At 73.6% G+C, this 55,237-nt stretch carries 54 protein-coding genes and 1 pseudogene (1 of these 55 running past the window's edge); 27 read left to right on the top strand and 28 right to left on the bottom strand.

Translation table 11 applies throughout. From position 1 onward, the window contains the following. From AB0K80_RS28155 to AB0K80_RS28140, 4 genes are all read left to right on the top strand, one after another. Positions 1 to 564: the 3' portion of a hemolysin family protein gene (locus AB0K80_RS28155; RefSeq protein WP_365674365.1), read on the top strand. Its footprint begins 450 nt before the window's first position; only the last 564 of its 1,014 coding nucleotides appear in the window; the start codon falls outside the window, past its left edge; its stop codon occupies positions 562 to 564. 64 nt (positions 565 to 628) lie between these two features. After that, entirely contained in the window at positions 629 to 1,411 is a 783-nt protein-coding gene (locus tag AB0K80_RS28150) for an SGNH/GDSL hydrolase family protein (RefSeq protein WP_365674363.1), read from the top strand. A gap of 116 nt (positions 1,412 to 1,527) precedes the next feature. Further along, complete coding sequence (locus AB0K80_RS28145) at positions 1,528 to 2,589, top strand: right-handed parallel beta-helix repeat-containing protein (protein WP_365674361.1); 1,062 nt, start codon at positions 1,528 to 1,530, stop codon at positions 2,587 to 2,589. A gap of 72 nt (positions 2,590 to 2,661) precedes the next feature. Further along, positions 2,662 to 3,690, top strand: coding sequence for a methyltransferase (locus AB0K80_RS28140; RefSeq protein WP_365674359.1), 1,029 nt, complete (start codon positions 2,662 to 2,664; stop codon positions 3,688 to 3,690). A 74-nt stretch (positions 3,691 to 3,764) separates the two neighbouring features. Here the strand turns inward: AB0K80_RS28140 and AB0K80_RS28135 are convergent, their stop codons facing one another. Further along, positions 3,765 to 4,871 carry a SchA/CurD-like domain-containing protein gene (locus AB0K80_RS28135; protein ID WP_365674358.1) on the bottom strand — a complete coding sequence of 369 codons (1,107 nt, stop codon included), beginning with the start codon at positions 4,869 to 4,871 and terminating at the stop codon, positions 3,765 to 3,767. Positions 4,872 to 5,112: 241 nt separating this feature from the next. Between AB0K80_RS28135 and purB the strand changes: the two genes are divergently transcribed. Both purB and mug read left to right on the top strand, forming a co-directional pair. Continuing rightward, positions 5,113 to 6,555 carry an adenylosuccinate lyase gene (purB, locus tag AB0K80_RS28130; protein WP_365674356.1) on the top strand — a complete coding sequence of 481 codons (1,443 nt, stop codon included), beginning with the start codon at positions 5,113 to 5,115 and terminating at the stop codon, positions 6,553 to 6,555. 13 nt (positions 6,556 to 6,568) lie between these two features. Further along, entirely contained in the window at positions 6,569 to 7,114 is a 546-nt protein-coding gene (gene mug, locus AB0K80_RS28125) for a G/U mismatch-specific DNA glycosylase (protein WP_365674354.1), read from the top strand. A gap of 1 nt (position 7,115) precedes the next feature. Here mug and AB0K80_RS28120 read toward each other — a convergent pair whose 3' ends face one another. Beyond that, a complete protein-coding gene (locus AB0K80_RS28120) occupies positions 7,116 to 7,547 on the bottom strand; it encodes a hypothetical protein (RefSeq protein ID WP_365674353.1) in 432 nt (143 codons plus the stop codon). A gap of 155 nt (positions 7,548 to 7,702) precedes the next feature. On the opposite strand from AB0K80_RS28120, the gene AB0K80_RS28115 reads away from it, so the two are divergent. Beyond that, positions 7,703 to 8,860, top strand: coding sequence for an ROK family transcriptional regulator (locus AB0K80_RS28115; protein ID WP_365674396.1), 1,158 nt, complete (start codon positions 7,703 to 7,705; stop codon positions 8,858 to 8,860). Between the two features lie 54 nt (positions 8,861 to 8,914). On the opposite strand, the gene AB0K80_RS28110 is transcribed toward AB0K80_RS28115, so the two are convergent. After that, positions 8,915 to 9,676, bottom strand: coding sequence for a GntR family transcriptional regulator (locus AB0K80_RS28110; protein ID WP_365674351.1), 762 nt, complete (start codon positions 9,674 to 9,676; stop codon positions 8,915 to 8,917). A gap of 195 nt (positions 9,677 to 9,871) precedes the next feature. Next, entirely contained in the window at positions 9,872 to 10,789 is a 918-nt protein-coding gene (locus tag AB0K80_RS28105) for an RNA polymerase sigma-70 factor (protein WP_365674348.1), read from the bottom strand. Positions 10,790 to 10,983: 194 nt separating this feature from the next. On the opposite strand from AB0K80_RS28105, the gene AB0K80_RS28100 reads away from it, so the two are divergent. The 3 genes from AB0K80_RS28100 (at position 10,984) to AB0K80_RS28090 (ending at position 14,191) form a co-directional block, all read left to right on the top strand. Further along, entirely contained in the window at positions 10,984 to 11,814 is an 831-nt protein-coding gene (locus AB0K80_RS28100) for an alpha/beta fold hydrolase (RefSeq protein WP_365674346.1), read from the top strand. 176 nt (positions 11,815 to 11,990) lie between these two features. After that, positions 11,991 to 13,577, top strand: coding sequence for an alkaline phosphatase D family protein (locus tag AB0K80_RS28095; protein ID WP_365674344.1), 1,587 nt, complete (start codon positions 11,991 to 11,993; stop codon positions 13,575 to 13,577). A 26-nt stretch (positions 13,578 to 13,603) separates the two neighbouring features. Beyond that, on the top strand, positions 13,604 to 14,191 hold the full coding sequence (locus AB0K80_RS28090) for a S1 RNA-binding domain-containing protein (protein ID WP_365674342.1): 588 nt from the start codon (positions 13,604 to 13,606) through the stop codon (positions 14,189 to 14,191). A gap of 265 nt (positions 14,192 to 14,456) precedes the next feature. Here AB0K80_RS28090 and AB0K80_RS28085 read toward each other — a convergent pair. After that, positions 14,457 to 14,685 (bottom strand): annotated as a pseudogene (locus AB0K80_RS28085) (IPT/TIG domain-containing protein); the annotation flags it as partial. A 1,370-nt stretch (positions 14,686 to 16,055) separates the two neighbouring features. Between AB0K80_RS28085 and AB0K80_RS28080 the strand changes: the two are divergent. Continuing rightward, positions 16,056 to 17,348, top strand: a complete 1,293-nt coding sequence (locus AB0K80_RS28080) for a GNAT family N-acetyltransferase (RefSeq protein ID WP_365674340.1) — start codon at positions 16,056 to 16,058, stop codon at positions 17,346 to 17,348. A gap of 237 nt (positions 17,349 to 17,585) precedes the next feature. Here the strand turns inward: AB0K80_RS28080 and AB0K80_RS28075 are convergent, their stop codons facing one another. After that, positions 17,586 to 18,776 (bottom strand): PLP-dependent transferase, encoded by a 1,191-nt coding sequence (locus AB0K80_RS28075; protein WP_365674337.1) that lies wholly within the window; start codon positions 18,774 to 18,776, stop codon positions 17,586 to 17,588. 61 nt (positions 18,777 to 18,837) lie between these two features. On the opposite strand from AB0K80_RS28075, the gene AB0K80_RS28070 reads away from it, so the two are divergent. Then, positions 18,838 to 19,344, top strand: a complete 507-nt coding sequence (locus tag AB0K80_RS28070) for an Lrp/AsnC family transcriptional regulator (protein WP_365674335.1) — start codon at positions 18,838 to 18,840, stop codon at positions 19,342 to 19,344. 62 nt (positions 19,345 to 19,406) lie between these two features. Then, positions 19,407 to 21,098: a DUF885 domain-containing protein gene (locus AB0K80_RS28065; protein WP_365674333.1), complete on the top strand. Its 1,692-nt coding sequence runs from the start codon at positions 19,407 to 19,409 to the stop codon at positions 21,096 to 21,098. 6 nt (positions 21,099 to 21,104) lie between these two features. Here AB0K80_RS28065 and AB0K80_RS28060 read toward each other — a convergent pair whose 3' ends face one another. From AB0K80_RS28060 to AB0K80_RS28050, 3 genes are all read right to left on the bottom strand, one after another. Beyond that, positions 21,105 to 21,950: an SDR family oxidoreductase gene (locus tag AB0K80_RS28060; protein ID WP_365674331.1), complete on the bottom strand. Its 846-nt coding sequence runs from the start codon at positions 21,948 to 21,950 to the stop codon at positions 21,105 to 21,107. Between the two features lie 87 nt (positions 21,951 to 22,037). Beyond that, positions 22,038 to 22,544: an immunity 21 family protein gene (locus AB0K80_RS28055; RefSeq protein WP_365674329.1), complete on the bottom strand. Its 507-nt coding sequence runs from the start codon at positions 22,542 to 22,544 to the stop codon at positions 22,038 to 22,040. Positions 22,545 to 22,589: 45 nt separating this feature from the next. Beyond that, positions 22,590 to 23,108: a rhodanese-like domain-containing protein gene (locus AB0K80_RS28050; protein WP_365674327.1), complete on the bottom strand. Its 519-nt coding sequence runs from the start codon at positions 23,106 to 23,108 to the stop codon at positions 22,590 to 22,592. A 94-nt stretch (positions 23,109 to 23,202) separates the two neighbouring features. On the opposite strand from AB0K80_RS28050, the gene AB0K80_RS28045 reads away from it, so the two are divergent. Further along, positions 23,203 to 23,649, top strand: a complete 447-nt coding sequence (locus AB0K80_RS28045) for an Lrp/AsnC family transcriptional regulator (RefSeq protein ID WP_365674325.1) — start codon at positions 23,203 to 23,205, stop codon at positions 23,647 to 23,649. Positions 23,650 to 23,667: 18 nt separating this feature from the next. Here the strand turns inward: AB0K80_RS28045 and AB0K80_RS28040 are convergent, their stop codons facing one another. The 3 genes from AB0K80_RS28040 to AB0K80_RS28030 all read right to left on the bottom strand — a co-directional run bounded on the left by AB0K80_RS28040 (position 23,668) and on the right by AB0K80_RS28030 (position 28,615). Continuing rightward, positions 23,668 to 26,652, bottom strand: a complete 2,985-nt coding sequence (locus AB0K80_RS28040) for an SMC family ATPase (RefSeq protein ID WP_365674323.1) — start codon at positions 26,650 to 26,652, stop codon at positions 23,668 to 23,670. Between the two features lie 49 nt (positions 26,653 to 26,701). After that, the gene (locus AB0K80_RS28035; RefSeq protein WP_365674321.1) at positions 26,702 to 27,871 is read right to left on the bottom strand and encodes an exonuclease SbcCD subunit D; all 1,170 of its coding nucleotides are present in this window, start codon (positions 27,869 to 27,871) and stop codon (positions 26,702 to 26,704) included. 117 nt (positions 27,872 to 27,988) lie between these two features. Further along, positions 27,989 to 28,615, bottom strand: a complete 627-nt coding sequence (locus AB0K80_RS28030) for a YigZ family protein (RefSeq protein ID WP_365674320.1) — start codon at positions 28,613 to 28,615, stop codon at positions 27,989 to 27,991. A 172-nt stretch (positions 28,616 to 28,787) separates the two neighbouring features. Here AB0K80_RS28030 and AB0K80_RS28025 point away from each other — a divergent pair, with 172 nt between their 5' ends. Beyond that, entirely contained in the window at positions 28,788 to 29,090 is a 303-nt protein-coding gene (locus AB0K80_RS28025; RefSeq protein ID WP_365674318.1) for a hypothetical protein, read from the top strand. Between the two features lie 52 nt (positions 29,091 to 29,142). On the opposite strand, the gene AB0K80_RS28020 is transcribed toward AB0K80_RS28025, so the two are convergent. Together AB0K80_RS28020 and AB0K80_RS28015 are read right to left on the bottom strand one after the other, a co-directional pair. Then, positions 29,143 to 29,685: a histidine phosphatase family protein gene (locus AB0K80_RS28020; protein WP_365674316.1), complete on the bottom strand. Its 543-nt coding sequence runs from the start codon at positions 29,683 to 29,685 to the stop codon at positions 29,143 to 29,145. Beyond that, positions 29,682 to 30,437 (bottom strand): hypothetical protein, encoded by a 756-nt coding sequence (locus AB0K80_RS28015; protein WP_365674313.1) that lies wholly within the window; start codon positions 30,435 to 30,437, stop codon positions 29,682 to 29,684. The genes AB0K80_RS28020 and AB0K80_RS28015 overlap by 4 nt, the downstream gene beginning before the upstream one ends. Positions 30,438 to 30,590: 153 nt before the next feature. Between AB0K80_RS28015 and AB0K80_RS28010 the strand changes: the two genes are divergently transcribed. Together AB0K80_RS28010 and AB0K80_RS28005 are read left to right on the top strand one after the other, a co-directional pair. Next, the gene (locus tag AB0K80_RS28010) at positions 30,591 to 30,998 is read left to right on the top strand and encodes a CoA-binding protein (RefSeq protein WP_365674311.1); all 408 of its coding nucleotides are present in this window, start codon (positions 30,591 to 30,593) and stop codon (positions 30,996 to 30,998) included. A 90-nt stretch (positions 30,999 to 31,088) separates the two neighbouring features. After that, a complete protein-coding gene (locus tag AB0K80_RS28005) occupies positions 31,089 to 32,294 on the top strand; it encodes a 4-hydroxybenzoate 3-monooxygenase (RefSeq protein WP_365674309.1) in 1,206 nt (401 codons plus the stop codon). A 22-nt stretch (positions 32,295 to 32,316) separates the two neighbouring features. Here the strand turns inward: AB0K80_RS28005 and AB0K80_RS28000 are convergent, their stop codons facing one another. Continuing rightward, positions 32,317 to 32,676, bottom strand: coding sequence for a metalloregulator ArsR/SmtB family transcription factor (locus AB0K80_RS28000; RefSeq protein ID WP_365674308.1), 360 nt, complete (start codon positions 32,674 to 32,676; stop codon positions 32,317 to 32,319). Positions 32,677 to 32,738: 62 nt separating this feature from the next. Between AB0K80_RS28000 and AB0K80_RS27995 the strand changes: the two genes are divergently transcribed. Continuing rightward, complete coding sequence (locus tag AB0K80_RS27995; RefSeq protein ID WP_365674306.1) at positions 32,739 to 33,908, top strand: cation diffusion facilitator family transporter; 1,170 nt, start codon at positions 32,739 to 32,741, stop codon at positions 33,906 to 33,908. Position 33,909: 1 nt separating this feature from the next. Here the strand turns inward: AB0K80_RS27995 and AB0K80_RS27990 are convergent, their stop codons facing one another. Together AB0K80_RS27990 and AB0K80_RS27985 are read right to left on the bottom strand one after the other, a co-directional pair. Beyond that, positions 33,910 to 34,467: a YbaK/EbsC family protein gene (locus tag AB0K80_RS27990; RefSeq protein ID WP_365674304.1), complete on the bottom strand. Its 558-nt coding sequence runs from the start codon at positions 34,465 to 34,467 to the stop codon at positions 33,910 to 33,912. Between the two features lie 32 nt (positions 34,468 to 34,499). Beyond that, positions 34,500 to 35,072: an XRE family transcriptional regulator gene (locus AB0K80_RS27985; RefSeq protein WP_365674302.1), complete on the bottom strand. Its 573-nt coding sequence runs from the start codon at positions 35,070 to 35,072 to the stop codon at positions 34,500 to 34,502. Between the two features lie 97 nt (positions 35,073 to 35,169). Between AB0K80_RS27985 and AB0K80_RS27980 the strand changes: the two genes are divergently transcribed. Then, positions 35,170 to 36,027, top strand: coding sequence for a DMT family transporter (locus AB0K80_RS27980; RefSeq protein ID WP_365674300.1), 858 nt, complete (start codon positions 35,170 to 35,172; stop codon positions 36,025 to 36,027). Between the two features lie 260 nt (positions 36,028 to 36,287). On the opposite strand, the gene AB0K80_RS27975 is transcribed toward AB0K80_RS27980, so the two are convergent. After that, positions 36,288 to 37,085, bottom strand: a complete 798-nt coding sequence (locus tag AB0K80_RS27975; protein WP_365674298.1) for an acyltransferase — start codon at positions 37,083 to 37,085, stop codon at positions 36,288 to 36,290. Between the two features lie 112 nt (positions 37,086 to 37,197). Here AB0K80_RS27975 and AB0K80_RS27970 point away from each other — a divergent pair, with 112 nt between their 5' ends. Continuing rightward, positions 37,198 to 37,725: a gamma carbonic anhydrase family protein gene (locus AB0K80_RS27970; protein ID WP_365674296.1), complete on the top strand. Its 528-nt coding sequence runs from the start codon at positions 37,198 to 37,200 to the stop codon at positions 37,723 to 37,725. 21 nt (positions 37,726 to 37,746) lie between these two features. On the opposite strand, the gene AB0K80_RS27965 is transcribed toward AB0K80_RS27970, so the two are convergent. The 3 genes from AB0K80_RS27965 to AB0K80_RS27955 all read right to left on the bottom strand — a co-directional run bounded on the left by AB0K80_RS27965 (position 37,747) and on the right by AB0K80_RS27955 (position 41,998). Continuing rightward, entirely contained in the window at positions 37,747 to 38,391 is a 645-nt protein-coding gene (locus tag AB0K80_RS27965) for a DedA family protein (protein WP_365674294.1), read from the bottom strand. Positions 38,392 to 38,463: 72 nt separating this feature from the next. Continuing rightward, a complete protein-coding gene (locus tag AB0K80_RS27960; protein WP_365674292.1) occupies positions 38,464 to 40,338 on the bottom strand; it encodes an RICIN domain-containing protein in 1,875 nt (624 codons plus the stop codon). Positions 40,339 to 40,633: 295 nt separating this feature from the next. Then, positions 40,634 to 41,998 (bottom strand): aminotransferase class I/II-fold pyridoxal phosphate-dependent enzyme, encoded by a 1,365-nt coding sequence (locus tag AB0K80_RS27955; protein WP_365674291.1) that lies wholly within the window; start codon positions 41,996 to 41,998, stop codon positions 40,634 to 40,636. Positions 41,999 to 42,151: 153 nt separating this feature from the next. On the opposite strand from AB0K80_RS27955, the gene AB0K80_RS27950 reads away from it, so the two are divergent. Further along, complete coding sequence (locus AB0K80_RS27950; RefSeq protein ID WP_365674289.1) at positions 42,152 to 42,640, top strand: MarR family winged helix-turn-helix transcriptional regulator; 489 nt, start codon at positions 42,152 to 42,154, stop codon at positions 42,638 to 42,640. A gap of 90 nt (positions 42,641 to 42,730) precedes the next feature. Here AB0K80_RS27950 and AB0K80_RS27945 read toward each other — a convergent pair whose 3' ends face one another. Next, a complete protein-coding gene (locus AB0K80_RS27945; protein ID WP_365674287.1) occupies positions 42,731 to 43,183 on the bottom strand; it encodes a DUF4442 domain-containing protein in 453 nt (150 codons plus the stop codon). 147 nt (positions 43,184 to 43,330) lie between these two features. On the opposite strand from AB0K80_RS27945, the gene AB0K80_RS27940 reads away from it, so the two are divergent. Next, a complete protein-coding gene (locus tag AB0K80_RS27940) occupies positions 43,331 to 44,344 on the top strand; it encodes a hypothetical protein (RefSeq protein WP_365674285.1) in 1,014 nt (337 codons plus the stop codon). 64 nt (positions 44,345 to 44,408) lie between these two features. After that, complete coding sequence (locus AB0K80_RS27935) at positions 44,409 to 45,722, top strand: MFS transporter (RefSeq protein ID WP_365674283.1); 1,314 nt, start codon at positions 44,409 to 44,411, stop codon at positions 45,720 to 45,722. On the opposite strand, the gene AB0K80_RS27930 is transcribed toward AB0K80_RS27935, so the two are convergent. From AB0K80_RS27930 to AB0K80_RS27920, 3 genes are all read right to left on the bottom strand, one after another. Further along, positions 45,684 to 46,529: a fused MFS/spermidine synthase gene (locus AB0K80_RS27930; RefSeq protein ID WP_365674281.1), complete on the bottom strand. Its 846-nt coding sequence runs from the start codon at positions 46,527 to 46,529 to the stop codon at positions 45,684 to 45,686. The genes AB0K80_RS27935 and AB0K80_RS27930 overlap by 39 nt on opposite strands. A gap of 88 nt (positions 46,530 to 46,617) precedes the next feature. Further along, entirely contained in the window at positions 46,618 to 47,787 is a 1,170-nt protein-coding gene (gene tuf / locus AB0K80_RS27925; RefSeq protein WP_365674278.1) for an elongation factor Tu, read from the bottom strand. A gap of 277 nt (positions 47,788 to 48,064) precedes the next feature. After that, a complete protein-coding gene (locus AB0K80_RS27920; protein WP_365674275.1) occupies positions 48,065 to 48,796 on the bottom strand; it encodes a DNA alkylation repair protein in 732 nt (243 codons plus the stop codon). Between the two features lie 49 nt (positions 48,797 to 48,845). Here AB0K80_RS27920 and AB0K80_RS27915 point away from each other — a divergent pair, with 49 nt between their 5' ends. Beyond that, positions 48,846 to 49,610: a TVP38/TMEM64 family protein gene (locus AB0K80_RS27915; RefSeq protein WP_365674273.1), complete on the top strand. Its 765-nt coding sequence runs from the start codon at positions 48,846 to 48,848 to the stop codon at positions 49,608 to 49,610. Between the two features lie 740 nt (positions 49,611 to 50,350). Here AB0K80_RS27915 and AB0K80_RS27910 read toward each other — a convergent pair. Continuing rightward, complete coding sequence (locus AB0K80_RS27910; protein ID WP_365674271.1) at positions 50,351 to 51,520, bottom strand: thiolase family protein; 1,170 nt, start codon at positions 51,518 to 51,520, stop codon at positions 50,351 to 50,353. Positions 51,521 to 51,643: 123 nt separating this feature from the next. Between AB0K80_RS27910 and AB0K80_RS27905 the strand changes: the two genes are divergently transcribed. The 3 genes from AB0K80_RS27905 (at position 51,644) to AB0K80_RS27895 (ending at position 53,412) form a co-directional block, all read left to right on the top strand. Further along, positions 51,644 to 52,114, top strand: coding sequence for a helix-turn-helix domain-containing protein (locus tag AB0K80_RS27905; protein WP_365674269.1), 471 nt, complete (start codon positions 51,644 to 51,646; stop codon positions 52,112 to 52,114). Positions 52,115 to 52,274: 160 nt separating this feature from the next. Next, entirely contained in the window at positions 52,275 to 53,150 is an 876-nt protein-coding gene (locus AB0K80_RS27900; RefSeq protein WP_365674267.1) for an undecaprenyl-diphosphate phosphatase, read from the top strand. A gap of 82 nt (positions 53,151 to 53,232) precedes the next feature. Then, complete coding sequence (locus AB0K80_RS27895; RefSeq protein ID WP_365674265.1) at positions 53,233 to 53,412, top strand: hypothetical protein; 180 nt, start codon at positions 53,233 to 53,235, stop codon at positions 53,410 to 53,412. Positions 53,413 to 53,714: 302 nt separating this feature from the next. On the opposite strand, the gene AB0K80_RS27890 is transcribed toward AB0K80_RS27895, so the two are convergent. Together AB0K80_RS27890 and AB0K80_RS27885 are read right to left on the bottom strand one after the other, a co-directional pair. Next, positions 53,715 to 54,455, bottom strand: a complete 741-nt coding sequence (locus AB0K80_RS27890; protein WP_365674263.1) for an SDR family oxidoreductase — start codon at positions 54,453 to 54,455, stop codon at positions 53,715 to 53,717. Continuing rightward, on the bottom strand, positions 54,452 to 55,072 hold the full coding sequence (locus tag AB0K80_RS27885; RefSeq protein ID WP_365674261.1) for a DUF4291 domain-containing protein: 621 nt from the start codon (positions 55,070 to 55,072) through the stop codon (positions 54,452 to 54,454). Before AB0K80_RS27885 ends, AB0K80_RS27890 begins: the two co-directional genes overlap by 4 nt. Positions 55,073 to 55,237: the final 165 nt, after the last annotated feature.

Here is a 55,237-nt window from a genome sequence, read left to right as displayed (position 1 = left end):
CCGGTGATCTTCACCGTGAACGCCTTCGCCAACGTGCTGCTGAGGCTGCTGCGGGTGGAGGCCCGGGAGGAGGTCTCGGCCACCTTCTCGGACACCGAGCTGGCGCAGATCGTGAAGGACTCCAGCGAGGCGGGGCTCATCGACGACCGCGCCCAGGAGCGGCTGCACGACGCCCTGGAGCTGGGCCGCCGGCCGGTGCGGGACGTCGTCATGCCGCTGGAACGCGTGGTGTACGCCCGGGTGGGCGTCACCCCGGCGCAGCTGGAGCAGCTGGCGGCCGAGTCCGGGTTCTCGCGCTTCCCCGTGGTCGACCAGGGGCGGCGGATCGTGGGCTACCTGCACGTCAAGGACGCCCTGGACGCGGCCGCGCGCGATGCCGCGTTCCGGCTGCGGGACATGCGGCCGATCGCGCGGGTACGGGAGAGCACGCCGCTGGACGACGTGCTGACGGCGATGCGGGGCAGCCGTACGCATCTGGCGGCCGTGATCGGCGCCGACGGGCGGCTGGCGGGGCTGGTGACGATGGAGGACGTACTGCGGGAGTTGTTCGGGCAGCGGGCGTGAGCGTCCGGCCCGGCCCGGGGTGACCGACCGGCGGGTATGTGCACGGAGTAGCATCGGTGTCGCCATGCACATGAACCCCACCTACACCAGCCTGGTCGCGGTCGGCGACTCCTTCACCGAGGGCATGTCGGACCTGCTGCCGGACGGGACCTACCGCGGCTGGGCCGATCTCCTCGCCGGGCGGATGGCGGCCGTCACGCCGGGGTTCCGGTACGCCAACCTCGCGGTGCGCGGCAAGCTGATCGGGCAGATCGTCGCCGAGCAGGTGGACGCGGCGGCGGCCATGCAGGCCGACGTCGTCACCCTGGTCGGCGGCCTCAACGACACGCTGCGGCCCAAGTGCGACATGGCGCGGGTGCGCGGGCTGCTGGAGGAGGCCGTCGAGAAGCTGGCGCCGTCCTGCAAGCAGCTGGTGCTGATGCGCAGCCCGGGCCGCCAGGGCCCGGTCCTGGAGCGCTTCCGGCCCCGTATGGAGGTGCTGTTCGCCGCCGTCGACGAGCTCGCCGAGCGGCACGGCGCGCTGGTCGTCGACCTGTACGGGGCGCCCGCGCTCGCCGATCCGCGCCTGTGGGACGTGGACCGGCTGCACCTGACGGCCGAGGGGCACCGCCGGGTCGCGGAGGCCGTGTGGCAGGCACTGGGCTACCCGCCCGAGGACCCCGACTGGCACACCCCGCCACCGGCCATCGCGCCACCCGGCTGGGTGGCCCGCCGGATCGCGGACGCCCGGTTCGCCCGGCAGCACCTGCTGCCCTGGATCGGCCGCCGCCTGACAGGCCGCTCCTCCGGCGACGGCCGGCCGCCGAAGCGACCGGAACTGCTGCCGTACGAGGCACCGGAGGATTAGCGGCACCGCGCGGGGGTCGGCAGGCGCGGACCCGTGCGGGGGCTTCGGTCGGTGACACGCCGCCGGATGGCCGATCGAAGCGGTCCGGAGGCCATCCGGGACATACCGTGCCATATATGATCAAACGCCACATCGCCTTTCTGGCATGCACCGCCGCGCTCGTCGGCACGGGGGTCGGCGCCGCTCCCGCGCAGGGGGCCCCGAAGACCTACATCGTCCGTCCCGGGCAGTCCATCCAGGCGGCGGTGGACGCCGCGCACCAGGGCGACACGGTCCTGCTGCTCCCGGGCACCTACCACGAGAGCGTCCGGGTGACCACGTCCGGCCTGACCGTGCGGAGCAGGGTGCCCCGGGCCGCCGTCCTGCGGCCCGCCGCGACGAAGGCCGGGAACCCCTGCGCCCAGGCCGGCAACGGCATCTGCGTCGAGGGCACGGCGAGCGCCCCCGTCGAGGACGTCACCATCGCCGGTCTGACCCTGGCCGGATTCCCCAAGAACGGCCTGTGGGCGTCGGACACCGACCGGCTGACGGTCCGCCAGGTGACCGCGGAGAAGAACGGGCAGTGGGGCATCGCCCAGCAGCGTTCGGTCCGGGGCGCCTTCACGTACAACACGGCCCGCGACAACGGCGACGCCGGCATCTTCCTCGCCAACACGGTCGCCACCGAGGGCGGCGCGACCGACTCGCTGGGTGCCGTGGTGGCCCGCAACCGTCTGGAGGGCAACCGGATCGGCGTCACCGTACGGCGCCTGCGCCACTTGACCGTCGCCCACAACGACGCGACCGGGAACTGCGCGGCCGTCTTCGTGGTCGGCGACGAGACGCCCCCGCGCGCCGGTGCCCTGACGGTGCGGGAGAACCGGATCGTCGCGAACAACAAGTACTGCCCGAAGACGCCCCGGCTGCCCTTCCTCCAGGGCTCGGGGATCGTGCTGACCGGCGCCGAGGACACGCTGGTGACACGCAACGTGATCGCGTACAACCAGGGCACCTCGCCGCTGTCGGGCGGCGTCGTGCTGTTCAAGAGCCTGGTCGGCGCCACGAGCGAGCGGAACCGGATCACCTACAACACGCTGTGGGACAACTCCCCCGCCGACCTGGTCGACCGGGAGACCCCGAAAACCAACACCTTCGAAGGCAACACCTGCGCGGTGTCCGAGCCCGCGGGCCTGTGCTGAACGGCCGTACCGCGCCGTGAATCACGCTCAACCCCCATCCGTGCACGTGTGAACCAGGAAGGAAGGCGGCCCATGACGACCGCAAACCCTGCTCCCCCACCGTCCATGCGGCTCAGGGAGCTCGTGTTCGGGGCGGCGTGCGCCGCCGCCCTGCGCGCGGCCGCGCGGCTGGGCGTGGCCGACGCGCTCGGGGACGGCCCCATGGCCGTGGAGGACCTCGCGGCCGCGGTGAAGACCGAGCCGCAGCCGTTGCGGCGGCTGCTGCGGGCCCTGTCCTGCCACGGCGTCTTCGCCGAGCGGGAGGACGGCACGTTCGCGCACACCGACATGTCCCGGCTGCTGCGCGAGGACGCCCCGAACAGCCTGCGCGACATCACCCTGTGGTGCACCGAGCCGTGGACCTGGGACGCCTGGCCGCTGCTCGACGAGGCGGTGCGCACCGGCCGCAACGTGGTGGAGGACCTGTACGGCAAGGAGTTCTTCACCTACCTCAACGAGGACGCCCCGGAGTCCGCCGACGTCTTCAACCGGGCCATGACGACCTCCAGCCGGCAGTCCGCGCGGGACGTCGCCGAGCTGCTCGACCTGTCAGGTGCCTCCTCGGTGGCCGACGTCGGCGGCGGCCAGGGGCACGTGGTGGCGAGCCTGCTGGAGAAGTACCCGGCCCTGCGCGGCACCCTGCTCGACCTGCCGCGCGTGGTGGAGAACGCCGATCCCCGGCTGCGGGACGGCGGTCCGCTCGCCGGCCGGGTGAGCATCGTGCCCGGCGACTGCCGCGCGGCCGTGCCGGTGAAGGCCGACGTCTACGTCATCAAGAACATCCTGGAGTGGGACGACGACAGCACCGCCCGGCTGCTGCGCAACGTGATCGAGGCGGGCGGGCCCGGGGCCCGGGTCGTCGCCATCGAGAACCTCGTCGACGACACCCCGTCGATGCGGTTCAGCACCGCCATGGACCTGATGCTGCTGCTGAACGTCGGGGGCGCCAAGCACACCACCGACAGCATGGTCCGCCGGCTGACCGCCGCGGGCCTGGTCATCGACGACATCAGCCCGGTCAATCCCTATCTGCACGCGTTCGACTGCACCGTGCCCGGGTGACGGTTTTCCCCACGCGTGAAAGGGAAGAGGCCGGGCTGCGCGCCCGGCCTCTTCCTCCGAGTGCGCCTGGTGCCTCAGGTCCGGGGCGCCCGGCGGTCGGTGAGGGGCTCCATGCGGGCCAGGTCCAGCACCCGCCGCAGGTCGGCGTCCCCGCCGGCGTGGCCGTCGAGGAGCGTCGTCAGCTCGGCCGCCTGCCCGGTGCCGGGCAGACCGAGCACGCGGGCCGGGTCGGCCGTCAGGTCGCCGCGGACGTCGATCAGCCGCACCACGACGTCCCCGCGCTGGAAGATCGTGCTGCGCAGCAGCGGGGCCCGCGGGTCGTCCGCCGCCGCCTCGTCCTGCCGGGCGAGCAGCTCGGCCAGCCGCATCCCGCTGCCGGGCCGGGCCGGGTAGTACAGCGCGTGCCGTTCGCCCTCCGCGTCCTCCTCGTCCGCCGCCACGTGGTGCACGGCCGGCAGCGCGGCCCGGGTGAAGAAGGCCCGGGCGGACTCGGGGTCGTCCAGGTCCCGGTGCTGCTCCAGGTGGGGGTTGAGGGCCTCCTCCACGGCCCGCACCTGAGGCTGCCGGGCCACGTGCCGCAGCGCCGCGAGCAGGTCGCCGCGCACCTCGATGGCCCGGACGACCCGGTTGCCGTGCAGGAACAGGGACGTACGGCACAGCCGGGTGGTGTCGTCGACGCGCGGCTCGGGCGGGGCGTAGCCGGCCAGGATGCGGGCGACCTCCCGTTCGCTGCCCGGCTTGACCGTGAAGGTCAGCGCGTGCCGGGTCACGCCGTCCCCGATCCTGGGCGACGCCTGCTGCCGGCGCTGTCCCGCCTCGGTCTCCCGGACGATGTGGAAGCGCAGGGACCGGGTGTCCCGCACACAGCCGTGCAGCGGCCGCACCGCCCGGACGTGGTCCTCGCTGTTGACCCACGCCAGGAACGGCGGGGCGCTCTCCCACTCGCTGGTGATCAGCCACTGGGACGGGTTCTCGATCGACTGGCACAGCTGCTCGCTGACGTGCCCCGGCACGTCGGCGACATGGGTGCAGAGCTGTTCGTACGCGTCCAGGAACTGCTGCTGCGCGCCGTCGTGGACGTCCACCAGGAGGACGACCCGCAGCGGGGAGCCGTCGAACACGGACTGCGAGACACGCTGCGACACCTGCCGCGCCGGCGGTCGATCAGAGGTGGTGGTCATCCTGCGCACGTCTCCTTCACGGGTCGGGTTCGTGAGCGCCGGCCGCCGGCTGCGCGACGCCGACCTGCGTCGATCCTCGGGTGGTCCCCCGGCGGGCGCGACTTGTGCGGAGCACGCGGGTGAGCGGCCGGGCCTGGCCCCGCGGGCGGGCGCGCGGGCTCCGGCCGGCCGGTCGGGGGCGGCGGCCGGGCCGGTCAGCGGCCTGCGGAGCGCCGCGGGACGCCGGGTAGACTCCGTGCACGTGACTGCTGCGCCCGCCAAGCCCCGTATCCCCAACGTCCTCGCCGGACGCTACGCCTCCGCCGAGCTCGCCACGCTCTGGTCGCCCGAGCAGAAGGTGAAGCTGGAGCGGCAGCTCTGGCTCGCCGTGCTGCGCGCCCAGAAGGACCTCGGGATCGAGGTGCCGGACCAGGCGCTCGCCGACTACGAGCGGGTGCTCGACCAGGTCGACCTCGCCTCGATCGCGGAGCGCGAGAAGGTCACGCGGCACGACGTGAAGGCCCGCATCGAGGAGTTCAACGACCTCGCCGGGCACGAGCACGTGCACAAGGGCATGACCTCCCGCGACCTCACCGAGAACGTCGAGCAGCTGCAGATCCGGCTGTCGCTGGAACTGATGCGCGACCGCACGGTGGCGGTGCTGGCCCGGCTCGGCAAGCTGGCCGGGGAGTACGGCGAGCTGGTCATGGCCGGCCGCTCCCACAACGTGGCCGCGCAGGCCACCACCCTCGGCAAGCGTTTCGCGACCGCCGCCGACGAGCTGCTGGTGGCGTACGGCCGGGTCGAGGAGCTGCTGGGCCGTTACCCGCTGCGCGGCATCAAGGGCCCGGTCGGCACCGCGCAGGACATGCTGGACCTGCTGGGCGGAGACGCGGCGAAGCTGGCCGAGCTGGAGCAGCGGATCGCCGCGCACCTCGGTTTCTCGCAGGCCTTCACCTCCGTCGGCCAGGTCTACCCGCGCTCGCTGGACTACGAGGTCGTCACCGCGCTGGTGCAGCTGGCGGCGGCGCCGTCGTCGCTGGCGAAGACGATCCGGCTGATGGCCGGGCACGAGCTGGTCACCGAGGGCTTCAAGCCGGGCCAGGTCGGCTCCTCGGCGATGCCGCACAAGATGAACACCCGCTCCTGCGAGCGCGTCAACGGCCTGATGGTGATCCTGCGCGGCTACGCCTCGATGACCGGGGAGCTGGCGGGCGACCAGTGGAACGAGGGCGACGTGTCCTGCTCGGTGGTGCGCCGGGTGGCGCTGCCGGACGCGTTCTTCGCGCTGGACGGTCTGCTGGAGACGTTCCTGACGGTGCTCGACGAGTTCGGCGCGTTCCCCGCGGTGGTGGCCCGGGAGCTGGACCGCTACCTGCCGTTCCTGGCCACCACCAAGGTGCTGATGGGCGCGGTGCGCGCGGGCGTCGGCCGGGAGGTCGCGCACGAGGCCATCAAGGAGAACGCCGTCGCCACGGCCCTGGCGATGCGCGAACAGGGCGCCGAGCGCAACGACCTCCTCGACAAGCTCGCCGCCGACGAGCGGATCCCGCTCGACCGTGACCGGCTGCAGGCCCTGATGGCGGACAAGCTGTCCTTCACCGGTGCGGCGGGCGACCAGGTCGCCACCGTCGTGGCGCGGATCGAGGAGATCGTCAAGCGGCACCCGGAGGCCGCGGGGTACACGCCCGGCGCGATCCTCTGACCCGGCGCACGCCATGCCGCGTTTCACCCCCGAGGAGCTGGAGGCCGCCCGCGACCGGCTGGTGCCGGACGTGGTCGCGGACGGCCTGCGGGTGTTGTTCTGCGGGATCAACCCGGGGCTGATGACGGCCGCGACGGGCCACCACTTCGCCCGCCCGGGCAACCGCTTCTGGCCGGTGCTGCACCGCTCCGGGTTCACGCCGAGGCTGCTGAAGCCCGCCGAGCAGCGCGAGTTGCTGTCGTACGGGCTCGGCATCACCAACGTCGTGGCGCGGCCGACGGCGCGGGCCGACGAGCTGAGCGCCGAGGAGTACCGCGAGGGCGGGCGGCAGCTCGCCGTGAAGGTGGCTCGGCTGCGGCCCCGCTGGCTGGCGGTGGTGGGCGTGACCGCCTACCGGGCCGCGTTCGACGACCGTACGGCCCGGGTGGGGCCGCAGGACCGGACGATCGGTGACACGCGCGTGTGGGTGCTGCCCAACCCGAGCGGGCTGAACGCGCACTGGACGGTGGAGACGATGGCGCAGGAGTTCGCCCGGCTGCGCGAGGCCGCCGCCCCGTAGGTCAGGGCGGGTCGGTCTGCGTGACGAGGGCCAGCAGCTGGACCGCGTCGCCGCCGTCCCGGTCGGCGACGGCCACGGCGACCCAGCGGCCGGTCCCCGTCACCTCCCACAGGCAGGCCACGCGTGCGCGCGCGCTGAGCGACGCCCACGGCTCGGGTATCTCCTCGTGCGCGGTGCGCAGCAGGACGGTCTGCAGGTTGTAGGGGTCGGTGTCGCCCCAGCGGGAGGCCAGGAACTCGTAGACGGCGTCCCGCGTCTTCTCGTACTGGTCCACCGTCACCGGCCGTTCCGCCGGGTCGTCGTCCCGGGCGCGCTCTAACACCGCGAGGTGGTAACCGGGGCCCGCCTCGCCGACGTCCGACGGGCCGTGCTCCGCGGGGAAGGGGCGGAAGCACAGCTCGTCGATGAGGGCGATGTGCTGTGCGATGTTCATGGGATCCAGTAAACCCGCCGGCACTGACAGTTGGCGGCGTGTCAGCCGGGACCGGGCGGCTGGGGCGGGGCCGGTCCGGGCGGCCGCCGCTCGCCGCGGTCCGCGGTGCCGAGTACGATCCGGCCCAACACGCGCACGAGCGGGGAGGACGGACGGTGGGGCGGCTGACCGGCGGGGATCCCTCGCTGCTGCGCAGGATCAACTCCGCGGTGGTGCTGCACGCGCTGCGTGCCACGGACTGCGCCACACTGACCGAGATCACCCGGGTCACGGGCCTGTCCCGGCCGACCGTCGAGGGCGTCGTGGAGGGCCTGATCGAGGCGGGCCTGGTCGTGGAGAAGGCCGCCGACGACAGTGCCGTACGGCGTCAGGGGCGGCCCGCGCGGCGGTTCCGGTTCCGGGCCGAGGCCGGGCACCTGCTGGGCCTGGAGATCGGCGCGCGCCGGGTGGCCGCGCTCCTGGCCGACCTGGACGGGCGGGTGATCGCGTCCCAGAGCAAGGACGTCGGCGAGACGGCGTCGGCGGACGAGCGGCTGGAGCGGGCGCGCGCCACTGTCGCCGAGCTGCTGCGGCGGGCCGGTGTGGCGCGCGGTTCGCTGCGGGCCGTCGGCGTGGGCACGCCCGGGATCGTCCAGGCGGACGGCACGGTACGGCTGGGCACGGCGCTGCCCGGGTGGACCGGGCTGCGGCTGGGCGAGCGGCTGGGCCGTTCCTTCAAGTGCCCGGTGCTGGTGGAGAACGACGCCAACGCGGCGGCCGTCGCCGAGCACTGGAAGGGCGCCGCCACCGAGTCCGACGACGTGGTGTTCGTGCTCGCGGGGCTGAGCCCGGGTGCCGGTGCGCTGATCGGCGGCCGGCTGCACCGGGGGTTCGGCGGTGCGGCCGGCGAGATCGGGGCGCTGCACCTGCTGGGCCGTGAGGCGGCCCCGGAGCGGCTGCTGTCCACCACGGACGAGCCGCTGCACCCGCTGGACGAGCAGGCGGTCGCCCGGGTCTTCGCGCGGGCCCGGGAGGGTGACCAGGGGGCGCGTGCGGCCATGGACCGCTTCCTCCAGCGGCTCGTGCACGACGTGGCGGCCCTGGTGCTGGCCCTCGACCCGGAGCTGGTCGTCATCGGCGGCTGGGCCGCGGGACTGGACGGCGTCCTCGCCCCCCTGCGCCGTGAACTGGACCGCTACTGCCTGCGCCCGCCGAAGGTCGCCCTGTCCGTCCTCGGCGAGGCGGCGGTGGCGACGGGGGCGCTCAGGCTGGCTCTGGACCATGTGGAGGAGCAGTTGTTCGCGGTGGAGGGCACGGTGACCGCCCGCCGTTGAACGGCCGTGCCCTCAGAGCGCGGTGGACGAACCGGATGCGGTGGACGAGCCGGGTCAGGACGCTCGGGCCTGCGGGCCGTGGTGGACCTGGACGCCGCCGAAGTCGCCGAAGGTCAGGCGGCAGGTGTCCGCGCGGTACGTGGCGACGGACAGCGCGGCGGTGCGGCCCCCCGCGACGAAGCGGGTCGTGACGACGAGGACGGGCGCGCCCGGCAGCCGGTCCAGCTCCTTGGCGTCGTCCGCACGGGCCGAGCCGAGTTCCACGGCGCTGTCCTGCCGCTCCAGTTCCAGGCGCTGCAGTTCCCGCAGCACCGCACGCGCGCGTGCCGCCCCGGAGGGCGCGTCGATGCCGGTCAGGTCGGGCACCGAGGACGGCGGCACGTAGAGCAGTTCGGCGGCGACGGGCCGGCCGTGCGAGACACGGGAGCGGCGGACGGTGTGCACGGACTCCTCCCGGGCGGTGCCCAGGGCGTCGGCCACGGCAGCGGGGGGCACGGCCGTCGTGCAGTCGACGGGCTGCCAGGCGTCCTCGGGGCCGCCCGGCCAGGAGTGCGGGTCGGTGCCGACGGACACGCCCATGCGCGGCGGGGCGACGGTCGTACCGACGCCGCGGCGGCGCTGGAGCCGGCCCTCCAGCTCGAGCTGCTCCAGGGCCTGGCGGAGCGTGGCGCGGGCGACTCCGAAACGGGCCGCGAGATCGCGTTCGTTGGGCAGGATCTCGCCCACGGAGAACTCCGAGTCCAGCGCCTCACTGAGCACGGTCTTCAGGTGCCAGTACTTCGGTTCCGGCACCGGTTCCAGCTGCGTGGTCCCCACCCTGTCCTCCGCATGAGCCGTGGTCCGGCGGCGTTTTTTCGCGCCTTGTTTATTAAAGGTTGTTTCACTTCTCAGCGACCATAGGGCGGCCCTCACCCTTGGTCAAGACCAATCGCGGTCCCTCGGGCGCTGGTGGGGATACACGTGTCAGCCGCCCGGCCGGGGCCCTGGGCGGACCGCCGTGCCGGGGCCCGCTCAGGCCGGTGCGGCGCCCGGCCCGTCCTCGGGGGTGAGACCGGCGAGCGATCGCAGCTTGTCCGGGTTGCGGATGACGTAGACCGCCTGGATACGGCCGTCGGCGACGTCCACCTGGAAGACGGTGTCGGGTGTGCCGCCGGACAGCGCCAGGACGGCGGGGCCGCCGTTGAGTTCGAGGAGGCGGACGGACAGGTCCGGGGCGCCCTTGCGGGCCGCGCCGACCAGGAAGCGGCCCACGTGGTCGGCGCTCTCCAGCACCCGCAGCGGTGCCCGCGCCTTGCCGCCGCTGTCGCCGACGAGCCGGACGTCCGGGGCCAGCAGGGCCATCAGTCCCTCGAGGTCGCCCTCGGCCGCGGCGGCCAGGAACCGTTCGGTGAGGTCACGACGCTCGGCGGGATCGACCTCGTAGCGCGGCCGGCGTTCCTCGACGTGCCGCCGGGCCCGGGTCGCCAGCTGACGGATCGCCGGTTCGCCGCGATCGAGCATGGCGGCAATCTCGGCGTACGGGAAACCGAACGCCTCCCGCAGCACGAACACCGCCCGCTCCAGCGGCGACAGCGACTCCAGGACGACGAGGACGGCGAGGGAGACCGAGTCGGCGAGCACCGCCCGTTCCGCGGTGTCCGGGGCGGTGTCCCCGAAGTCCGTGACATACGGCTCGGGCAGCCACGGGCCGACGTAGGTCTCGCCGCGCGCCTTGATCTGGCGCAGGCGGTCGATGGCCAGGCGGGTGGTGACGCGCACCAGGTAGCCGCGCGGTTCGCGCACCTCGGCACGGTCGGCGCCGGACCAGCGCAGCCAGGCCTCCTGGACCACGTCCTCCGCGTCGGCCACGCGCCCCAGCATGCGGTAGGCCACTCCCATGAGGACGGGACGGTGCTGTTCGAAGACGTCGGTCGCGGTGTCGGGGGTCACGCACCCCATCCCAGCCGACGGGTGCGGTCGTGTCCAGGCTCGACTGCCGGTGCCGCCGGGGCGTGTTGGGGGGATTGCTTCCGGGTGTACGGTTCCGGCCGCCGGGGGCTACCCACCGGTAGCAATTGCTGACAAGCTGTCTACGGCCTTCGCCGGGCCATCCCGTCAGCGAGCACCAGCCGAGGAGCACCCCCATGTCCGCGACCGTCTCCTTCAAGGTCACCTCCCCCGACGGCCCGCAGTCGGTGACCGTCTCGTACGCGCGCGTGGGCAGCGGCGAGCCGTTGCTGCTGCTGCACGGAATCGGCCACCACCGGCAGGTGTGGGACCCGGTGCTGCCCGCCCTCGCGGCCGAGCGTGACGTGATCGCCATCGACCTGCCCGGCTGCGGCCGCTCCCCGGCGCTTCCGGACGGCATGGCCCACGACCTGCCCACGATGAACGCCGTGCTCGCCGCCCTGTGCGGGGCGCTGGAGGTCGAACGGCCGCACGTGGCGGGCAACTCGCTGGGCGGACTGCTGGCGCTGGAGCTGGGCCGGGCCGGGCTCGTCCGGTCCGTCACGGCACTGTCCCCGGCCGGGTTCTGGAACGACGTGGAACGGCGTTACGCCTTCGCGATGCTCACGACGATGCGGCAGATCGCGCGGCGGATGCCGCAGCCGCTGGTCGAGCGGCTGGCCCGCCCGGCGGTCGGCCGCACCCTGCTGACCAGCACCATCTACGCCCGCCCGGGCCGCCGTTCGCCCGAGGCCGTGGTCGCCGAGACACTGGCGCTGGCCCGCGCCGAAGGCTTCTCCGAGACGCTGCGGTCCGGCAGGAAGGTGCAGTTCACCGAGGACGTCGCCGGCGTGCCGGTCACCGTGGCATGGGGCGACAAGGACCGGCTGCTCATCCCCCGGCAGGGCGTGCGCGCCAAGACCGTCATCCCCCAGGCGCGGCTGGTTCGCCTGCCCGGCTGCGGCCACTGCCCGATGAACGACGACCCGGCGCTGGTGGCCCGGGTCCTCCTGGACGGCAGCCGCTGAGGGCACCTCCGGCTCCGTGCCGCCCCCGGGTGCGGGGATCCTGCCGGCCCAGGGCTCCCGGGCGGAGCCCGGGCCGCTGCGGGCCGATGTTCACCTGGGGTTTGCGTGCGTGCCGCGAGGCCCGCGTAGGTGTGGCAGCGCACACTTGGCCGGATCACGTCCCTGGAGGCGCACCCATGTCACACCGCCCGTTCCCCGGTCGCCGCAGCGTCCTGCGCGGCTCCCTCGCCGCGTCGGCGGCCCTGACCCTGCCCGGCGCCCTCGGGGCCGCACCGGCCTTCGCCTTGTCCGGCCGTCCGAAGGCGGAGTGGGGGGTGCAGACGGGCGACGTGACGTCCCACTCCGGGCTGGTGTGGGTGCGCTCGGACCGTCCGGCCCGGATGATCGTCGAGACCTCCGCCACCGAGTCCTTCCGCAACCCGCGCAGATGGCACGGCCCGCTGCTCGGCGCGGACACCGACTTCACCGGCACGACCCGGCTGCGCGGGCTGCCGCCGGGCGAGCAGATCCACTACCGGGTGCTGCTCGCCGACCCGGACGACCCGCGCCGCACGGGTGAGCCGGTCGCCGGTACCTTCCGCACGGTGCCGGTCAGGCGCCGCGACGGCGTGCGGTTCCTGTGGTCCGGCGACCTGGCCGGGCAGGGCTGGGGCATCAACCCGGACCTCGGCGGCTACCGCATCTACGACGCGATGGCCAGGCTGGACCCGGACTTCTTCCTCTGCAGCGGCGACACCATCTACGCCGACGGGCCCATCACCGCGACGCAGGCGCTGCCCGACGGCAGCACCTGGCGGAACCTCACCACCGAGGAGAAGTCGAAGGTCGCCGAGACCCTGGCCGAGTTCCGCGGCAACTTCCGGTACAACCTGCTCGACGCCAACCTCAGCCGGTTCAACGCCCAGGTGCCGTCCGTCGTCCAGTGGGACGACCACGAAGTGCGCAACAACTGGTACCCGGGCCAGATCATCGTCGACTCCGACACCCGCTACACCGAGAAGCGCGTCGACGTGCTGGCGGCGCGGGCCCGGCGCGCGTTCAGCGAGTACTTCCCCCTCTCCACGCTGCGGCCGGGCGCGCGGGACGGCCGCGTCTACCGCGTGCTGCGGCACGGCCCCCTGCTGGACGTCTTCGTGCTGGACATGCGGACGTACCGCAACGCCAACTCGCCCGACGACCAGACCGTCGACCCGCAGGGCATCCTCGGCCGCGAGCAACTGGACTGGCTCAAGCGGGAGCTGGCCCGGTCCCGGGCGGTGTGGAAGGTGATCGCCGCCGACATGCCGCTCGGCCTGGTCGTGCCCGACACCACCGAGGGCAGGCAGAACATCGAGGCCGTGGCGCAGGGGAACCCCGGCGCGCCGCTCGGCCGGGAGCTGCAGATCGCCGAGCTGCTGCGGTTCGTCAAGCACCGGCGGATCACCGGCACGGTGTGGCTGACGGCCGACGTGCACCACACCTCCGCGCAGCACTACCAGCCCTCGCGGGCCGCGTTCACCGACTTCGAGCCGTTCTGGGAGTTCGTCTCCGGGCCGCTGAACGCGGGGGCCTTCCCCGCCAGCGCCCTGGACAACACCTTCGGCCCCGAGCGGGTGTTCGTGAAGGCGCCGGCCACGGCGAACGTATCGCCCGCCGACGGCTACCAGTTCTTCGGCGAGGTGGACATCGACGGCGACAGCGGCGATCTGACGGTGCGGCTGCGCGAGCAGGACGGCACGGTCCTGTTCACCAAGGTGCTCCAGCCTGGCCTGGTCGGTCAGTGACAGTTCCTCGTGAAAGGCTGTGCGGCATGGGCGGACCGTCGGAGAATCCAGAACTGTGGGCGTTCCTGGCATCGCTGCACTGCGGTGAATTGCTTTCCGGCACTGTCACAGCGATCGAGCGGTTCGGCGTGTTCGTGGCACTGGACGACGGCCCCGACCACCCCATCTTCTCCGGCGTGGGGTTCATCACCATTCCCGAACTGTCCTGGCGGCGCTTCGAAACGGCTTCGGACGTCGTTCACGTCGGGCAACGCGTTGCGTGCGAGTTCCTCCAGTTCGACACGTGGAACCTCGAGGCCAGGCTGTCCTTGCGTGCGACGCAGCCAGACCCCTTCCAGCAGTTCGCCGACCGCGTTGCGGTGGGTCAGAAGCTGCATGGGCAGGTCACCAAGCTGGTCCCATTCGGCGTCTTCGTTCGGGTCGCGGACGGCATCGAGGGACTGATCCACCTACGAGAGCTCGCATCAGTGCCCGTGGAAACTCCGTCGGATTTCGTCCAAGTCGGCGACGAGATCGCAGTCGTCGTCACCTCTGTCGATACCGAGCGACGGAGATTGACCCTCTCTCGACGAGAGATCTCACCAGACCAGAGCGACCGGCGCGACCGGCGGTGAAGGTCACCGGCTGGCCGACCGCCAGGAATCCGGCAACGAACCGACCGTCGTCGTAGGTGGCGGTAAGCCGAGGGGCGGTGTCGGACCAGGTGACGTAGTCCGAGGCGGTCGCCGTGTCCGACTCGCATCACCCTTCTCTTGGGGATGGAGTTGTTGCACAGCGAAGGCGCCCGCCGGGCGGCCGGACCGGCCGTCTCGGGCGGGCGTCTGACGGGTGCCAGCTACTACTCGGTGGTAGTCGGGGCCCGTCTTCGGGGTGGGTCGGATGCGCGAACGGCACCGGGTTGCTGGTCCCGCCCGGAGTGGTCACGGTCACCCCCGACCGTGCCGGTCCCCGACGGGGAGACGGCGGTGACCTGGGTCGGTGAGACCTGGGTGATGTTCGTGGCCGGCTTGTTGCCGAACGTCACCGCGGTGGTGTTGGACAGGTTCGTGCCCGTGATGGTCACCAGCGTGCCACCGCCGGTGGAACCCTGATTCGGAGAGATAGGCATCGCTGTACTCCTCGCTCTTGGTGGGGACCTGCGAGGAACCGGCGCACAAGGGCCAGCAAGCCGCCGACGGCCGCGTCAAGGGACAGAAGCATCACGCGGTCAATGCCCCGGGGCCCAGGGAGGACGAACAGAGGCGACGCACGCCGTGGTCACGGCCAGCGCGCTCCAGCCCCCCGGCGTCTCCTGTGGGCAAAGAGAAAAACCGCAAACGGCTGCCTGTCTCAACGTCCCCCGGAACGGGGAGAAGGAGGTCGCGTTCCTACTCCAGAAGCGGACGGCTGTGGCGCCGGTGAATCGGTATCTGACACGGTCACGGTGGTACCGCCGGAGGCTGACTCCTGCTTGGGACTGACCGAAGAGACCACAGGGGCAACCATGGTGGTGAACTCCTTCGATGAGGGAGAACCGGCGGAGCAGTCACGTACTTCTGAGCCGGCTCCTGGCCCAGGTCGGGGCCCGTCCGGGCGGTGGGGGGTTTGCCGCCCGGACGGGGGACTGGTCGCCTCCCGGGAGGGAGGCCTGCGGGTGGGGCAGAGGCCAGGGGGACCGTGACGCTGGAAGAGGTCGTGCCGGCGGCCCGCCGCGTGGAGACGGTGGCTCGGCGTACATGCCCTGGTCCCACCGTCCGGCGGGGCACGGCACCTGCCATCTCCCGTGGGCAAGGAGAAAACCGGCAAGCGCTGCCTGCTTCCGTGTTCCCCCGGCACGGGGATGGGCAGCCCGCCGGTTCGCACTCTCAGTGACCCACAGGTCCAACCTCAGCGACAAGACTCCGTCAACGCGCATCACCCGAACGGAGTAACTCACCCCTGCGAGAAAGAGATGTGCGTCCTGTTCCATTGAATGAACCCGCTCCCCGTTCCGTCGTGCGCGAGGCCAAATTCCAGATCTTTGCGATGAGTTACCGCAATCAGAGTCGGCACGGTTCCGGAAGAGACGGACACCACCTGTGACAGGGGGCGCGAACAGTGCGCTGCGCCGTTCGTGTGAGTGAGTCAGGAGTCCCTTGCGACTGTTGCAACGGCAATGGATTACTGGAAACGGATCTAACCGGTGGGCGGCCCATTCTCGCCGGGGGATGCGGCAGTCGGATCACCTACGGCTTCCCCGGGAGGAGCTCGGTGACCACCGGCATACCGCGATGGGCACTCCTGGAGAGAAATTAGATCCCCCTCAGCCGGTGCCGTTCGCGGCACCGGCTGAAGTGGTTCACATCACGCTTCGTGTGCGGAGACTCGCCGCGGCCGGCTCGTCCCGGGCTGGTGACGCAGGCACGACGGCTGCGCTACCCGCCGGCGCAAGAAGTCGGCTTTACCCATGAGTCACAATGCGTTCGTGATCACGCAACACCGTTCCTTCACAGTGGCTGCATGAGTCGAGACATGTCTGATGTGACGCGTACGGACCACGGCTGCCTCCCGCCCGCCTGGCAGCGGATCACCACGGCGTTCCGCGCCTGGCGGGAACGGCGCCACGAGAACGCACCGCCGAGGCTCGATACCGGTGCCCGGCCGCTGTCCGCCGAGCAGCAGGCCGGGCCGTCCGCCGCGGTGACCTCCGGCCAGACCGTGCTGTGGCGGATGCGGACGACGGTGAAGGACGAGCCGGGTTCGCTGGCGGCGCTGTGCACGGCCCTGGCCGCGCACCGGGTCGACATCCTGAGCCTGCAGACGCACCCGCTGGCCGTGGGCACCGTGGACGAGTTCCTGCTCCGTGCCCCTGACGCGCTGACCGCCGCCGAGATCACCGGTGCCGTGTCGCGGGCCGGCGGCGCGGACACCTGGATCGAGCGGGCCGACGCCCACGACCTGGTCGACGCGCCCACCCGGGTCCTGGGCCTGGCCGCCCGCACGGCCCTGGACGCGGCGGAACTCCCGCTGGCGCTGCGGCAGTTGCTGGGCCGCTGCACGATCCGGTCGCAGCCCGCCGCATCCCTGCGCGGGGAGCGGGCGTCCGGGCGCGGGCCCGTGGAGGGTGCCCTGGAGGACACCGTGATGCGGCTGCGCGCCCCGGAAGGGGGAGTGATCACGGTGGAGCGGCCGTATCTGCCGTTCACCCCGACGGAGTTCGCCCGGGCCCGGGCCCTGGTGGAACTGGACGCCCGGCTCGGCCCGCGTCTCCCGCGCGGCCGGGACGTGCTGACGCTGCCCGAGGGCAGTGACATCACCGTGCGCCGGGCGGACACCCGCGATCTCCAGGCCGCGCGGGCGATGCACGAGCGGTGCTCGGAGCGCACCCTGAAGTCGCGGTACCACGGGCCGGTGCGGGACGCCGACCGCTACCTGAACCACCTGCTCAGCCCCCGCTACGGCCGTACGCTGGCGGCGCAGACCGCCTCGGGCCGCGTCGTCGCCCTCGGCCATCTGCTGTGGGACGGCGACGAGACCGAGGTCGCGCTGCTCGTCGAGGACGCCTGGCAGCGGCGCGGCATCGGCGGCGAACTGCTCGGCAGGCTGGTGGCGATGGCCCGGGAGGCCGGCTGCGCGAGCGTGTACGCCGTGACGCAGGCGTCCAACACCGGCATGGTCGCCGCGATGCGCGGCCTCGGACTCCCGCTCGACTACCAGGTCGAGGAGGGCACCCTGGTGATCACGGCCCGTCTGGAGCCGGCCCCGGTCACGGCGGGCCCGCCGTACGACGCCGAGCGGCTGGCCCGCGACTAGGTCTGTCGTTTGGATCGGTCCGGCCCGGCCTGCGGCGCCTTCGGACTGACCCGAGCGGGGTCTGGTGCGTGCAACTGCCAGGCGGAGGAGGGCGGCGACGCGAAGCGTCCGCAACCGACGACAACGCCGCAGATGTGCGCGCCAGACCCCCGCGACGCCGGAATGATCCAAACGACGGCCCCGAGGGCCGCGACGGGTGGGCGGCCCGGCGGCGCTCGCCGGGCCGCCCACCGCTCGTCACACTTCCGGCGCCGCGACGGCCGCGGCCCGCTCCCCCAGGGCCCCGTCCAGGTCGGCCCACAGGTCGTCGACGTCCTCCAGGCCCACCGAGAGCCGCAGCAGCCGGTCGCTCACCCCGGCCGCTTGCCGGTCGCCGGCGTCGACGATGCGGTGGCTGATCGACGCGGGGTGCTGGATGAGCGTGTCGACGCTGCCGAGGCTGACCGCGGGGGTGATCAGGCGGACCCCGGCGATGACCCGGTGGGGATCGCCGTGCACCTCGAAGGAGACCATCGCACCGCCGATGCGCGGGTAGTGGACGCGGGCCACCCGCGGGTCGGCCGCCAGACGGCGGGCCAGTTCGGCGGCGTTCGCGGCGGCGGCGCGCACCCGGACCGGGAGGGTCGCCAGGCCCCGCAGGAGGAGGTAGCCGGCCAGCGGGTGCAGGACGCCGCCCGTGGCGAAACGCACCTGGCGCAGCCGTCCCGCGAACTCCTCGTCACAGGCCACCACGCCCGCCAGCACGTCCCCGTGCCCGCCCAGGTACTTGGTGGCGCTGTGCAGCACCAGCCGCGCGCCCTGCTCGGCGGGCCGCTGGAGGACCGGCGTGGCGAAGGTGTTGTCCACCAGCAGCGGCACGGACCCGCAGGCGTGGGCGACGGCCCGCAGATCGACCTCGGCCAGGGTCGGATTCGCCGGGGACTCCACCAGCACCAATCCGGTGTCCGGCCGCAGCGCGTCGGTGATGCCGGCCGGGTCGGTCCAGGTGACCTCCGAGCCGAGCAGCCCGGCGGTCAGCAGATGGTCGCTGCACCCGTACAGGGGGCGTACCGCCACGACGTGCCGCAGCCCCGTCGCGCCCCGGGCCAGCAGCACCGCGCTGAGCGCGGCCATGCCGCTGGCGAAGGCGACCGCGGCCTCGGTGCCCTCCAGCCGGGCCAGCGCGGTCTCGAAGCGGGCGACGGTCGGATTGCCCAGCCGCCCGTAGACGGGTGAGCCGTCCGGGAGCGTTCCGGTGGCGGCGAAGGCGTCGATGCGGGCCGCCTCGCCGCGGCTGTCGGAGCTGGGGTAGGTGGTGGACAGGTCGATCGGCGGGGCGTGCAGTCCCTGCCGGGCGAGGTCGTCCCGGCCGGCGTGCACGGCCTCGGTGGCGAGTGCTCTCGCTGTGGTGCGTACGTCGTCGTAGGCGCCCATGCTCGCTGTCTCCATGGACGGGAAGGGTGAACACCGAGCGGGGTCCAGCGGAGACATCCCGTGTTACGTTCGGCCGGTGACCGACTCTGTCGTACTGGATCCGGTGGATCTCCACCTGCTGCGGCTGCTGCAGAACGACGCCCGGACGACCTACCGGGATCTGGCCGCGCGGGTCGGCGTGGCGCCGTCGACATGCCTGGACCGGGTGGCCCGGCTGCGCCGCTCGGGGGTGATCCTGGGGCACCGGCTGGAGCTGGACCCGGCCAAGCTGGGGCGTGGCCTCCAGGCGCTGCTGTCGGTGCAGGTCAGGCCGCACCGGCGGGAGCTGGTGGGGCCGTTCGTGGAGCGGATCCGGGCGCTGCCGGAGTCGCGGACCGTCTTCCATCTGACCGGGCCGGACGACTACCTGGTGCATGTCGCCGTCGCGGACATGGCGGATCTGCAGCGGCTGGTCCTCGACGAGTTCACGGCCCGGCGCGAAGTGGCCCGGGTCGAGACCCGGTTGATCTTCCAGCAGTGGGAGTGCGGCCCCCTGCTGCCGCCGGGCGCCCAGACGGCCACGCCCTTGGCGAAATCGGGGTGATCGCGGGCCGGGGCACGGCGATGAGGCTGACGGGGGCCCCGGCGCCGTACGAGGATGTCGGCATGTCACAGACCAACAGCCAGCTGCCCCGTGAGGTCGCCGACGCCTATGTCGACGATCTCGTCGTCCTCGATCCGATCACCGGTACGTTCCTCGGCGTGAAGGAGAGCGCCGGCCGCCTGCCCGACACCTCACCGGCGGGCCAGGAGGCCCTCGCGGAGCTCCAGCGCAGCACCCTGGCCCGGCTCGACGCCGCCGAGCGGCACCCCGGCGCGGACAGTGACATCGAGCGCCGGTGCGCGCGCCTGCTGCGTGAGCGGCTCACCGCCGAACTCGCCGTGCACGAGGCCGAGGAGGGCCTGCGCGCCGTCAGCAACCTGTCCTCCGTCGCCCACGCGGTGCGCCAGGTGTTCACGGTGACGCCCACGCAGAGCGAGGACGACTGGGCGGCGGTCGCCGAGCGGCTGCGCGCGGTGCCCGCCGCGCTGGAGGGTTACCGGGAGTCCCTGGCGCTCGGCCTGGAGCGGAAGCTGTACGGCGGTCCGCGTGCCACCGCCACGTTCGTCACGCAGCTCGGCGAGTGGGCGGACACCGACGGCAAGGGACTGGGCTGGTTCGAGGTCTTCGCCGCGGCGGGCCCCGAGGCGCTGCGCGCCGAGCTGGACACGGCGGCCCGGTCGGCCACCGAGGCCGTGGTGCGGCTGCGCGACTGGATGCGGGACGTGTACGCACCGGCCATCGAGGGCGCCCCCGACGTGGTGGGCCGGGAGCGGTACGCCCGCTGGGTCCGGTACTTCAACGGCACCGACCTCGACCTGGACGAGGCGTACGCGTACGGCTGGTCCGAGTACCACCGGCTGCTCGGCGAGATGAAGCGGGAGGCCGGGAAGATCCTGCCGGGCGCGGCCACGCCGTGGGTGGCGCTGGCGCACCTGGACGAGCACGGCACGCACATCGAGGGTGTCGACGAGGTGCGTGCGTGGCTGCAGTCCCTGATGGACGAGGCGATCGACGCGCTCGACGGGACCCACTTCGAACTGGCCGAGCGGGTGCGGCGGGTGGAGTCCCGCATCGCCCCTCCGGGCAGCGCGGCGGCGCCGTACTACACGCCTCCGTCGGACGACTTCGCCCGTCCCGGCATCACCTGGCTGCCGACGATGGGCCAGACCCGCTTCCCGGTCTACGACCTGGTGTCGACCTGGTACCACGAGGGCGTGCCCGGCCACCACCTGCAGCTGGCCCAGTGGAAGCACATCGCCGGGAACCTCTCCCGCTACCAGGCCGGCGTCGGCATGGTGAGCGCCAACGTCGAGGGCTGGGCGCTGTACGCGGAGCGGCTGATGGACGAGCTGGGCTTCCTGACGGACCCGGAGCGGCGGCTCGGCTACCTGGACGCGCAGATGATGCGGGCGGTGCGGGTGATCATCGACATCGGCATGCATCTGGAGCTGGCCGTTCCGGACGACTCCCCCTTCCACCCCGGGGAGCGCTGGACGCCCGCGCTGGCGCAGGAGTTCTTCCGCGCGCACAGCAGCCGGCCCGCGGACTTCGTGGAGAGCGAGCTGACCCGCTACCTGTCCATGCCGGGCCAGGCCATCGGCTACAAGCTGGGCGAGCGGGCCTGGCTGCTGGGCCGGGAGAACGCCCGTCGGCGGCACGGGGACGCCTTCGACGCGAAGGCGTGGCACATGGCGGCCCTGTCGCAGGGCTCCCTCGGGCTGGACGACCTGGTGGACGAGCTGTCCCGGCTGTAGCGGCGGTCAGCGCCGGAACCCGCCCTCGGAGTTGACGACCTGCCCGGTGACCCACTCGGCCTCGTCCGTGGCGAGCCACGCGATGAGGCGGGCGGGGTCGTCGGGCATGCCCCACCGGCCGGCGGGGAAGAGCGCGGCGATGGCCTCGTAGTCCTCGCCGGTCATGTAGTCCGTGTCCACGGGGCCGGGGTTGACCGTGTTCACGGTGACGGCGTGTTCGGCCAGAGCGGTCGCCAGGGAGCGGGTGATGGAGGCGAGGGCGCCCTTCTGGAGGGCGTAGGCGATCTCGCCCGGCATACCGCCTCCCAGGTCCTGGCCGGAGGTCATCATCACCACGCGCCCGCCGGGGGTGCGGGGCGGCAGCGCGGCCCTCAGCCGGGCGTACGCCTGGACGAGCAGGATCACCGAGCGGGTGTCGACCGCCCAGTGCCTGTCGAGCAGGCCGGCGTCGATCTCGTCGAGGGTCCCGTCCTGGCCGCTCTGCGCGTGGTTGGCGACGAGGATGTCGAGCCGCCCGCCGAGCGCTTCGGCGGCCCGGGCGACGAGTTCGGCGGGCGCGTCCGGGCCGGACAGGTCGCCGGGCCCGGCGACGACGCGGGCCCCGGGGTCGCCGAGGGCCTCGCGCACCGAGGCGGTGACGTCCTCGACGCGGTCGGCGCCCCAGGGCTGGGCGGCGTCGTGCGGCACGTGGTGGTGCAGGTACACGCTCGCGCCGTACGCGGCGAGCCGCCGGGCCACGGCGTGCCCGATGCCGCCGCGCCGGCTGGCTCCGGTGACGAGGGCGGTCCTGCCGCGCAGCGGAAGGGGGTCGCGGCGGAGCTCTTCGGGGGTGGGAGGCGGCAGCAGAGGCATGATCCACCATCCTGGCCACCCGACGGGCTCGGCGCATCCGGGTTTTCCGGACCCTGCGTCCGCGTTCCGCGGGCCCGCGGACGCCGGCTAGCGCCGGAGGTGGACCAGCCCCAGCCAGGTCTCCGGCCCGGGGCGCACGTGGGCCGCACGGACGGTGTAGGTGCCGGGCTCCAGGACGACCCGCACATGGCCGGCGCGCGCGGACTCGGTGCCGGGCCAGGCCGCGTCGAACAGCAGCACCGCGCCGGGTACGTGCCAGCGCACCTCCGGCTCCCACTCGGCGGCCTCCAGCGCGGCCGGTACGCAGGCCAGCAGGTCGTCCTCGGAGTCGGCCGCGCACCACCGTACGAAGGTGCCGTGGCCGGGCAGGAAGGCGGTGGAGGCGGGTTCGCCGCCCAGTACCAGGGCGGTGGAGTCGCCCACCGGGAGGAGCCCGACGTGGCCGTCCACCTCGCAGGCCCGGTCGTAGTCCGAGGCCGTCTCCTCGCCGTCGGCGCCGGTCCAGAACGGCAGAACCGCCTCCGGCACCGCGACGAGCGGCCCGCCGCCCGACTCGACCCACTCCACCGCACCCGTCCCGGCGTATCGCACCATGCGGCAGAACCTACCGGGCCGGGGTCCGTGGCCGCCGCCGGGGGTTCAGCATCCGCAGTCGCCCTCGGCCGCGGGAGCCGTCAGCGGGTCGGCCGGGCGGCGCTCGCTGCCCTGCCAGGTCTCGTAGGCGAAGCCCTCGCGCACCCAGTACTCGAACCCGCCGAGCATCTCCTTGACGCGGTAGCCGAGTTCGGCGAGGGCCAGGGCGGCCCGGGCGGCGCCGTCGCAGCCGGGGCCCCAGCAGTACGTCACCACCGGTACGGACGGGTCGAGGAGCTGCCCGGCCTGCTCGGGGACGAGTGCGGTCGGCAGGTGGAGGGCGCCGGGGATGTGCCCCTGGTTCCAGGCCTCGGTGGAACGGGAGTCGACCAGGACGAAGCCCGGGTCGCCGTCGGCGGCGAGGGCGGCGGCCACGTCGGAGACGTCGGTGTGGAAGGCGAGGCTCGCACGGAAGTGGGCGGCGGCCTCGGCCGGGGCGGCGGGGGCGGTCCGCAGGACGGGGTTCGCGGTGGTGGCCGTGGCTGGAGTCATGGGTGAGGTCGTGGCCGTGGTGGTCGTCGTCATGGCCAGAAACCTACGGGCGTCGATGCGCTCTCTGAAGCGATGATCCCCGGCGTCGGCCTTGATCCGCCGGTGATTCTCCTGCTATTCCTCGACAGTGACCGCGTATTCCCCGGACGCCACCGACTGGCGCATCCTCGACGTCCTCCAGCGGGAGGGCCGGGCCAGTTTCGCCGAGCTGGCCCGGGCCGTGTCCATGTCCGCGAGCGCGGTCACCGAGCGGGTGCGCCGCATGGAGGAGGCCGGGATCATCCAGGGCTACGCGGCGGTGGTCGACCCCGAACGCCTCGGCCTGCCGATCCTGGCCTTCGTGCGGCTGCGCTACCCGCACGGCAACTACAAGCCGTTCCACGACCTCGTGGCCGCGACGCCCGAGATCCTGGAGGCACACCACGTCACGGGCGACGACTGTTTCGTCATCAAGGTCGCCGCTCGCTCCATGCGGCACCTGGAGCAGGTGTCCGGGAAGATCGGGGCCCTGGGGTCGGTCACGACCAGCGTCGTCTACTCCTCGCCCCTCCCCCGGCGCCCCCTCGGCCGCTGACCCGCTGCTCGCTCTGCCCTACCCGGCCCCGCGCTGCCGCAGCACCGACCCCGACCGCCCCTTGACGACCTCGAGCTGGGCATGGATCCGCCGGCGCAGGTCGGCGACGTGGCTGACGATGCCGACGCTGCGGTCGCGTTCGCGCAGGGAGTCGAGCACGTCGAGAACCTCGTCGAGGGTCTGGTCGTCGAGACTGCCGAAACCCTCGTCGATGAAGAGGGTGTCCAGCCGGACCCCGCCCGCCTCGTCGGTGACGACGTCCGCGAGGCCGAGGGCCAGGGCGAGCGAGGCGAAGAACGTCTCGCCGCCCGACAGGGTCGCCGTGTCGCGCTCCCGGCCGGTCCAGGCGTCCACGACGTGCAGGCCGAGGCCGCTGCGGCCGCGCCCGCTGCGGTCGTCGGAGTGGACGAGGGTGTAGCGGCCGGACGACATGCGCTGCAACCGTACGGTGGCCGCGGCGGCCACCTGCTCCAGCCGGGCCGCGAGGACGTACGCCTCCAGGCGCATCCGGCGTTCGTTGTCCGCGGAGGTGCCCGCGGTCAGGCCGGCCATGCGGGCCACCCGGTCGTACTCCTCGCGCAGCGGGCCGAGGCGGCGCACCGCGGCGGCGGCACGCGCGGAGAGCCGGTCGAGTTCGGCGCAGCGCCGCTCGGCGGCGTCGCGGGCCGAGACCGCGTCCCGTACCCGCTGCTCCGCCGCCGCGGCGGCCTGTTCGGCGGCCGTGAGGTCGGCGGGCGGCCGCTGGGCGGCGGCCGCCGTGTCGGCCTCGGTGAGGACGGCCCGGACGGCGGCCTCCTCGTGCTCCCAGGCGTCCAGCCGCCGTTGCAGCTCGCGGTGGGCGGCGTCGTCGAGGAGGGCGGCGGCCGCGGTCTGCGGGGTGTCGAAGCCGGCGCGGAAGGCGGCGTCCGCGAGCCGGGCGTCGGCCTCCTTCAGCCGCTGAGCGGTGTCCTCGGCGAGGCGGACGGCGTCGGCGGCCTCGGTGAACAGCGCCGCCCGCCGCTCCAGTTGGGCGGAGCGGGCGGCGACACTGGCCGCGTCGCCCCGGGCCCGCGCCAGCGTCTCCTCCAGGACGGTCCGCTCGTCGTCGAGGGCCTCGCGCCGGGAGGTGCGGGCCGCCGTCCGTACCGCGGCCTGCTGCCGGGCGGCGGTGCGCCGTTCGTGCTCCTGCTCGGCCTGCCGGAGGTCCTCGCTCGCGGCGTGCAGGTCGGAGGCGGTGCGGCGGGCCTGGGTGTGCTCGCGTTCCAGTTCCTCCAGGTCGGACGCCAGCCGGGAGGCCGGTGCCTCGCCCGCCTCGGCCTCGGCGGCGGCCAGGGACCGCTGCACGGCACCGAGGTGACGCTCGGCCCCGGTGTGCCGCTCCTCGGCCTCCTGGTAGGCGGCTAGCGCCCGCTCCTCCGCCGCGCGGTCGACGTGTCCGGCGTCCTTCCGGGCGGGGGCGGGGTGTTCGGTGGCGCCGCACACCGCGCACGGCTCACCGTCCCGCAGGCGGGCGGCCAGTTCGGCGGCGATGCCGTTCAGCCGCCGTTCCCTCACGTCGAGCCAGTGCGCCTTGGCTTGCAGAACCCGCTCGTGCGCGTGCCGGGCCTGCTCCTCGGCCTGCTCGGTCTCCCGGGCCAGCCGGTCCCGGGTCCGGGCGGCCTCCAGCCGCTGCCGCGCCGGCTCCAGCCGCAGGGCGAGCTGTTCGGCCCGGGAGGCGGCCTGGTGCGCCGCCTCGACACGGCTGTGCAGCCGGGCCCGGGTCTCCTCCCACCCGGCGAGCCAGGCCTCCGCCTCCTGGAGCAGGTCCTCGTCGGCGCGTTCCTGGCGGTCCAGGCCGTCGCGCTCGGCGACGATTTCCGCCAGCCGCCGCTCGGCGCGGCGGGCCGAGTCGAGTCCGCCGAGTTCCTCGGCGGCCCGGCGTGCGGCGGAGGCGAGCCCGGCCGCGCCCGCGTCGGCGAAGGTCTCCGGCAGGCGGGCACGCGCGCGTGCCTCGGCGTCGGCGGCCCGGCGGTGCTCGGCCTCGGCGGCCTCGCGCAGCTCCAGAGCGGGCGCCACGGCCTCGGCCTTGCGGGCCCGCTCCATGCGCGTGCGCGCCTCCTGGTAGGCCTCGGCACGGGCCTGGAGCAGCCTGGCCCGCTCCTGCGCCTCCGCGAACCTGCGCTGCAACCGGTGCAGTTCGCGTACGTCGTCCAGGGCGCGGTCGGCGGCGGCCCGCGCGGACTCGGCTGCCGCGAGGCGGCAGTGGGCGACGGTGAGCTGTTCCCGGGCGGTGCTGCGGGCGATCGCGGCGGCGCCGAGCACGGTCTCGGCCAGGCCCGGCTCGCCGGGCGTGAGCTCCGGCAGGTCCATGGCGCCGCCCGCGGCCTGCTGCATGCGGTGGGCGTCGGCGAGCAGCGCGGCGTCGCCGTCGCGCACCTGGGCCTCGGTGCTGCGCCGTCGCTCGGCGAGGCGCTTTTCGACCTCGGCGAAGCGGCGGGTGTCGAACAGCCGGCCCAGCAGCTTGCCGCGTGCCTCGGCGTCGGCGCGCAGGAACCGCGCGAAGTCGCCCTGGGGCAGCAGCACCACCTGGCAGAACTGCTCCCGGCTCATACCGAGCAGCTGGGTGATCTCCTCGCCGACCTCCTGGTGGGAGCGGCTGAGGTCCTTCCAGGTGCCGGCGGTGGCGTCGTACTCGCGCAGCCAGGTCTGGGCCTTGTCGACCGTCATGCCTTTGCCGCGCAGCTTCGGGCGTTCCCAGGGCGGCTGCCGGGTGATCTCCAGGCGGCGTCCGGCCAGCGTGAGGTCGAGGGTCACCTGCGTGCGCGTGCCGGATGCCGCGTGGTCGCTGCGCAGGGTCGCGCCCTGCCGGGCGCCGGGCACCGAGCCGTACAGCGCGTAGCACACCGCGTCCAGGACGGAGGTCTTGCCGGCGCCGGTGGGGCCGTGCAGCAGGAACAGCCCGGCCGCCGACAGGGCGTCGAAGTCGACGGACTGGGAGCCGCCGAAGGGCCCGAAGGCGGTGATGTCCAGCCGGTGCAGCCTCACCGGGTCTCCCCCCTGTCACGACGGCCCGGCCTGTCCTGGGCGTACGGCGTCACCGCGCCACCTCCCGCTCCCGCAGGCCCTCGTCCGCGCGGACGGCGTCGAACGCGTCGCGCAGCACGGCCTGTTCGTGCGCGTCCGGGCCGGTGCCGCGGACGTGGGCGACGAAGTCCTCGGCGATCTGCTGGTCGCTGCGGCCCGCCAGGCGCCGGGCGTAGGACACCTCGGCGTCCTCGGGAGCCCGCTCGGGTTCGAAGACGAGGCTGAGGGTGTGCGGGAAGCGCTCGGTGAGCCGGGCCATGGGGTCGGCGGGGCGCACCGCGTCGGTGAGGGTCGCCTCGACCCACGCCTCCTCGTGCCGCGCGAGCTCCGGGTCGGCGAGCAGGTCCTCCAGGGTGCCCCGGAGGCGGGCCAGGGCGCGCGGCACGGGGCAGTCGACGCGTTCGGCGTGCACGGCTCCGTCCGCGTCGAGGTCGACCAGCCACATGCTCTTGCGGTGCGCGGCCTCCGAGAAGGAGTACGGCAGCGGGGAGCCGGAGTAGCGGACGCGGTCGGTGATGGTCTGGCAGCCGTGCAGATGCCCGAGCGCCACGTAGTCGACGCCGTCGAACACCCCGGCGGGCACGGCGGCGACGCCGCCGACGGTGATGTCGCGTTCGCTGTCGCTGGGTTCGCCCCCGGTGACGAAGGCGTGCGCGAGGACGACGGAGCGCGTGCCGCGCGCACGTGCGGCGAGGTCGGCACGGACCCGGTCCATGGCGGCGCAGAGCACGGCCTCGTGCCCCGCCTTCTCGACGCCGAACGCGTCCTTGACGAGGGCGGGTTCCAGGTAGGGCAGCCCGTAGAAGGCCACGTCGCCGAAGGCGTCCCGCAGGATCACCGGCGTGCCGCACGCCGACGGCTCGGTCCGCAGATGGATGCCGGCGCGCCCGATGAGCCCGGCGCCGACGCCGAGGCGGCGGGCCGAGTCGTGGTTCCCGGAGATCATGACCGTCGGCACGCCGAGACCGGCGAGGCGGTGCAGGGCGTCGTCGAACAGCTCGACCGCGGCGAGCGGCGGCACCGCCCGGTCGTACACGTCGCCGGACACGACCACCGCGTCCACGGCACGCTCGCGCACGGTGGCGACGAGGTGCTCGATGAACGCGGCCTGGGCGTCGAGCATGCCGACCCGGTGGAACGGCCGGCCCAGATGCCAGTCGGACGTGTGCAGCAGTCTCATGATCCCCGAGACTAACGGCAGGGTCTGACACCCCGGGCGGTTACTCCCGTATCGCCCCGTCATGACCGGCCGACACATGCCCGTTATCCGGTGATTCACCACCGTGCTCCCGAAAGGTCAAGCGTCCCCGTACGCCTCGCCACCCAGCTCGAACCCCGCCGTCCCCGCGGTGGCGTCCGCCAGCCAGGCCCGGAAGGCGTCCACGTCGGCGTCGGGCAGCCCGATCTCGATCGTGACGGCCTCGCCGTAACGCACGTCGCGGACCTCCCGGCCGGTGGTGCGCAGATCGTTCTCCAGCTTCCCGGCGCGCTGGTGGTCGACGGTGACCGTGGCCAGCCGGAAGCGCCGCCGGGTGCGGGTGCCGAGCGCGTCCAGGGCCGCGCCGACCGCTCCGCCGTACGCCCGGATGAGGCCGCCCGCGCCGAGCTTGACCCCGCCGTAGTAGCGGGTGACGACGGCGACGACGTACCGCATGTCGCGGCGCAGCAGCATCTGGAGCATGGGGACGCCGGCGGTGCCGCCGGGCTCGCCGTCGTCACTGGCCTTCTGTACGGAGGCGTCGGCGCCGATGACGTAGGCCCAGCAGTTGTGGGTGGCGTCCGCGTGCTCCCCGCGCACGCGCGCGATGAAGTCCTGGGCCTCCTGCTCCGTGGCGGCCGGGGCGAGCGCGCACAGGAACCGGGAGCGGTTGACCTCGGTCTCGTGCACGCCCGCGCGGGCGACCGTGCGGTACTCGTCCTGCATCCGGCCAGCCTAATCCGCAGTTGGGAGCGTTCCGCAGGAGCGGTGGCTTCGCCGACGGACGCGGCCTGAAGGCCTACGCCGGCTCCTCGCCCGTCACCCGCGCCTCCGGCGCGAAGTCCGCAGCAGCCAGGAAGCCTTGTCCGCAGGAACGAAGGCAGCCGATCATTCGGCCATGAGACCCGAAGTGCAGGCATTCGTCACTGACGGCCCGCTTCCCGGCTGGGACGCGAGCGAAGAAGAGATCGCCAGGCGCGTCGCGCAACTCGAAGCGATCCCGAAGCCGGTCACGGGAGAGGAGGCCCGAGCACTCGTCTCCTGCTTCGGCCCGGACGACTGCTACGGCGTCGCCTGGACCCTGCTGCACCTCATCGAGACGGGCCCCGACCCCGTCCTGACGGCTGCCCCTGGGCCCGACGCCAACGAGTGGCACCAGCGCCTCTACGACCGCGCCGTGAACGGAGGACTCATCCCCTGAACTCGACGGCACAGCAACGTGAGGTGTCTCTGCGCGGCCCCGGCCGGCCCGGCTACCGCCTCGTGCCGCGGGCCACGGTGACCGACGTCAGCAGCGCCGTGCCCGGGGCGAGGCCGGGCCAGCCGGGGCCGCGCCAGGACAGCACGGCGATCGCCGAGGTCGGGAACTTGGTGCGGACCTGCTCGAGCGTGTCGTCGAGGCCGTCGGCCGCCAGGTCCAGCACCAGGTCCTCCAGGCCCGGGTTGTGGCCGACCAGCAGGAGGGTGTCGACCTCGGCGGGCACCTCGTGCACGACGGCCAGCAGCTCCTGCGCGCCGGCGGCGTACAGCCTCGGGTCCAGGCGGACCGGCGGCGGGGTACCCCACTGGGCGGCGACCAGCTCCCAGGTCCGGCGGGCCCGTACGGCGGTGGAGCACAGGGCGAGGTCCGGCAGCAGGTCGGCCTCGGCCAGGGCGCGTCCGGCCGCCGGGGCGTCCCGCAGCCCGCGCGGGGCGAGCGGACGCGCGTGGTCGGCGACGCCCTCGGGCCAGGCGGACTTGGCGTGCCGCAGCACCACCAGGCGGCGCAGCGGGCCCCCGCCCGCCCGCTCGATCACGCCCCGCCGCCCAGGTCACGGGTGAGTTCGACACCGAGCAGCCGGTCCGCGTAGGCGTACGTCTCGAAGCGGGCACCGTCCGGCATGTCCGGGTCGCTCTCCACCCGGCGCAGGACCTCGAGCAAGCCGGGGACGTCCAGGTCGTCCTCCCAGGCGGCCCTCAGCCGCTCGCGTACGGCGTCGGGGACCGGCCGGGACGGCCGCTGCGCCCAGGCGGCGACCGCGCGGCGCCAGCGGGCGAGCGTGGCGCCGGCGTCGTCGAGGGCGGCCGCGTCCAGCCGCACCGGTGTCCCGCGGGGGCGGGCGAGCAGGGCCAGCCGCAGGGCGGTGGGATCGCCGCCGCCCGCGGCGTGGCCGGCGGCGTCCGGTGTGCCCGGTGTGCCCGGGGCCGCGGCCTCGACGGGTGCCACCTCGATCCGTACCCCGTCGGGTGCGGCACCGCCTTGTGCCACGACGTGGAGGTTCTGGGCCCGCCCCGGGCCGATGGCCAGGTCCCGGCCGTCCTCGAAGGGCCGGATGCCCAGCCCGGCGGCGCTCGCCCGCACTTCCGCCTCCTGCCGGTCGGCGGTCAGCAGGGCCCACACGGGCGTGCCGCCGAGTTCCAGGGCGCGCACGAGCAGGTCGGCGACGAGCAGCACGCGCACGTGCGTGGGGTCGAGGCGCGGCACGTGCGCCTCGACACGGGTCAGGCCCCGGCGGGCCGGGGCGGCGTCGACGAGCTCGCCGGTTCGGGCGTCGGTGATGCGCAGCACGAGGCGAGCGTAGGCCGGTGGGCGGGCCCGCGCAGGTACGCGGGGCGGTTTCCGGCGGCTGTGGCGCCGCTCGGCCGGCGTCCCCGGGAATCACCGCGCGCACCCGGACGTTGTCCACAACGACAGCACGTCCCCGCTCCGAGGAGGCCGCCGGTGTACGGCGACGAGGCAACGGTCCGCAGGATTCTCACCGAGCTCGGCGACACCTGGGCCGTCGTGGGCCTGTCGTCGAACCGGCGGCGCGCGGCGTACGGCGTCGCGGAGGTGCTCCAGCGCTACGGCAAGCGTGTCGTACCGGTGCACCCCAAGGCCGAGACGGTGCACCGGGAGCAGGGGTACGCGAGCCTCGCCGACATCCCCTTCGCCGTGGACGTCGTCGACGTGTTCGTGAACAGCGACCTGGCCGGGGCGGTCGCCGACGAGGCGGTCGCGAAGGGCGCCAAGGCGGTGTGGTTCCAGCTCGGTGTCGTCGACGAGGCCGCGTACGACAGGACGCGGGCCGCGGGCCTGGAGATGGTCATGGACCGCTGCCCGGCGATCGAGATACCGCGTCTGGGCTGACGGCCGCACAGCTCGGCGGAGGGCACTCCCCGTCGCCCGCGAACGGTGCCCGGCCGCCGCAACACGGCGGCGCCCCGGCATACTTGGACGGTGACCGACACCAACGCCGCGCCCACCGCACACGTTCCGGTCGTCATCGTCGGAGCGGGGCCCGCCGGACTCACCGTCGGCAACATCCTGCGGGCCGCCGGCGTCGACTGCGTGGTCCTGGAGACCGAGACCCGGGAGTTCATCGAACAGCGCCCCCGGGCCGGGGTCATCGAGGAGTGGTGCGTCCGGGGACTGGAGCGGCGTGGGCTGGCGGACACCCTCCTGGAGCGGGCGCAGCGGCACACCGAGTGCGAGTTCCGCTTCGGCGGCCGGCGCCACCGGCTGCGCTACGTGGACCTGACGGGCCGGCACCACTACGTGTATCCGCAGCCGTGGCTGGTGACGGACCTGGTGCGGGAGTACGCGGACGTCCGGGGCGGCGACGTCCGCTTCTCGGTGCGGGACGTGCGCCTGCACGGCCTGGACACGGACCGGCCGTCGGTGTCGTACCTGTGCCCGGACACCGGCGAACGGCGGACGATCCGCTGTGACTTCGTGGCGGGCTGCGACGGGGCGCGCGGCGTCACCCGGGCCGCGCTGCCGCCGGAGCGCCTCCGCGTCGCGCGGCACGACTACGGCGTCGGCTGGCTGGCGCTGCTCGCCGAGGCGCCGGCGTCCTCGGACTGCGTGGTGTTCGGCATCCATCCGCGCGGGTTCGCCGGGCACATGGCCCGCAGTTCCGAGGTGACCCGCTACTACCTGGAGGTCCCGCGCGGTGACGACCCGGACACCTGGTCGCACGACCGTGTCTGGGCCGAGTTGCAGGAGCGCCTGGCGTCGGACGCCCCGCCGCTGACGGAGGGGCGGCTGATCGAGAAGCGTGTCCTGGACATGCACAACTACGTCGTCGAACCCATGGTGTTCGGCCGTCTCTTCCTCGCCGGCGACGCGGCCCACCTGACCGCGCCCATCGCCGCCAAGGGCATGAACCTCGCCCTGCACGACGCGTTCCACCTGGGCGACGGGCTCGTGGCCCACCTGACGCGGGGCGATGACAGCGGCCTGCGCACCTACTCGGAGGCCTGCCTGGCCCGGGTGTGGGACTGCCAGGAGTTCTCGCTGTGGCTCTCCGAGATCTACCACGGCACGTCGTCCGGCGATCCCTACCGCGCGGCCACCACGCTGGCCCGGCTGCGCCGCGTCTTCACCTCCCCCGCCGCCGCCACCGCGTTCGCGGAACAGTTCCTGGGCCCGCGCCCCGACTGACGCACCCCGCCGGGAGGCCGCCTCACGGGTGTACGGGCCGGTCGGACAGCCGGTGGTCCGCCACGTTCAGCGCCTCATCCACCAGGCGGCGCAGATGGCCGTCGCGCAGGGCGTAGATCACCCGGCGGCCCTCCTTGCGGGTGCTCACCAGGCCCGCCAGACGCAGCCGCGCCAGGTGCTGGCTGACGGCGGGCCGGGCCGCACCGCACACCTCCGTCAGCGTGCTGACGTCGGCCTCCTCCCGGGCCAGGGCGTGCAGCAGGGTCAGCCGGGTGCGGTCGCCGAGCAGGGCGAGGAGTTCGGCGGCGAGGGCGAACTGCTCCTCGCCGGGGCTGCGCGGGTGCGCATCGTGCGCAGGTGACAGGTGCATGCGTGCGCTCATACGCACATAATGGCCCCGTGGGCGGCAGGACGTCCACCACCGCGCACCGGAAGGGGACTCACGTGAGCGACCGGCACCCTCACGAGCACGGACACGGGCACGGACACGGACACGGACACGGACACGACCGCGGACACGAACACGGGCACGGGCACGGGCACGGGCACGGGCATGCCCACCGACACGGGCACGCCCACGCCGGCACGTCGCTCCCACCGCGCCGGCCCGCCCGCCGCCTCGCCCACCGCCTCCGCCACCACCTCACGCACCTCCTCACTCCCCACTCCCACGACACCGCCGACAAGCTCGACTCCGCCCTGGAGTCCTCCGCCCGCGGGATCCGGGCGCTGTGGGTCTCGCTGGCGGTGCTCGGCGTGACCGCGCTGGCGCAGGCGGCCGTGGTGGTGGCGTCCGGCTCGGTGGCGCTGCTCGGCGACACGGTGCACAACGCCGCCGACGCGCTGACGGCCGTACCGCTGGGAATCGCCTTCGTCCTGGGGCGCCGCGCGGCGACCCGCCGCTTCACCTACGGCTACGGACGGGCCGAGGACCTGGCGGGCATCGTGATCGTGCTGACGATCGCCGCCTCCGCGGCCTTCGCCGGGTGGGCGGCGATCGACCGGCTGCTCGATCCGCGCCCGGTCGCGCACCTGCCCGCGGTCGCCGTCGCGGCGCTCGTCGGGTGCGCGGGCAACGAGTGGGTGGCCCGGTACCGGATCCGGGTGGGCCGGGCGATCGGCTCGGCGGCGCTGGTCGCCGACGGGCTGCACGCGCGTACGGACGGCTTCACCTCGCTGGCGGTGCTGCTGGGTGCCGGTGGCGCGGCGCTCGGCTGGCAAGTGGCCGACCCCGTCGTGGGGTTGGCGATCACGGCCGCGATCGTGCTGGTGCTGCGGGACGCGGCACGGGAGGTCTTCCGGCGGGTGATGGACGCCGTGGACCCGGCCCTGGTGGACCGGGCCGAGCGGGCGGTCGGGGACGTGCCGGGGGTGCGCGCGGTGGGCGAGCTGCGGCTGCGCTGGATCGGGCACCGGCTGCGCGCGGAGGTGGCGGTCGTGGTGGACGGCGGGGCGACGCTACGTGAGGCCCACCGCATCGCCGTCGCCGCCGAGCACGCCCTGCTGCACGCCGTACCGCGCCTGACGGCGGCCCTGGTGCACGCCGACCCGGAACCGGCCCCGGGCGAGGCGGACCCGCACCTGCTCCTGGCGCACCACGCGGCGACGGCGTAGGTCAGGCGACCCCGAGCCCCTCCAGGACGACCGCGCCCGGCAGCTCCGCGAACGCCTTGCCGGGCACCAGCAGCTTGCCGCGCCGCCGCCCGCTGCCGACCAGGACGTAGGGCAGGTCGACCACGGCCGCGTCCACCAGGACCGGCCAGCCCTCGGGCAGGCCGACCGGGGTGATGCCGCCGTACTCCATGCCGGTCTCGCCCGTGGCCGTATCCATCGGGGCGAACGAGACCTTGCGGGCGCCGAGCCGGCGCCGCACCACGCCGTTGACGTCGACCCGGGTGGTGGACAGCACGACGCATGCCGCGAGGGTGCTCTCGCCGCCGCGCCGGCCGGCGACGACGACGCAGTTGGCGGACTGCTCGAGCAGCTCCTGTCCATAGTGCTGCACGAAGACGGCGGTGTCGGCCCACTGCGGGTCGGTGTCGACGTAGAGGATCTGCTCGGCGGGCACGCTGCCGCGCCAGTGGCGTACGGCGTCGGCGACCGGGCGGACGAGCTCGTCGAGGCAGTCGGGGGCGGGGGTGGCGTGGTCGAAGGTCCCGATGGGTGCGCGCATACCGGCACGCTAGCAACGCCGCGGCACTCCGCTCAGCGCGCGGGCGGGACCGACACGGCCAGGACCATCTCCATCGGTGCGTCACCGGTGTTGCCGTACGTGTGCGGGACGTTGGCCTCGAAGGAGGCGCTGGCGCCCGCCGGGACGCGGTACTCGGCGCCGTCCACGGTGAGGGTCAGCTCGCCCGCGGTGACGTGGAGCAGCTCGACCGTGCCGGTGGGGTGCGGGTCGGAGGAGCTGCTCTCGCCGGGCATCAGCCGCCACTGCCACAGCTCGAGCGGACCGGGCGCCTCGGCGCCGGCGAGCAGCAGGCTGAAGCTTCCGGCGTCGGTGCGCCACAGCCGGACGGCCTGCTCGGCGGGGACGACGCGGACCTTCGGGCCCTGCTCGTAGTCGAGGAGGGTGGTGATGCTGACGCCGAGCGCGTCGCCGATCTTGACGACGGTGCCGAGGCTGGGGTTGGTGCGGGCCTGCTCGATCTGGATGAGCATGCCGCGGCTGACACCGGCCCGGGCGGCGAGCACGTCGAGGGTGTAGCCGCGTACCGCGCGCCAGTGCTTGACGTTGCGCGCCAGTGACTGGGTCAGCAGGTCGAGGTCCGACACATTCCGTCCAATATTCTGTATGACACAGTTCAGTGCGATGAACTATGGTGTGCTGCACCTTATTGTTCACTGCACTGTACTGCGAGGCGACGACTCCATGACAGCACTCTTCGCCCTGGCCACCAGCCTGCTGTGGGGGCTGGCCGACTTCGGTGGCGGGCTGCTGACCCGCAGAGTGCCCGCCCTGACGGTGGTCGTCGTCTCGCAGTCGGTCGCCGTCGTGGTGCTCAGCGCGATCGTGGCCGCGACCGGCGGCTGGAGCGAGGCGGGTCCGCAGCTGTGGTGCGCGGTGGGCGCCGGCCTGGTCGGGCCGGTGGCGATGCTCGCCTTCTACAAGGCGCTCGCGCTGGGGCCGATGGGGGTCGTCTCACCGCTCGGCTCGCTCGGCGTGGCCGTCCCCGTGGGTGTGGGTCTGCTGCTGGGCGAACGGCCCGGAGTGCTCCAGGTCGTCGGCATCCTGGTCGCCGTGGTGGGGGTGTGCCTGGCGGGCGGCCCGCAGTTCCGGGGCGCGCCGGTGCAGCGCCAGGCGATCGTCCTGACCCTGCTCGCCGCCTTCGGCTTCGGCGCGGTGATGGCCCTCATCGCCGAGGCCTCGACCACCCTCACCGGCCTGTTCCTCGCGCTGTTCGTGCAGCGGGTGACGAACGTGGCCGCGGGCGGCCTGGCCCTGTACGTCTCCGTGCGGCGTGGCTCCCCCGGCTTGCCCGCGGACGGCTTCCCCTGGCGTGCGCTGCCGGCGCTGGGCTTCGTGGGTCTGGCGGACGTGGCGGCCAACGGGACGTACGTCGTCGCCGCGCAGTACGGCCCGGTCACCGTGGCCGCCGTCCTGGCCTCGCTGTACCCGGTGGTGACGGCGCTGGCAGCACGGGGGTTCCTCAGCGAACGGCTGCGGGCGGTCCAGGCCGCGGGCGCCGGACTGGCCCTGGTGGGGACGGTCCTGCTGGCGACGGGCTGAGCGCGAAGCGGTCCTGCTGGCAACGGGGGCCCCGCGCAGTTCTGCCGGACAACAGGCTGAGCCGGAAGCAGCTCTGCCGACATACGGGGTGAGCCCTGAGCGGCGCCGCCAGCAAAGGGCTGAACCCGAAGCCGCTCTACCGGCGACGAGCCGAGCCCTGAGCGGCGCCGCCAGCAAAGGGCTGAGCACCAAGCCGCTCTGCCGCAACGGAGTGAGCACACAGCCGTTCTCCCAATGCCGGGCCGGACCCGGGCCGGTCCTCAGGACTCGGGGCCCGGTCCGGCGAGCCGGACCGCCGCTTGGGTGTCCAGGGCGGCGAGCCGGGCCGCCGTCTCCTCGTCCAGGTCCGACAGGGCGCACAGCTGCTCAGGGGTGACACCCTCGGGGATCGGCACCGGTGCCGGACTGCGCAGCGGCGGTTGCCAGCCGTCGGCGGGTGTCCAGCGCCGCACCACCCGGGCGGGCGCGCCCGCGACGACCGCGTGGTCGGGCACGGTGCCCCGTACCACCGCGCCGGCGGCCACGACCACGTTCCGCCCGATGCGGGCACCGGGCAGGATCACCGCGCCCGTGCCGATCCAGCAGCCGGGGCCGATCTCCACCGGCTCCATACGCGGCCACTGCTTGCCGATGGGCTGGTGCGGGTCGTCGTACGAGTGGTTCGTGGAGGTGACGTAGACGTACGGCCCGAAGTAGCAGTCGCTGCCGATGGTCACGGTCGTGTCGGCGATGACATGGCTGCCGCGGCCCAGGACGACTCCGTCGCCGATGCGCAGGATCGGTTCGGGGCCGAGGTCGAGGTCGGGCATCAGGCCCGCGGTGAGGGTGACCTGCTCGCCGATGATGCAGTGCGCGCCCAGGTGGATCCAGGGCTCGCCGAAGACCGTGCCGAGCGGGAAGGCGAGCCGGGTGGCCTCGCCGATCGAGCCGAAGCGGAAGCGGCCCGGGGTCTGGGCCGTCACCGAACCCGTGCGCTGCACCCAGGCCCAGCCCGCGTGGACGGCCCGCTGGGCGAGGCGGCGCCGCCAGGACGAGAACGTGTTCTTGTGGTTCGGCACCACGTCACCGTACTCAGCCCGCGGAGCCCTCATGACGGCCAGGGCCTGTGATCTTCGCCCTACCGGGTGGCGTACGGTGCGGGTGTTCACGACGTGTGGAAGGCGGACCGGCATGGCACAGCGAGCGTTGATCACGGGGATCGGCGGCAGGGAGCCGAAGGTGGCCGAGGGGGCGTTCGTGGCGCCCACGGCCTCGGTGATCGGGGACGTGACGATCGAGGCGGGGGCGAGTGTCTGGTACGGGGCGGTACTGCGGGGGGACGTCGAGCGGATCTCCGTCGGGACGGACAGCAACGTGCAGGACAACTGCACGCTCCACGCCGATCCGGGCTTTCCCGTGACGGTGGGCGAGCGGGTGTCGATCGGGCACAACGCGGTGGTGCACGGGGCGACCGTGGAGGACGACTGCCTGATCGGGATGGGGGCGACCGTACTGAACGGGGCGGTGATCGGGGCGGGTTCCCTGGTGGCTGCTCAGGCGCTGGTGCCGCAGGGCATGGTGGTGCCGCCGGGGTCGCTCGTCGCGGGTGTGCCCGCCAAGGTGAGGCGGGAGCTGTCACAGGAAGAGCGGGAGGGCCTCACCCTCAACGGGACCCTGTACGCGGAGTTGGCCCGGGCGCACCGTGAGGTGCACGAGTAGGCACCGCCAGGCGTACGGCCCTCACTCGGCGGCCGGAACGGGTTCCGGCTGCTGGTGTGCCGTCTGGGCCTTCCTCGCCTTGCGCTTGAGGATCAGCATCGAGGTGAGGCCGACGAGGACCGCCGCCACCAGGCCCAGCCAGGAGAAGCGCTTCAGCCAGGACTCGGCGACGATGCCGACGTAGTAGATGACCGCCGTCGTGCCGCCCGCCCACAGGATGCCGCCGAGCACGTTGGCGATGAGGAACTTCCAGTACGGCATGCGCAGCACGCCCGCGAGCGGGCCCGCGAAGATGCGGAGCAGGGCGACGAAACGGCCGAAGAAGACCGCCCACATGCCCCACTTCTCGAAGGAGCGCTCGGCGGTTGCGATGTGTCCCTCGCTGAAGTGTTTGGGGAACTTCTGGCCCAGCCAGGCCAGCAGCGGGCGTCCGCCCTTGCGGCCGATGGCGTAGCCGATGGAGTCGCCGATGATCGCGCCAGCGCTGGCGCAGGTGCCGAGGATCACGGGGTCTATGTGTCCGTGCTGGGAGGCCAGCAGCGCGGAGGAGACCAGAATGATCTCGCCCGGCAGCGGGATGCCCAGGCTTTCCAGGCCGATGACGGCTGCCACCAGCGCGTAGACGGCGACCGCGGGTACGGTCTCGAGCCACTCCTGGACGTGCAACGCCGGTCCCTCCCGATTCGCCTGCCTGCGTTCCCGTGCGCGTCTCGCCGAGGAGGCACACGCACGGGAAGCCTACCGGGTGGAAAGACGCCGCCCCGGGCTCACGCGTTCCCGCTCCACTCCGCCAGGGGCCGGCTGGCGGGGCCGGACGGCATCGATCGCCGTCACGGCCGTGTCCGCCAGGGCGGACACGGGCTGCAGGGGCGTGGCGGTCCGGGGACCTCCGGCGTCTGGGTCCGCGGCCGCGCAGCAGCCGACCCGGGCGAACCGCTTGTCGTAGCTCTGCGGCGGGTCGTCGTGCCCGGCCGACGGGTTCCGGGGCGTCGCCGGGGGCGGCTCGGCGGCGGGCGGGTGCGGGACGGTGCCGTACGGCGGGTCCGCCTCGGGCGCGTGTCCCCGTGGTCCGGTCACGAGATCGCTCCGTTCCCCGGGGTCGCTCGAGTCGCTCCCTTTCCCGGGTGCCCGGCCGCTCCCGGACGCGGGCCCGCGCCCCGCCTCCAGCGCCCAGCGCTGCGCCTCGGAACCGTCCCGCCGCGCCAGACGCACCTGCCGTCCGTCGCCGGGTGCGACGACTTGGGGCTTGCCGCTGCCGCCGCGCGGCAGGAGCTCCCCGCGGACGGTCAGGTCATAGCGCACCGCCCCGCTGTGCACCAGGCAGGCGGACAGGACCACGGGCGCGTCGTCCGTCTCCGAGTGCAGGCAGAGGGTGGGGGCGGCGGCGCTGCGCAGCCGGCCGTCGCCCCGGTACGACCACTGCTGGGTGGCGGCGGAGGAGCACTCGGCCAGCACGATCCGGGCACCGGCCTCGGCGTGCTCGCCGGGTACGTCGAGGCAGAGGCCGGTGGTGAGGCTGCGCAGTCGGCCGCGGGCGATCTCGGCGGTGTGGCCCACGGCGGCGGCCGACGGGCCTCCCGCGGTGTGCGGCGGCGCGGACGGGGTGGTGCCGGGGCGGACGGAGTGGCCGCTGGGCGCTCCCCAGGTGGCGCCGGGATCCGCGGAGCCGCCCTCCTCGGACCAGCCCCGGGCGGCGAGCACCGTGGCGAGCAGCGCGACGGCGGCCACCGCGACGCCCAAGGCGAGGGCCTTGGCCGGCCGCTTCGGTGCGCGGGAGCGGCCGCCGCTCCGCGGGCGGTAGCGGTGGCGGCCGCCGTGGGCCGGGCAGGGGGGTGCCCCGTCGCCACGCCCCGGCCGTGAGTCGAGGTAGCGGCGCACGCCCCAGCCGAGCACGGTGTCGGCGAGCAGTACGCCCAGGTCGCGCTCGGCGTGGCTGAGTTGTTCGGCCGCCTGACGGCAGAACCGGCAGACCATCAGATGCCGCTGCACATCCGGCAGCAGGCCCGCGCCGCGGCGCATGGGGACGTCGAGGAGACGGTTGTGGAAGCGGCATTCCCGGGTGGGCGCGAGTTCCCGGTGGGCGCGTACACACGCCGAACGGAATTGCTCTTGTGCCTGTTCCAGCGCGTCCGACGCCGTACCCGGGTCGATGCCCAGCAGACCGGCCGGTACGGATAGGGGTTCGGCCTCCACGTACGTGTGCCACAACAGGCATTGGGAGGCGCCGGGAAGGGCGAGGAAAGCGCGCTCGGCGAGGCGCCGCTTTTCGGGTGTGCCGGGCCGCGCGGCCCGCAGTCCGCGTGCTCCCACCGGTTTGCGCAGTTCCGGCAGGACGGCCAGAACCCGGTCGTCGGCGGCCCACTCGCGCACGGTGTCCCGCACGGCCGCCAGCAGCCGTGGGCGCAGCGCACCGTCGGCCGGCTGGTCCAGGACCTGGTGGAACGCGGTGGTGGCCGCCAGGACCGCCGCGTCGTCGGCGGAGGCCAGGCAGATCGCCGCGTACTCGTACGTCGCCCGCCAGTGCCTGGCCAGCAGCAGCGCCAGGGCGCGGGGACCTTCACCGGGTTCGGCGGCCCTGGCGAGCAGATCGAGGTCGGATTCCTCCCGGGACACTCCGGGACGGGGCGGATAGGGCGGGCGCGGGGGGTGGGGGGACTGCACGGAACCCATGTCCTTCCAGCCGCAGGACGGCAGGCGAGCTGCACGTCCGTCGGAAAGCAGGTGTCTGATCGGTGCGTGCCTGTGCCGCGTCACGCGCGGGACCCGGCTGCGGGGCCGCTCACTTTCGCACGAACAACTCACGGAAAACAAGAAGTTCGAAAGCCGCGCGTTCAAAACGCTGCATTTTCAGAGAAGTTACCGGCGGTATCCGCACCCGTTTTCGAAATCCCCCGTGTCTTCCGGGTGTTCACCGGGTCCGGGCGAACTCTTCGACCCGGGCGTGCAGCCAAGCGAGGTGAGTCTCGGACTCGGGTTTCATCAGCACGCTGCGCAGGACGCGGGCACCGTCGGCGTCCGCGGTGATCTTCGGGTGGCGCGCGGCGAACGACTCCCGGCCGGCCCTGAGGGTGCTCAGGAACACCGGGTCGGCGCTTGCCATGCCGTCCGCCAGGACGCGTGCCGACGCGGCGTCCACCGCACTCAGGGTGGCGGGCTCCACGGCCGGGAAGCAGGTGACGATGTCCAGCTCCGGCCGCTGGTACAGCTCCAGGACGTCGGACGCGGCGATCAGGTCCGCCCACCGCAGCGCGGCCCGCCGGCCGGCCGCCAGGACGCGGCCGAGGCCGTCGGGGGTGGGCGGGAGGAGCTGGAAGGTGAGCCACAGGGCGGCGGCCGACGCTCCGGCGCGCGAGCACTCCAGGCTGATCTCGCCGAGGTGGAGGTCGGCGGAGGTGAAGTAGGTGTAGGGCGAGTCGTGCAGATAGAAGCGGCCCACCTCGGGGTCGCGGAAGAGCACGGCACCGCAGCCGTAGGGCTGGAGCCCGTGCTTGTGCGGGTCGACGACGACCGAGTCGCACCGCGCGATGGCCCGCCACGGCTCCGGGTCGATCCCCTCGGGACCGTCGGCCCCGGCGAGCAGGGTGAAGAAGCCGCCGTAGGCGGCGTCCACGTGCAGCCGGACGCCGTGCCGCTCCTTGAGGGCCAGCGCCTGGTGAACCGGGTCGACGACACCCAGGCCGGTGGTGCCGGCGGTCAGCACGACCGTGCCCACCCGGCCGGTCCGCAGCACGTCCTCCAGGGCGTCGAGGTCGAGGCGGCCCCGGTCGTCGGTGGGTACCGGATGGCCCTGCACGCCGAGCACGTGGCACATGCGGCCGTGGGTGTAGTGGGCGTCGGCGCTGTAGGCGACGCCCTGGCCGGGGTGGAGTTCCCGGGCCACGAACAGGGCTTCGAGGTTGGCGATCGTGCCGCTGGTGGTGAGGTGGCCGAGGTGGGTGTCGTACCCGAACATGCCGGCCAGCCGCGCCACCGCCTCGCGTTCCATCCGGGCGGTGGCGGGACCGCCGTCCAGGGCGTGGTTGTTAGGGTTGATCAGCATGGCGGTCAGGTAGCCGACCACCGCGGCGGGGTGCGGAGGCTTCAGCATCTGTCCCGCGTACCGGGGGTGGAAGAAGGGGTAGTTGTCCTTCAGCCGCCCGGTGAACTCCTCGAAGGCGGCGGCGAGGCGGTCCTCGTCGACCTGGAGCGACGGGTGCGGCTGGTAGGGGCCGTGGCCGTCGGCCCACTCCTGTATCGCGTGCGTGGCTCTGCCGAGCCAGTGCTGAAGGTCCACTGCTCTCTCCCTCTCCGGCAGGACGTCTGGCGCACACTGTACGAATTCGTTGACTACTCAGCAATTGACTGCTCAGCAATTGAGACGTCAGTAGGTGAAGAAGCAGTAAAGTCGACGGACGGCTCACTGAAGAGGACAGGAGTGATCGAGCAGGTGGATGCCACGACCAGGCAGGTCAACGAGGCCGCCCGCGCCGCCGCCGGCGCGCCGGTGCAGGACTTCGGACTGCTGATCAAGGCCGCGACACGCCTGGAGCAGCGCATCGACGCCGCGCTGCGCCGCGAGTGCGGCATCAGCCACACGATGCTGGAGGTGCTCATCCGGCTCTGCCGGCAGCCGGGCGAGGAGGTCTCGCAGCGCCACCTCGCCGACGACCTCACCCTCACCAGCAGCGGCACCACCCGGCTGATCGACCGCATGGAGGAAGCCGGCCTGGTCCGCCGGGTCCCCTCCCCCGTGGACCGCCGCAGCATCCTGGTCGAACCGACCGACCAGGGCCGCGCCGTGTTCCTGCGGGCGGCGTCCGTCCACACCCGTGTCGTCGAGCGGTACTTCGTCCAGCCCGTGCCGCCCGGGGACTACGCCCGCTTCACCGGAGCCCTGCGCGAGATCAACGGGGCCCTGCGGGGGACCGGCGGCTGAACGGCCGGGACCTCCCGCGCCCGCCCGGGGACGGCACGGGGCCCGGCCGGGTCACGGACCTCGACCGGGGCCCCTGGTGCGCGACGGCGCTCAGCCGTTCGGGCGCAAGGTCCACACCACGGTCATCTCACCGGACACGGCACCGTCCTCGCGCTGGATCGCGACCGACACCGGGAACTCGGGCCGCTTCCCCGCGTCGAGTTCCGCCACGACCTCGGCGGCCGGGCGGCCCAGGGTCGCGGTGGCCGTGACCGCGCCCATCGCCAGCTTCCTGTAGGAGATCTCGGCGCGGACCGCCAGCGGCACGGCCCGCGAGAGCTGGTCACCGAACGCGGCCAGCACGATCGCCCCGCTCGCGGACTCCCCCAGCGTGAACATCGCGCCGGCGTGCGGCCCGCCCACGTGGTTGTGGTAGGCGCTCTGGTCCGGCAGGACCACCACCGCCTTGTGCGGCGTGGTCTCGAGGAACTCGAGGTTCAGGGTCCGGGCCATGGGCACCGTGGCGGCGAGCATCTCGCCGACGGACATCTGGTCTGCGCTCATGCCCGCATGTTACCCACGAGTAGCCTCGGCTGAGAAGAGTGGCGCCGCGGACCGGCCGCCCGGCCCGCGGCATCGGTCCGACTTGCGACCGGTCCGTCAAAGGGCGGTGACCGCATCGTGTCCCGGGCGCGGCTAGGGTTGCTGCTCATGTGGCCAGGACAGCAGCCGCCCGGGGGCGAGCAGAACCCGCAGAACAACCCGTACCAGCAGCCGGGGTACCAGCAGCCGAATCCGTATCAGCAGCCCGGCTACCAGCAGCCCAACCCGTACGCGCAGCAGCCGCAGTGGGGCACCCCCGCCCCGGTGGGCGCACCGCAGCCGCCGCACGGCGGAGGCGGCGGGAACCGGACGAAGCTGGTCGCGATCGTGGCGGCGGCCGCGGTGGTCGTGGCCGCCGGGGTCACCGGTTTCCTGGTGCTGGGCGGCGACAAGGACGACACCGCGGACGGCGGCAAGGGCGGCAAGCCGTCCGCGAGCGCGAGCACCGGCGCGAGCACGTCCGCCGACCCCGATTCGTCCGGCTCCGGCGACAACCCGCGCGCCGGCGGGGAGTTGAAGGCGACCGTGCCGGGCTGGAAGGTCGTCGTCAACCCGCGCTTCGGCACCATGTTCGACGTGCCCGCCGACTGGGAGATCGAGAGCACCGGCACCAGCGTGGGCTTCGAGTGGGAGGACAAGGACGGCAAGACGGACCGCACCTCCGTCACCGCCCCCGCGTACTTCAAGTCCAAGTGGTGCACCAGCGACGACGACAAGGACGGCCGCGAGGAGGACACCGCCCTCGCGACCGCCGGAACGCGCGGGGAGAACGGCGCTAAGAACACCGACGAGGCGGCCGAGACGCGCGTGCCGTGGTGGATCTTCGGCGGGTACACCCAGCCGGACAAGAAGAGCGTGAAGTTCACCAAGCCGAAGCCGTACACGACCGCGTCGGGCATCAAGGGCAGCGTCGCCACGGCCTACTCGGAGAACACGCCCCAGAAGGGCAAGTGCGCGAGCGACGGCAAGGCGATCACCTTCGCGTTCAAGAACGGCGCCGGCGACTTCGTGACCTGGAACCTCTACGGCGCCAAGGGCGTCAAGGACGAGCTGCCCGAGAAGACCGTCCAGAAGATCCTGAGCACCGTACGCCTCACCGAGGAACCGCCCACCGAGTCGTGATGCCGCGCTGACGGGGCCGGCACTCCATTTGGCAGACCGGCCCCGCCACGGCGATAGTCACCACGTGCCGTCGACCCGTCTCCTCTTCCGCCGCCGCCCCGCCTGGGCGGGCCGCACCTACACACTGCTGACCGCCGCCGCGTTCGTCACCAGCCTGGGCAGCCAGGGTGCCCTGATCGCGGCGGCGTTCGCGGTCCTCGAGGCGGGAGGTGACGGCGGCGACGTGGGCCTCGTGGCCGCCGCGCGGACCCTGCCGCTGGTGCTCTTCCTGCTGATCGGCGGCGCCGTCGCGGACCGGCTGCCGCGGCACCGGGTGATGGTCGCGGCCAACGCCCTGAACTGCCTGTCGCAGGCGGCGTTCGCCGTGCTGGTCCTCGCCGGTGAGCCGCGGCTGTGGCAGATGATGCTGCTGACCGCGCTGGGCGGCACCGGGCAGGCGTTCTTCAGCCCGGCCGCCGAGGGCATGCTGCTCTCCTCGGTCCAGGGCGAGCAGGCGGGCCGCGCCTTCGCGGTGTTCCGGATGGCGATGCAGGGCGCGGCCCTGGGCGGTGCCGCGCTCGGCGGTGCCCTGGTCGCCGCGATCGGGCCGGGATGGGTCCTGGCGGCGGACGCGGCGGCGTTCGCCGTGGCCGGGGCGCTGCGCGCCTTCCTCGACGTCGGCCGGCTCCCGCCGCGCGCGCCCGGCGGCGGCATGCTCGCCGATCTGCGGGACGGCTGGCGGGAGTTCGCGGGCCGGCCCTGGCTGTGGGGCATCGTCGTGCAGTTCTCCGTCGCCAACGCGGTCGTCGGCGCCGCCGACGCGGTCTACGGCCCGCTCGTCGCCCGCGACCACCTGGGCGGCGCGGCCCCCTGGGGGCTGGCCCTGGGCTTCTTCGGCGCGGGCACGGTCGTCGGGGCACTGCTGATGACCCGCTGGAAACCGCGCCGCCTGCTCCTGGCGGGCACCTTGTGCGTGTTCCCGCTGGCCCTGCCCTCGGCCGCCCTCGCGGTGCCGGTGCCGGCCGGTGCCCTGTGCGCGGTGATGTTCGTGACGGGCGTGACCCTGGAGGTGTTCGGCGTCTCCTGGATGACCGCGCTGCACCAGGAGATCCCGGAGGAGAAGCTGTCCCGGGTCTCGGCGTACGACTGGTTCGGCTCGGTCGCCCTCGTACCGCTGGCCACGGCGCTGGCGGGCCCCGCGGAGTCGGCCTTCGGGCGGCCGGCCGCGCTGTGGGGCTGCGCGGGCCTGGTGGTCCTGGTCACGGCGGCGGTGCTGTGCGTACCGGACGTACGCACCCTGCGGCGCCGCACCACGTACGTCGCCCACCACTCCGTGCCGCGAGGCGACGGCCGGGCCGGCTCAGCCGATGCCGAACGCCCCGTCGGGGGGCTCGGGTGACGGTACGGCGTCCTCGTCCCGGACCGGCCGGGCGCCGCCGGTGAAGTCCCGCAGGGCGCGGCCGTGCTCGACCCGGGCCGGGAAGACGTCGGCGGCGGTGCGCCGGGCCAGCGCGGCCACCTCGATCGGCCGGTGCGCGGCGACGAGCACCGCGTTGCCGAACCGCCGCCCGCGCAGCACACCCGGCTCGGCGATCAGCGCGAGTTCCTCGAAGACCGCCTGGAAAGTGGCGAGTTGGGAGCGCAGGAAGGCGAACGGCGCGGCATCGGGCAGATTGGCCACGTACACCCCGCCGTCCCGCAGTACGCGCCCCGCCTCCCGGGCGTAGGCGAGGGAGGTCAGGTGCGCCGGCACCCGTGAGCCGCCGAAGACGTCGGCGACCAGCACGTCCGCGGATCCGGCGGGCGCGGCTTCCAGCCAGGCCCGGGCGTCCGCCACGTGCAGCGCGATACCGGAGCCCGGCGGCAACGGCAGATGCTCGGCCACCAGCTCCAGCAGGGCGCGGTCGGCCTCGACGACGTCCTGCCGGGAGCCGGGCCGGGTCGCGGCCACATACCGGGGCAGCGTCAGCGCGCCCCCGCCCAGGTGCAGCACGTCCAGCGCGCGCCCCGGCTCGGCGACCGTGTCCAGCACGTGCCCGAGCCGCCGCGCGTACTCGAACTCCAGGTGCGCCGGCTCGTCCAGGTCGACGTACGACTGCGGCGCCCCGTCGACCGTCAGCAGCCACGCCCGTTCCCGGTCGACGTCGGGCATCAGCTTCGCGGTGCCGTGGTCGACGGCGCGGGACACGGGGAGGGACTCGCTCACTGCTCCATTGTGCCGGTGGGCGACGCCGTCGAGGGGCGCGGGAACCGCGCGCTCGGCCACAGCGAACGCGCGATCCCCCCGCACCGGCTCACGAGACGGCTGTCACGGTCCCCGCCCCCACGGTCCGCCCGCCCTCCCGGACGGCGAACCCGAGCCCCGGCTCAACAGGCACCGCACGCCCCAGCTCCACGGTCATGACCACGGTCTCCCCGGGCCGCGCCACCCCCACGGCACCGAGGTCCACCGCCCCCACCACGTCCGCCGTACGGATGTAGAACTGCGGCCGGTACCCGGTCGCCACCGGCGTCGTACGGCCGCCCTCCCGCGCCGACAGCACGTACACCCGCGCGGTGAACCGCCGGCGCGGCACCACACTGCCCGGCGCGGCCACCACCTGCCCGCGCCGCACGGCGCCCCGCGCGACACCCCGCAGCAGCAGCGCCACGTTGTCCCCGGCCTGCGCCTCCTCCATCGGCTTGCCGAAGGTCTCCAGCCCGGTCACCACGGTCTCCACGTCCGCGCCGAGCACCTCGACCCGGTCGCCGACCCGTACCGTGCCGCGCTCGACCGCCCCCGTGACCACCGTGCCCCGGCCGGTGATCGTCAGGACGTTCTCCACCGGCAGCAGGAACGGCGCGTCCAGATACCGCTCGGGCATCGGCACATAGGTGTCCACGGCGTCGAGCAGCGCCTCGACGGACGCCGTCCAGCGGGGGTCGCCCTCCAGCGCCCTCAGCCCGGAGACCCGTACCACCGGCACGGAGTCACCGCCGTAGCCGTGCGCGGAGAGCAGGTCGCGGACCTCCAGTTCCACCAGGTCGGTGAGCTCGTCGTCGCCCGCGTCGGCCTTGTTCAGGGCGACCACGATGTGGTTCACGCCGACCTGCCGGGCGAGCAGCACGTGCTCCGCGGTCTGCGGCATGATCCCGTCCAGCGCGGAGACGACGAGGATCGCCCCGTCGAGCTGCGCGGCGCCGGTGACCATGTTCTTCACGTAGTCGGCGTGGCCCGGCATGTCGACGTGCGCGTAGTGCCGGGTGTCGGTCTCGTACTCGACGTGGGCGAGGTTGATGGTGATGCCGCGCGCCGCCTCCTCGGGCGCCCGGTCGATGCGGTCGAACGGCACGAAGGTGCCCGTGCCGCGCTCGGCGAGGACCTTGGTGATGGCGGCGGTCAGGGTGGTCTTGCCGTGGTCGACATGGCCCATGGTGCCGATGTTGAGATGCGGTTTGGTGCGGACGTACGCCGTCTTGGACATGGCTGTACCTCGAAGCCTCGTAGGAAGGTGGGACCCCGAGGAACCGCCGACCCTCCCCCTGCGGGGTCCGCCGGGCGATCCGGGGAGGGTCAGCTTCGGGCGCCGTCGGCGACGGCCAGGAGCACGACGACGGCAGCCTTCGGAGCATCCGCGACGGCGGATGCTGCGAGAACGAAGGCGAGCCGGACCATGACGTCGATCCTTACGGACGCTTTGCCCGACGTCGAATGGTTTTCCCAGGCCGCATCTCTAGAACGGGTCTCAGCGGGAGGCGAGTTCAGCTCCCGGCGCTCGCCACGTTCTTCAGCGCCTCCCGCACCGTCAGCGGCGCGAACCGGTCGCCCTCCCGCGCCAGGAAGCCCCGTACGGCCGCCTGGTCCGTCTTGGCGTACTCGCGCAGGCACCATCCGATGGCCTTGCGGACGAAGAAGTCCTCGTGTCCGGCCTGGCGGAGGCAGTAGGCGAAGAGGCGTCCGCTGTCGGTGTGTTCCTTGTAGCGCAGCTGGTGGAGCAGGGCCGCGCGGACCAGCCACAGGTCGTCTTCGCCGATCCAGGCGTCCATGTCCCCGGCCAGTTCCGGGTCGGCCGCGACCAGGGCGCCCACGACGTGCGCGGCGAGCAGATCGACGGTGTCCCACCAGGGGACGGTACTGATCAGGTGCCGGGCCACGGGCAGGAAGCCGGACGAGAGGTGCCTCACATGGCGGCGCAGGTAGTCCACGGCGAAGTAGTGGTACTCGCGGTGCGGCAGCTCCCAGCAGCGCAGGGCGATCGCCGCGCAGTCCGCCTCGTCGGGGCGGGGCGTGCCCGCCAGGACGGTACGGGACAGGGCGCGGCGGTTCGGCGTGGTCAGCCCCAGGAACGGGGCCACGTCCCTCATGTACGCCCGCATGGACACGGCCCGCTCGGGGTCGGCCGCGGCGGCGTACGCGGCGGTGAGCCGCTCCAGTACGGTGTCGGCCAGCGGGCTGGGCGGCGCGCCCCCCGTCTCCCCGTCTGTGACGCTCATGAGACGAACGATACGGCGATCACCCACATTTGTCGGTTAGTGTCACCGGATGCTCGATGCCACCACCCGCTCTGGCGGCACCGCCACGGCCGCTCCCCCGGCCGCTCCCCCCGACGTGGCCGTCGTCACGGCACCCGCCGGGCTGACCGCCCGGTGCACCAGAGTCCTGCTGTCGCCGTGGTCGCGGCTGTCCCTGCTCGTCTCGCTGCTGCTCGCCGCCGCTGCCACGATGCTGCTGTTCGAGCCGCAGAGACTGCTGACGGACGGCTGGCCGCCGCAGCTCGGCGGTGCCGCGGCGGCGCTGGTGTTCGCGGGGGCGTACGGGGTGTGCACCGTGGCGTTCGTACCGCGGCCGTTGCTGAACCTCGCGGCGGGCGCGCTGTTCGGTTCCCAGGTCGGTGTCGGCGCGGCGCTGGCGGGCACGGTGCTCGGCGCGGGCATCGCGTTCTGCCTCGGGCGGGCGCTGGGGCAGGAGGCTCTGCGCCCGCTGCTGCGGGGCCGCTGGCTGAAGGCGGCGGACAGTCAGCTCAGCCGGCACGGCTTCCGCTCGATGCTGGCGGTGCGGCTGTTCCCGGGTGTGCCGTTCTGGGCCGCGAACTACTGCGCGGCCGTCTCCCGCATGGGCCTGCTGCCGTTCCTGCTGGCGACGGCCCTCGGGTCGGTCCCCAACACCGCCGCCTACGTCGTCGCCGGCGCCCGCGCCTCGGCGCCGACCTCTCCGGCCTTCCTCGTCGCCCTGGCCTGCATCGCCCTGCCCGCACTGGCCGGCGTGGTGCTGGCCTGGCGCAAACGCCACCAGCTGCGCGCCCGCTGAGGGGCGGTCACGCGGAGGCGTGAGGGCCCGGGCCCGAGGGCGGCCCGGGGGTGCCGGGCCGGGTGTCGGTGAGACGGCCAGTCGGGTCTCGTCGTCAGACGGTTGGTACGTCGCCGGGGGGACCCTGCATCGGCCGGGCCCCCGTCACGCTGACCAGGACGGCCCTACACCTCGGCCAGACGACCAGGGCCGGTCCCACGGGCCGGGCGGCCAACACCCGACGCCCCCGTCCACCCGACCACGCACGGGTGAGACGGCCGGTGCGCGTCGACCGGACAGCCCATCCCCCGTCGGGCGCCCGGCCGACCAGACCCCGTCGGCGAGCCGGCCACCGCGCGATGGCCAGAAGGCCGGCGCACCGGCCACACGACCGGGCCGGTCACCCGCCCAAGCCCGCCGGTCCGGACACCCGACGCCCCGTCCGCCCAGCCACGCACGGGTGAGACGGCCGGTAGGCACCGGCCGGACGGCCATCCCCGCTGGCCGCCCGGCCGACCAGACCGCGTCGGTGAGCCGGCCACCGCGCGATGGCCAGAAGACCGGCGCACCGGCCACACGACCCGGGCCGATCACCCGCCCTAGCCCGCCGGTCCGGACACCCGACGCCCCGTCCGCTCGGCCACGCACGGGTGAGACGGCCGGTAGGCATCGGCCGGACGGCCATCCCCGCCGGGCGCCCGGCCGACCAGACCCCGTCGGTGAGCCGGCCACCGGCCGGACCGCCACCCATCCTCGATAGATCAGAGCGCTTCCAGGATCGTGGCGTTGGCGAGGCCGCCCGCCTCGCACATCGTCTGGAGGGCATAGCGGGCGCCCCGCTCGCGCATCGCGTGGACGAGCGTGGTCGTCAGCCGGGTGCCGCTCGCCCCGAGCGGGTGGCCGATGGCGATCGCGCCGCCGTGCACGTTGACCTTGGCGAGATCCGCGCCGGTCTCCTGCTGCCAGGCCAGGACGACCGCCGCGAACGCCTCGTTGACCTCGAACAGGTCGATGTCGTCCAGGGTCAGGCCCGCCCTGCGCAGCACCTTGTCGGTGGCCGGGATGACACCCGTCAGCATGAGCAGGGGGTCGGAGCCCGTGACGGCGAAGCTGTGCAGCCGGGCCAGCGGCCGCAGCCCGAGGCGCTGCGCGGTCTCGGTCGAGGTGATGAGCACGGCGGAGGCACCGTCGTTGATCGGGCTGGCGTTGCCGGCGGTGACGTTCCACTCGATCTGCGGGAACCGCTCGGCGAAGCCCGGGTCGTAGTAGGCGGGCTTGAGGCCGGCCAGGATCTCGGGCGTGCTGCCCGGCCGTACGCACTCGTCGCGCGCGACGCCGTCCAGCGGCGCGACCTCCGCGTCGAACAGCCCGGCCTGCCAGGCCGCGGCGGCCTTGTGGTGCGAGGACACCGCGAAGGCGTCCATCCGCTCGCGCGTGAGCGAGTACTTCGCGGCGATGAGCTCGGCGCTGATGCCCTGCGGAACCAGGCCCTCCGGGTAGCGCGCGGCGACGCCGGGGCCGAAGGGGTCCTTGCCCTCCGGCACGTTGGACCACATCGGCACCCGGCTCATCGACTCCACGCCGCAGGCGACGACGAGGTCGTACGCGCCCGAGATGACGCCCTGGGCGGCGAAGTGCACGGCCTGCTGGGAGGACCCGCACTGGCGGTCCACCGTCGTCGCGGGCACCGACTCGGGGAAGCCCGCCGAGAGGACGGCGTACCGGGTGGTGTTCATGGCCTGCTCGCCGACCTGGTCGACGGTGCCGCCGATGACGTCGTCGACCAGGGCCGGGTCGACGCCGGAGCGCTCGACCAGGGTGCGCAGGGTGTGGGCGAGCAGCTCCACGGGGTGGATGTGCGCGAGCGAGCCGTTCGGCTTGCCCTTGCCGATGGGGGTGCGTACGGCTTCGACGATGACTGCGTCACGCATGCGGGCCTCCTTGGCCGCCGGGGGCGAGGACCGGTCCGCCAGGGCGATTACCGGTGAGTAGGAAATCTGGACCCACCATAACCCCGAGGGTTGGAAAATCCAACCCTCTCCTACACTGGCCGCATGGCCGCCTCCAAAGACCCGCGCCCCTGCTCCATCGCCGACACGCTGGCCCTGGTGGGCGAGAAGTACTCCCTGCTCGTGCTGCGCGAGGTGTGCCTCGGCAACGGCCGCTTCGACCAGCTGGTGCGCAACATCGGCGCGCCCCGCGACATCCTGGCCACGCGACTGCGGCGGCTCGTGGACGCGGGGATCCTGACCAAGCGGCCCTACAGCGAGCGGCCGCAGCGCTTCGAGTACCTGCCGACGCGGGCGGGGCTGGAGCTGGAGCCGGTCCTGATGACCCTCATGGCGTGGGGGGACCGGCATCTGCGCACGGACGGCGACCGGCCGATGGTGATCGAGCACTCCTGCGGCAACGACCTCGTCCCGGTCGTCACCTGCCAGGCCTGCGGCGAGACGGTGCGCCACGAGGACCTCAGGGCGCACCCGCAGGCCCCGGGCTGGACGGTGGCGGGTCCGACGGCGGCCTGAAGCCGCTGCGGAGCCGCACTTCCCGGCCCCTGTGTCAGAGCCGTCACCGCGGGGCGCTACGCTTCCCCCTCGGCACACCTGATCCCCAGATCACCGCAGTTGGCGGCACGGTGCGCCCATCGCCCGTCCCCCGATCGGCACTTGGACTCGGTTACCTCACATGTCTTGGTTTGAATCCCTCATCCTCGGACTCGTCCAGGGACTGACCGAGTTCCTCCCCGTCTCCTCCAGCGCGCACCTGAGGCTGACGGCCGCCTTCTCGGGCTGGAAGGACCCGGGCGCCGCCTTCACGGCGATCACCCAGATCGGTACGGAGGCCGCCGTGCTGATCTACTTCCGCAAGGACATCGGGCGGATCATCTCGGCGTGGACGCGCTCGCTGGCGAACAAGGCGATGCGCAAGGACCCCGACGCCCGGATGGGCTGGCTGGTCATCGTCGGCTCCATCCCGATCGGTGTCCTCGGCGTGACGCTGAAGGACCAGATCGAGGGGCCGTTCCGCGACCTGCGCATCACCGCCACCATGCTGATCGGCATGGGCATCGTCCTCGGCATCGCCGACCGGCTCGCGGCCCGCGACGAGAGCGGCGGCCGGCACCGCGCGCCCAAGCAGCGCAAGGGCCTGGAGGACCTGGGCGTCCGGGACGGCCTGATCTACGGCGTCTGCCAGGCGATGGCCCTCATCCCGGGCGTCTCCCGCTCGGGCGCGACCATCAGCGGCGGCCTGTTCATGGGCTACCGCCGGGAGGCCGCGGCCCGCTACTCCTTCCTGCTCGCCATCCCCGCGGTGCTGGCCTCCGGCCTGTTCGAGCTGAAGGACGCGATGGAGAGCGACCACGTGTCCTGGGGCCCGACGATCTTCGCGACGGTCATCGCGTTCGGCACCGGATACGCCGTGATCGCGTGGTTCATGAAGTTCATCTCCACCAAGAGCTTCATGCCGTTCGTCTGGTACCGCATCGCCCTCGGCATCGTGATCATCGCCCTCGTCTTCATGGGCGTCCTCAGCCCGCACGCGGCGGAGTCGGCGGGCTGACCGGCGGGCCGTGACCAAACCCATACCGGTCGTGTAGCTGTCCGGTAGCGCACGGTCAGCGCTTGCCCGTAGGCTTGTTCGCATGTCCCCCGATTCCGTGACCCCTGGTTCCGTGCGGTCTTCAGCCGAGGTGAACGAGCAGATCCGCGCCCTGTGGCGGCGCGCGGGCGGGTCCCTGTCGGCCCAGGAGCGCGAGGAGTACGAGCTGCTGGTGGTCGAGTGGGCGGCCGCGATCCGCAGCGAGGTCGTGGAAGCGGCCTAAAGAGCCCGACCTAGACTCCGCCTTACGGCAGCCGACCCTGAGCCCCGCCGTCACGGCATCCGGCCGGGGCTCCGACCCACAGGGCAGCCCGTCTGCACGCGGGGCGCACCCGGCAGAGCCCGGCAACGCCCGCGGCAGCCGGCCTGCCCCCAGCCCTCACGGCCCCTCGCCTGAACCCGCGGCGCACCCACGACAGCCAACTGAACCCGGCACTCCCCGGGCAGCCCGCCCGGGCAGCCACACCCCCGGCAATGACCGGCCCCCACCCCCGCCGCCAAGAACTCCAGCCGCCCCCACGTACCTCAGCGGCCGCCCGACACCCGCAGCACCGCCCCCGTCGTGTACGAGGCCTCCGGTGACATCAGCCACGCGATGGCAGCGGCGATCTCCTCGGCCTGTCCCGGCCGGCGCAACGGGACCGTACCGGCCCCCCGCCGGGCCCGGTCGGGATCCCCCATCGTCGCGTGCATCTCCGTATCGATCAGACCGGGCGCGACCGCGTTGACGCGGACGCCGTCCGGGCCGAGCTCCTTGGCCAGGCCCAGGGTGAGGGCGTCCACGGCGGCCTTGGTCGCCGCGTAGTGCACGTACTCGCCCGGGCTGCCGAGCGTCGCCGCGGCCGACGACACGTTCACGATCACTCCGCTGCCCCGCGCGGCCATCAGCTGCGCCGCCCGGCGCGCACACAGCAGCGTGCCGAGGAGATTGACGTCGATCACCCGGCGCAGGGTCGCGGGGGCGGTGTCGGCGAGCCGGCCCAGCGGCCCGGTCACCGCCGCGTTGTTCACCAGCCCCGTCACCGGCCCCAGTTCCCGCTCGGCCGTCTCGAAGAGCCGCTCGACGTCCGCCTCGACCGAGGTGTCACCCCGTACGGTCACAGCGCGCGCCCCGGCCTTGCGCACCCCGTCGGCCACCGCCTGAGCGGCCGGCGCGTCGCGGACGTAGTTCACCACCACGTCGTGTCCGTCCGCGGCCAGGCGCAGACAGGTGGCGGCGCCGATGCCCCGGCTGCCGCCCGTGACCACCGTGACGAGCCGTTTCACCCGGCGCCTCCCGCAGGGGCCCGCAGATGCGCGAGTGCCTCGTCGTCGAGGGGATAGGGCCGTTCCTCGGGCAACAGCGCTGCCGCACGGTCGAGTTCGCCCGCCCGCACATGCGCGTGGACCTGCGTGGCCAGAGGCGTGACGTCCTCGACGCCGACGATCCACTCGTCCGCGTAGCGGGCCGCCGCCTCCCCCGCGAGGCCCATCTGCAGCGAGCGGTACGGCAGCGGCTCCAGGCGCAGATCCCGCTCCGGGTCCCACTGCACCCGCACCGGGGCCTGCCGCACCTGCCGCTGCCAGGAGGCCCGGTCGCCGTGCAGGGCGGGGACGTGGTGGGACAGACACGCGTGGCGCAGCGCCCACCGGAATCCCTCGTGGCTGATCTCGATCGCCAGCACCGTCTCCTGGCCTTCCTTCCGGCCCCAGCCGCTGCGGTACATCATCCACAGGAACGACGGTTTGATCCACGTCATGCGGTCGCGCTTCCAGGCCGACGGGAAGCGGCCGGTACGGGCCGCGGCGAGGCCGATCTCCGGGCGGTAGGCCTGGTAGACGGTGAGCGTGGTGTCGGTGTGGCGGGCCCGGATCCGGAACCGGGGTTCGTCCTGTTCGTTCATGACCCCAGACTCGGCCCGGCGGACGGCCACGGCCAGCGAATATCGCCGGGGTTGCCGGGACCACGGCGGCAGGTGTGATCAACTGTGCCGGTACATCCGGTTCGCCCCCGCCTGTCCGCACGGAACCGAGGCGTTCTGTTCCGGATCGCCGTGGGGACGCACACT

It is taken from the genome of Streptomyces sp. NPDC052682 (assembly GCF_040678435.1).
In the GTDB taxonomy this organism is placed as follows: domain Bacteria; phylum Actinomycetota; class Actinomycetes; order Streptomycetales; family Streptomycetaceae; genus Streptomyces.
Note: the sequence above shows the minus strand (reverse complement) of the source record. Positions and strands in the feature narration are given on the sequence as shown.

Bases quoted from the DNA above. Each gene is read 5' to 3' on its own strand.
- AB0K80_RS28150 (WP_365674363.1), top strand. From the start codon at position 629: ATGCACATGAACCCCACCTACACCAGCCTGGTCGCGGTCGGCGACTCC.
- AB0K80_RS28145 (WP_365674361.1), top strand. From the start codon at position 1,528: ATGATCAAACGCCACATCGCCTTTCTGGCATGCACCGCCGCGCTCGTC.
- AB0K80_RS28140 (WP_365674359.1), top strand. From the start codon at position 2,662: ATGACGACCGCAAACCCTGCTCCCCCACCGTCCATGCGGCTCAGGGAG.
- AB0K80_RS28135 (WP_365674358.1), bottom strand. From the start codon at position 4,871: ATGACCACCACCTCTGATCGACCGCCGGCGCGGCAGGTGTCGCAGCGT.
- mug (WP_365674354.1), top strand. From the start codon at position 6,569: ATGCCGCGTTTCACCCCCGAGGAGCTGGAGGCCGCCCGCGACCGGCTG.
- AB0K80_RS28120 (WP_365674353.1), bottom strand. From the start codon at position 7,547: ATGAACATCGCACAGCACATCGCCCTCATCGACGAGCTGTGCTTCCGC.
- AB0K80_RS28100 (WP_365674346.1), top strand. From the start codon at position 10,984: ATGTCCGCGACCGTCTCCTTCAAGGTCACCTCCCCCGACGGCCCGCAG.
- AB0K80_RS28095 (WP_365674344.1), top strand. From the start codon at position 11,991: ATGTCACACCGCCCGTTCCCCGGTCGCCGCAGCGTCCTGCGCGGCTCC.
- AB0K80_RS28090 (WP_365674342.1), top strand. From the start codon at position 13,604: ATGGGCGGACCGTCGGAGAATCCAGAACTGTGGGCGTTCCTGGCATCG.
- AB0K80_RS28080 (WP_365674340.1), top strand. From the start codon at position 16,056: ATGAGTCGAGACATGTCTGATGTGACGCGTACGGACCACGGCTGCCTC.
- AB0K80_RS28075 (WP_365674337.1), bottom strand. From the start codon at position 18,776: ATGGAGACAGCGAGCATGGGCGCCTACGACGACGTACGCACCACAGCG.
- AB0K80_RS28065 (WP_365674333.1), top strand. From the start codon at position 19,407: ATGTCACAGACCAACAGCCAGCTGCCCCGTGAGGTCGCCGACGCCTAT.
- AB0K80_RS28060 (WP_365674331.1), bottom strand. From the start codon at position 21,950: ATGCCTCTGCTGCCGCCTCCCACCCCCGAAGAGCTCCGCCGCGACCCC.
- AB0K80_RS28055 (WP_365674329.1), bottom strand. From the start codon at position 22,544: ATGGTGCGATACGCCGGGACGGGTGCGGTGGAGTGGGTCGAGTCGGGC.
- AB0K80_RS28050 (WP_365674327.1), bottom strand. From the start codon at position 23,108: ATGACGACGACCACCACGGCCACGACCTCACCCATGACTCCAGCCACG.
- AB0K80_RS28035 (WP_365674321.1), bottom strand. From the start codon at position 27,871: ATGAGACTGCTGCACACGTCCGACTGGCATCTGGGCCGGCCGTTCCAC.
- AB0K80_RS28030 (WP_365674320.1), bottom strand. From the start codon at position 28,615: ATGCAGGACGAGTACCGCACGGTCGCCCGCGCGGGCGTGCACGAGACC.
- AB0K80_RS28025 (WP_365674318.1), top strand. From the start codon at position 28,788: ATGAGACCCGAAGTGCAGGCATTCGTCACTGACGGCCCGCTTCCCGGC.
- AB0K80_RS28000 (WP_365674308.1), bottom strand. From the start codon at position 32,676: ATGAGCGCACGCATGCACCTGTCACCTGCGCACGATGCGCACCCGCGC.
- AB0K80_RS27990 (WP_365674304.1), bottom strand. From the start codon at position 34,467: ATGCGCGCACCCATCGGGACCTTCGACCACGCCACCCCCGCCCCCGAC.
- AB0K80_RS27980 (WP_365674300.1), top strand. From the start codon at position 35,170: ATGACAGCACTCTTCGCCCTGGCCACCAGCCTGCTGTGGGGGCTGGCC.
- AB0K80_RS27970 (WP_365674296.1), top strand. From the start codon at position 37,198: ATGGCACAGCGAGCGTTGATCACGGGGATCGGCGGCAGGGAGCCGAAG.
- AB0K80_RS27945 (WP_365674287.1), bottom strand. From the start codon at position 43,183: ATGAGCGCAGACCAGATGTCCGTCGGCGAGATGCTCGCCGCCACGGTG.
- AB0K80_RS27940 (WP_365674285.1), top strand. From the start codon at position 43,331: ATGTGGCCAGGACAGCAGCCGCCCGGGGGCGAGCAGAACCCGCAGAAC.
- tuf (WP_365674278.1), bottom strand. From the start codon at position 47,787: ATGTCCAAGACGGCGTACGTCCGCACCAAACCGCATCTCAACATCGGC.
- AB0K80_RS27920 (WP_365674275.1), bottom strand. From the start codon at position 48,796: ATGAGCGTCACAGACGGGGAGACGGGGGGCGCGCCGCCCAGCCCGCTG.
- AB0K80_RS27915 (WP_365674273.1), top strand. From the start codon at position 48,846: ATGCTCGATGCCACCACCCGCTCTGGCGGCACCGCCACGGCCGCTCCC.
- AB0K80_RS27910 (WP_365674271.1), bottom strand. From the start codon at position 51,520: ATGCGTGACGCAGTCATCGTCGAAGCCGTACGCACCCCCATCGGCAAG.
- AB0K80_RS27905 (WP_365674269.1), top strand. From the start codon at position 51,644: ATGGCCGCCTCCAAAGACCCGCGCCCCTGCTCCATCGCCGACACGCTG.
- AB0K80_RS27900 (WP_365674267.1), top strand. From the start codon at position 52,275: ATGTCTTGGTTTGAATCCCTCATCCTCGGACTCGTCCAGGGACTGACC.
- AB0K80_RS27895 (WP_365674265.1), top strand. From the start codon at position 53,233: ATGTCCCCCGATTCCGTGACCCCTGGTTCCGTGCGGTCTTCAGCCGAG.
- AB0K80_RS27885 (WP_365674261.1), bottom strand. From the start codon at position 55,072: ATGAACGAACAGGACGAACCCCGGTTCCGGATCCGGGCCCGCCACACC.